Origin of the sequence: Pseudomonas fluorescens (genome assembly GCF_005938625.1) — a bacterium.
GTDB classification, from domain to species: Bacteria; Pseudomonadota; Gammaproteobacteria; order Pseudomonadales; family Pseudomonadaceae; genus Aquipseudomonas; species Aquipseudomonas fluorescens_BD.
Genome location: NZ_VCNJ01000004.1, coordinates 55178 through 108638, shown reverse-complemented (window position 1 = coordinate 108638; position 53461 = coordinate 55178). Strand labels below are relative to the sequence as shown.

Here is a 53461-nt window from a genome sequence, read left to right as displayed (position 1 = left end):
CTGAGCTACGAGTGCATTTGTTGCGCCGCATTATAGCCCGTCTAATCTCTATTCCAACCACTTTTTCTATTAATTTCAACAACTTACAGAAAAAGCCAGATTACGACGTACTAAGCAAATAATGGCGGAGAACGGGGGATTCGAACCCCCGACACCCTTGTGAGGTGTACTCCCTTAGCAGGGGAGCGCCTTCGGCCACTCGGCCAGCTCTCCGCAACACGGGGCGTATCTTAACCAACCTTTTCCCCGTTTGCAAACATAAAAATCGATAAAAATTAATGGCTTGGTTCTTCGTCCTTCTCTTTCTTTATACGCAGGTAAATTTCCTCACGGTGCACGGCAACCTCTTTCGGGGCGTTGACGCCGATACGCACTTGGTTTCCTTTAACGCCGAGCACGGTCACGGTGATTTCGCCATCACCGATAATCAGGCTTTCTGCGCACCGACGAGTCAGAATCAGCATACCTTTCTCCTCACGCAATTCAGTTCAGGGACAACAGTCTGCAAAAAAAAGGCACCCGACCTACAACCGGAGCGATCGTAGCCCTACATGCCTGAGTATTGACCAGCGCGAGCAAAAGAACAGTTCAGGGCTCGCGCCATTCAAAAAATAAAGGGCGCGGTCAGACCGCGCCCTTCAAGAAATGGAATTACTCGCCTTGACGGGCCGGAGCATCCAGTTCGAAAGCCGTGTGCAGGGCGCGCACGGCCAGTTCCAGGTACTTCTCTTCGATGACTACGGAAACCTTGATTTCCGAAGTCGAGATCATCTGGATGTTGATGCTTTCTTTTGCCAGGGATTCGAACATGCGGCTGGCGACACCTGCGTGGGAACGCATGCCGACGCCGACGATCGAGACCTTGGCAATCTTGGTGTCGCCAACCACTTCACGGGCACCGATCTCGCGAGCGGTGTTTTCCAGCACGGTCTGTGCGGCCTGGTAGTCGTTGCGGTGCACGGTGAAAGTGAAGTCGGTGGTGTTATCGTGCGCAACGTTCTGCACGATCATGTCGACTTCGATGTTCGCGGCACTGATCGGGCCGAGAATCTTGAACGCCACGCCCGGGGTGTCTGGCACGCCACGGATGGTCAGCTTGGCTTCATCGCGGTTGAAAGCGATGCCGGAAATGATCGGCTGTTCCATGGTTTCCTCTTCATCAATAGTAATGAGGGTGCCCGGACCCTCCTTGAAGCTGTGCAGTACGCGCAGCGGAACGTTGTACTTGCCGGCGAATTCCACCGCGCGGATCTGCAACACCTTGGAACCGAGGCTGGCCATTTCCAGCATCTCTTCAAAGGTAATCTTGTCGAGACGCTGAGCGACCGGCACAACACGCGGGTCGGTGGTGTAAACGCCATCAACGTCGGTGTAGATCTGGCACTCGTCAGCCTTCAACGCAGCAGCCAGTGCCACGCCAGTCGTATCGGAACCCCCGCGACCGAGGGTGGTGATGTTGCCGTGCTCGTCGACGCCCTGGAAACCAGCGACAACCACCACGCGACCGGCTTTCAGATCACCACGAATCTTCTGGTCATCAATCTGCAAGATACGCGCTTTATTGTGCGCACTGTCGGTCAGGATCCGCACCTGATTACCGGTGTACGACACCGCCGGCACACCGCGCTTGATCAGCGCCATGGCCAACAGGGCAATCGTCACCTGCTCACCGGTGGAAACGATCACGTCCAGTTCACGCGGAACCGGTTGAGTGTCGCCACTGATTTGCTTGGCCAGATCGATCAGACGGTTGGTTTCGCCGCTCATTGCAGACAGCACAACCACCAGGTCATCGCCGGCATCGCGGAATTTCTTAACCTTGTCGGCAACCTGCTCGATTCTCTCGACGGTACCGACCGAGGTGCCTCCAAATTTCTGTACGATCAAAGCCATTTCAAAGCCGCCTCTGCCCATGAAGGGCGCCCAATAATCACTCGAACAGCCGCCCGGCCCGCCACTAGACTGCGGGCCGGACGGACTGCCTTATAAACCCTGCTCGACGAATGGAACGGTCAGCGCCAATGCGCCATTCAGCGCGCCGGCGTCGATACCGCCGCCCTGCGCCATGTCCGGACGACCACCGCCCTTCCCGCCCACTGCCGCAGCAGCCTGCTTCATCAAATCACCGGCTTTGAGTTGGCCAGTCAGGTCCTTGGTTACGCCTGCAACCAGTACGACCTTTTCCTCATGGACACTGCCGAGCAGGATCACTGCGCGGCCGAGTTTGTTCTTCAACTGATCAACCAGCGCCAGCAGTGCTTTGGCGTCCTGACCATCCAGACGTGCGGCCAGAACCTTCACGCCTTTGACGTCCAGAGCCGAGGACGACAGATCGTCGCCCGCAGCGCTGGCAGCCTTGGCTTGCAACTGCTCGAGTTGCTTCTCCAGTTGGCGGTTGCGCTCTAGCACAGCCGACAGCTTGTCGATCAGGTTGTCGCGGCTGCCCTTGACCAGGCTGGCCGCTTCCTTGAGTTGTTCTTCTGCCGCGTTCAAGTAGGCCAGTGCCGCAGCACCAGTAACTGCCTCGATACGACGCACGCCCGATGCCACACCGCCTTCGCTGATGATTTTCAGCAGGCCAATGTCACCGGTACGGTTGGCGTGGATACCGCCGCACAGTTCGACGGAGAAATCGCCGCCCATGCTCAGCACACGTACGTTGTCGCCGTACTTCTCGCCGAACAGCGCCATCGCGCCTTTATTCTTCGCGGTTTCGATGTCGGTTTCTTCGGTTTCAACCGCGGAGTTCTTGCGGATCTCGGCGTTGACGATGTCTTCCAGTGCTTTGATCTGTTCCGGCTTGATCGCTTCAAAGTGGCTGAAGTCGAAACGCAGGCGCTGGCTATCCACCAACGAACCTTTCTGCTGAACGTGCTCACCCAGTACCTGGCGCAGTGCCGCGTGCAGCAAGTGGGTGGCCGAGTGGTTCAGCGAAGTCGCGTGACGCACTTCGGCATCGACGTGAGTTTCCACAGGGGCGCCGATGGTCAGGCTGCCCGAATCCAGCACGCCGTGGTGCAGGAATGCGCCGCCGGTTTTGGTCGTGTCACGTACGTCGAAACGTGCGTTGCCTGCCTGCAGATAACCACAGTCGCCGATCTGGCCGCCGGATTCAGCGTAGAACGGTGTCTGATTGAGAACGATCACCGCCTCTTCGCCTTCATTCAAGACGTCGACCGACTGGCCATCTTTATAGATAGCGACGATTTTTGCCGAACCGCTGGTATCTTTGTAACCGGTGAACTCGGTGGCCACATCGACCTTGACCAGGGTGTTGTAGTCCAGACCGAAGGAGCTGGCCGAACGCGCGCGAACACGCTGGGCTTCCATCTCACGTTCGAAACCGGCTTCGTCGACAGTCAGGCTGCGCTCGCGGGCGATGTCGGCGGTCAGGTCCATCGGGAAACCGTAGGTGTCGTACAGTTTGAACACCACGTCACCCGGCACCACGGTGCCTTTGAGTTCCAGCAGATCCTGCTCAAGAATCTTCAGGCCGTGCTCCAGAGTCTTGGAGAACTGCTCTTCTTCCGCTTTGAGCACACGTTCGATGTTGCTCTGCTGCTTCTTCAGTTCCGGGAAGGCTTCGCCCATCTCGGCAACCAGTGCAGCAACGATCTTGTAGAAGAAGCTGCCAGTGGCGCCCAGCTTGTTACCGTGACGGCAAGCGCGACGGATGATCCGGCGCAGTACATAACCGCGACCTTCGTTGGATGGCAGCACGCCGTCGGCAATCAGGAAACCGCACGAACGGATGTGGTCGGAAACAACCTTGAGCGAGGACTGATCGCCGTTTTCGCAACCGATCGCTTCAGCCGAGGCCTTCAGCAGGTTCTTGAAAAGGTCAATGTCGTAGTTGGAATTGACGTGCTGCATCACCGCACTGATCCGCTCCAGGCCCATGCCGGTGTCGACCGACGGTGCTGGCAGCGGATGCAACACGCCATCGGCGGTGCGGTTGAACTGCATGAACACGTTGTTCCAGATCTCGATATAACGGTCGCCATCTTCTTCCGGCGAGCCCGGTGGGCCGCCCCAGATGTGGTCGCCGTGATCATAGAAAATCTCGGTGCATGGGCCGCACGGGCCGGTATCACCCATGGTCCAGAAGTTGTCGGAGGCGTACGGCGCGCCTTTGTTGTCGCCGATGCGGATCATGCGCTCGACCGGCACTCCGATCTCTTTGGTCCAGATGTCATACGCTTCGTCGTCGGAGGCGTAAACGGTGACCCAGAGCTTTTCCTTCGGCAGTTGCAGAACGCCGGTCAGGAAGGTCCACGCGTAGGTAATCGCGTCCTTCTTGAAATAGTCACCGAAGCTGAAGTTACCGAGCATTTCGAAGAATGTATGGTGACGAGCGGTATAACCGACGTTTTCCAGGTCACTGTTCTTGCCACCGGCACGCACGCATTTCTGGCTGCTGGTCGCACGGGTGTACGCACGTTTTTCCTGGCCCAGGAAGCAGTCCTTGAACTGGTTCATCCCCGCGTTAGTGAACAGCAGGGTTGGGTCGTTGCCCGGAATCAAAGAGCTGGAGGCTACACGGGTGTGGCCTTGCTCTTCGAAGAAGCGAAGGAAGGCTTCACGGATTTCTGCGCTTTTCATTAGGTTCTTCCACGGAGGCTGCGGCCAAAGGCCTGTTCGAAACGTCAACAGACGAAGCGACGGCAAAGGGCCGCATTATATCGGCCCTGCGCGCGGGGTACAGCGTGTTTATACGATAGAAACGGTCAATTGGACGGCTAACGCTGTCACTTGCGCGAAAAGTCGACGAATGTCGCGATCACATGCTCGATTTGCGAGCGATTGACGTCCATGTGCGTAACCATGCGCAGGCGCGCGGCGGCGCTCAACTTGATCCCGCGTTCGGCAGCAAACGCCTTGATTGCTTCGGCTTTGTCGCCCATTTGCACATAAACCATGTTGGTTTGCACGGGTTCGACGATGAAACCTGCTTCACGCAGACCGTCGGCCAAAAACTGCGCGTTGGCGTGGTCATCCGCCAGACGCTCGACGTTGTGATCCAGCGCGTACAGCCCCGCTGCTGCCAGCAGTCCGGCCTGACGCATGCCGCCGCCGACCATTTTGCGCAGACGGCGAGCCTTGCCGATCAACTGCTCAGCGCCGCATAGCACCGAACCCACCGGCGCGCCGAGGCCTTTGGAAAGGCACACCGACACCGAATCGAAATATTGGGTGATTTCCCGCGCATCGACACCCAGCTTGACCGCCGCGTTATAAAGACGCGCGCCGTCGAGGTGCAACTGGAGACCGTGGTCTTGAGTGAATTGGCGGGCCCGAGCCAGATATTCCAGCGGCAACACTTTGCCTTGCATGGTGTTTTCCAGCGCCAGCAAGCGGGTGCGGGCGAAATGGAAGTCGTCAGGTTTGATCGCTGCCGCGACCTGATCCAGATCCAGCGAACCGTCAGCCTGCACTTCCAGCGGCTGTGGCTGGATCGAACCGAGCACCGCCGCGCCACCGCCCTCGTACTTGTAGGTGTGCGCCTGCTGACCAACGATGTACTCGTCGCCGCGCTCACAGTGCGCCATCAACCCCAGCAAGTTGCTCATGGTGCCGGTCGGCACGAACAACGCTGCGGCGAAGCCCAAACGTTTAGCCAACTCCGCTTCCAGACGATTCACCGTCGGATCTTCGCCGTACACGTCATCACCGGTGTCCGCCGCGGTCATCGCGTCGAGCATGGCGGGAGTCGGTTGGGTGACGGTGTCGCTGCGAAGATCGATAACGCTCATGAACCTGGCCTCTAATCAGCAGGGGAAATCCCTTTACGAAGTGGAATTACTGCGGTCATCGCGTGGATTAATCAACCCTTGCGCAAGGAAAAGTCGTTTCGAGGCTGCAAAAATTTCGATGACAATCATCAGAAAGGCGCAATGCACAGACACACAATCTGTGTTAAAAACGCTGCGCCGCCCGAGAAAGGGCGGCAAAAACGTTCTCAGGGCGGGGTGCAATTCCCCACCGGCGGTAATTGCGCGCAATGCGCATAGCCCGCGAGCGCTTGGCGACTGACACGGCTTGGGTTGTGATCAGCGGCAAGGTCAGCAGACCCGGTGTGATTCCGGGGCCGACGGTCATAGTCCGGATGAAGAGAGAACGGGATTAACGCCAAAGGGCCGTCCGCGCGATGTTGTGCGTGTGCGCACCCTTGAATCCCTTTCGATTCATAACGCCCTGTTTTTCACACAAACAGGAGTCAGAACATGCAACCCACCGCTATCGACAGCAAAAACAAACACCCTCATGGCGAGCGCGTCGCGTTCATCCAGGCCTGCTGGCACAAGGAAATCGTCGACCAGAGCCGTAAAGGCTTCGTCGCCGAAATGATTGCCTTGGGTTATCAGGAATCGGACATCGACATCTTCGAAGTCGGCGGCGCCTTTGAAATGCCCCTGCACGCCAAGTTGCTGGCCAAGACTGGTCGTTATGCCGGCATCGTCGCCGCAGCCCTGGTTGTCGACGGCGGCATCTACCGTCACGAGTTCGTCGCCCAGTCGGTGGTCAGCGGCTTGATGCAAGTGCAACTGGAAACTGAAGTGCCGGTGTTCTCGGTGTCGCTGACGCCGCATCACTTCCATGCTGGCGACGAGCATCAGAAGTTCTTCTTCGAGCACTTTGTGCACAAGGGTCAAGAAGCGGCGCGGACTTGCGCGGATACGCTGCGCAAGGTTCGCGCTCTGCGCCGCACCGAGCCGCATGCTGTAGCCGTTTAAACACGATGAGTGAGATCTGTGGTCTCACTCATTCCCCTGTGGGAGCGAGCTTGCTCGCGAAAGCGGACTGACAGCCAACTCAAATGTTGAATGCCAGATTGCATTCGCGAGCAAGCTCGCTCCCAGAGGGTTATATGTCAGACCGGAAATTGGGTCAGGCGAGGTTTTCATCGGTGGTCGGGACAATCAGGATGCCTGCGCGCAAGCCGTTCTTGACCTTGGGATTGGGGAAAATGATCCGTGCGCCCTCTTCCTCGATGATCCAGCGGGTATTGGCCAGATCTTCGGCCAGCACATAACCCACTTCCAACTCGGAAAAGTTCTCGATGTCCTGCGGCAGGTTCAAGCGGAACGCATCGCTGTGCTTGATGATTTCCCGGGCGACGCTGAACAGCTGCAAACCGTCCAGCTGCGCTTCAGCCATTTCCGGCTCGGTGCCTTCAATGATCTGCTTCAAACGGGTTTCCAGCAGCGAGACGTTAACTCCGTCGTTCTGCCCGAATGGCCGCGCCTTGCCCAGTTCCAGCGTGAAGGACTCGGCAGCGAGTTTGTCGTAGGTATAAGAGCTGAACACGATCGACGGCTTGTTCTGCAACAGCACCGCTTCCATCCCGGCAGCGCGCAGGCGCGCCAGCTCAAGGCGTGAATGCTGACGACCTTCCTTCCACGGATACAAGGCAAACTGCTCGATCTTCGAACCGCGAATAGCGGTGTGCAGGTCGTAATGCAGGCGCTGGCGATCCGGCTTGCTGAAAAAGCTTGCCGCCAAACGCTCCAGCTCACAGGCACGCAGCGCTTCTGAGCCACTGCTTTGTTCATGACGGCCGTTGAACAGCCGATTGACGTCCTGCTCGACGAAACGCTCGCCTTTGCGAATCGCTTCCGGGTTGCCGAACAGGAACAGAATGCGTGCGCGCGGCTTCAGATCGCCGCGAGCGATGTCGTGCAGCAACCGATCAAGCAACTCGATCGGTGCCGTTTCGTTGCCGTGGATGCCTGCCGAGAGCAGCAGGTCCAGGCCATTGTCGCGTGCTTCCGGCGGCCGGACTTCCAGCGCACCTTCGCTCAACCAGCGCATACGCACGCCTTCGACAGTCAGTTGAGTCTTCTCCGCCGGTTCGCGGCCGGCGAGGGTCAGTTCAAGCAGTTTGCCGAGGGCGAGCATAGAGCGGTTTCCTTAGTGGTCGTGGTTGCAATCCGGGCCGTGCACGTGGTCTTCGTCGTCGCCGACGTCAGCCGGTTCCATTTCCAGTTGCAGACTTACCAGATTAGTCGCCAATGGGCGCAGCAGCAGGTTGGCGTACTCGGCGTCACCTTCTTCAACGTCCACGCCGATCAGCAGCTGGCCACGGCCGTCCTGCTGGATCCACAGCTCTTTGCCTTGCCACATGACCGCGACGCGGGTGCAGGAGGTCTCCAGTTGCGTGCCGTCGGTGTCTTCAAGGATCAGCTGCAGGGAATCGCTCATGTTTTTACTCTCTTGGTGAGACAAGCCGCGCGCCGCGTTCAGGCAACGCGCCGGCCATCAATTGATCTGGAATGGATAAACCGCGCCCAGTTTAAGGATTTGCGTCAGTTCATCCAGTGCCGTCCGGCATTCAAGCAGCAATTGCGGGTCCGCCAGATCGGTTTCGCTCAAGCGGTCGCGGTAGTGCTTTTCAACCCATGCGGTCAACGAACCGTACAACGGTGGCGTCATGATAACCCCTGGGTTGACCGCCGCCAGTTCGGTTTCGTTAAGCGCGACGCGAAGACGCAGGCACGCCGGGCCACCGCCGTTCTGCATGCTTTGCTTGAGATCGAAGACTTTCACTTCGCGGATCAGACCGCCAGAGCTGGTCAGACTTTGCAGATATGCCCATACGCGCTCGTTGGCCTGGCACTCTTGCGGCACGATCAGCAGCATCGAACCGTCAGGACGCGACAGCAATTGGCTGTTGAACAGGTAGGAGCGCACCGCGTCATCCACGGTGACTGCCGAACGAGGCACACACACGGACTGGAAGTTGCCGCCGGCTTTGGCGAGTTTGCTTTGCAGCTCTGCCAGCATCGATTCGGTGTCGAGGAACGCGTCCTCGTGATAGAACAGCACCTCGCCATTGCCCACGGCGATTACGTCGTTATGGAACACGCCCTGATCGATCACGTTAGGGTTCTGCTGGGCGTAGACCACGCCTTCATCACGCAGACCGTGCAGACGCGCAACCGCTTGCGAGGCTTCGAGGGTCTGGCGGGCAGGATATTTCTGAGGCGCCGGGAAACGGTTGTCGAACGCACTGCGGCCGAACACGAAAAACTCGACGCCCGCCTCGCCATAGTCACGGCAGAAACGTGTGTGGTTGGCCGCGCCTTCATCGCCGAACTGTGCCACTGCCGGCAACGCGGCGTGATGGGCGAAGTGTTGCTGATTGGCGAACATCGCGCCGAGCACGCGACTGGTGGTCGGGTGCTCGATGCTGCGGTGATATTTGCAGTTGAGGTTGGCGGCGGTGAAGTGCACGCGGCCATCAGCGGTATCGGCACTCGGGCTGACCGTCGCGGCGTTGGCCACCCACATGCTCGACGCCGAGCAACTGGCGACCAGCAGCGGCATGGCTTCTTTGGCGGCGCGCTCGATCACTTGCGCGTCGGTGCCGCTGAAACCCAGACGGCGCAAAGCGGCCACGTCCGGACGTTCCTGCGGTGCCAGCACACCTTGCTGAAAGCCCATTTCCATCAGCGCTTTCATCTTCGCCAGGCCTTGCAGCGCCGCTTCCTTCGGGTTCGAGGATTGCTGGCTGTTGCTCTGCGAGGCAACGTTGCCGTAGGACAGACCACCGTAGTTATGGGTCGGCCCCACTAGACCGTCAAAATTGACTTCATAGGATTTCATCAGCGAGGCTCCACGAGAATCTGTTGTTATAGGCTTCAGGTAACAATTCAGTACGACCGAGGCGCAGCCTTCGCGAGCAAGCTCGCTCCCACAGGGAAATGCATTCCAATGTGGGAGCGAGCTTGCTCGCGGAGGGGCATCACGCCATCTTCACGCCAGGCGTCAGGGCCGATGGCAACACCAGGCTCGGTGTTTCCAGCGACGCCACCGGGTACGCGCAATAATCCGCTGCGTAATAGGCGCTGGCGCGATGGTTACCCGAGGCACCCACACCGCCGAACGGCGCGCTGCTCGCAGCACCGGTCAGCTGTTTGTTCCAGTTGACGATCCCGGCGCGGCTTTCCAGCCAGAACTGCTGATAACGCGCTTCGGAATCGGACAACAAACCAGCGGCCAGACCATAAGCGGTGTCATTCGCCTCAGCGATCGCCGCTTCGAAATCGACGTAGCGAATCACTTGCAACAACGGGCCGAACAGTTCTTCGTCCGGACGATCGGCAACAGCGCTCACATCGAGAATGCCCGGCGTGAGCAGCGCGGCTTGTGCCTGCGGCTGAGTCATTTCCAGCAGCGACACCGCGCCGTTGGCCAACAGATGTTCTTGAGCGTCCATCAGCGCTTTCGCCGCGCCGAGGGAAATCACCGAGCCCATGAACGGCGCCGGTTGCTGATCGAATGCGCCGACTTCAATGGTCGCGCTGACTTCAACCAGACGCTTCAACAGGCTATCGCCCCACGCGCCTTGCGGCACCAGCAAGCGGCGTGCACAGGTGCAACGCTGGCCGGCAGAAATGAACGCCGACTGAATAATCGTGTAAACCGCCGCATCCAGATCCGCGACCTGATCAACCACCAGCGGGTTATTACCGCCCATTTCCAGCGCGAGGATCTTGTCGGGACGACCAGCGAATTGTTGGTGCAGGTGATTGCCCGTGCGGCTGGAACCGGTGAAGAACAGACCGTCGATGCCCGGGTTCGCCGCCAGCGCGATGCCGGTTTCGCGAGCGCCCTGCAACAGGTTGAGAACGCCTGCTGGCAGACCGGCTTCGATCCAGCACTTGACCGTCAACTCAGCAACTTTAGGGGTCAGCTCGCTTGGCTTGAACAGCACGCTGTTACCCGCCAGCAATGCCGGAACGATGTGACCGTTCGGCAAGTGGCCGGGGAAGTTGTAAGGGCCGAACACCGCGACTACGCCGTGCGGTTTGTGGCGCAGCACGGCAGTGGCGTCGCCCAAAGGGCCGCTCTTCTCGCCGGTACGCTCGCGGTAGCTCTGCACCGAGATCGCGATCTTGTTGACCATGCTGGTGACTTCGGTCGCCGATTCCCACAGCGGTTTGCCGGTCTCTTCACCAATGGTCCGAGCCAGTTCGTCAGCGTGGTTTTTCAGCGACGCGGCGAAAGCCTCAAGCACGCTGATGCGTTCTTCCAGCGAACGACGTGCCCAACCCGGAAACGCCTGACGCGCAGCCTGCACCGCCGATTCAACCTGAGCAGCGGTGGCGCCCTCCCCCGACCACAGCACTTGCTGGGTCACCGGGTTCAGCGATTGAAAGGCTTCGCCCTGACCGGCCAGCCACTCACCTGCGATGTATAGCGAATTCACTATTTCGACTCCCGTGCAGCGGACAACGCCACGGCGCGTACTTGATCGCCCGCGTTGAGTTGAAGACGTTTGGCGGTCTGCGGATCAACCACCAGCGTGCCGGCAGCGAGACGCGCCGGCGCAGCGGTGATGCGGCAGTCTTCCCGCTTGCGGTTATGGATGATGAACGGCGTGGCGTCGTCGCCGGGTGTGCCCACGGCCAGCACCAGCGCTTCACTGTCACGCACTGCGCGGATTTTGCCGGTTTCGCATTCGATGGCCGGGCCGGCGTCAAAGATGTCGACGTAACCCTGATAGCTGAAACCTTCACCCTTGAGCATCGCCAAGGCCGGCTCGGTGTCCGGGTGAACCTGGCCGATGACCTGACGCGCGCCTTCGGACAGAAAGCAGGTGTACAGCGGGAATTTCGGCATCAGCTCAGCGATGAACGCCTTGTTGCCCACGCCTGTCAGGTAATCGGCCTGGCTGAACTCCATCTTGAAGAAGTGCCGACCGAGGCTTTCCCAGAACGGCGAACGGCCGGCGTCATCGGAGACACCGCGCATTTCGGCGATGATCTTGTTGCCGAACAGCTCAGGGAATTCCGCGATGAACAGCATCCGCGCCTTCGACAGCATGCGACCGTTCAAACCACTGCGGTAATCGGCGTGCAGGAACAGCGAGCACAGCTCGGAATTACCGGTCAGGTCGTTAGCCAGGAACAGCGTCGGAATCTCGCGATAGATGTTCAGCTCTTGCGAAGCGCTGACCGTCAGGCCGACACGGAAGTTGTACCAAGGCTCACGCATACCGACGGCGCCAGCGATGGCGGAAATCCCCACCACGCGGCCGTCATCGTCTTCGAGCACGAACAGGTAGTCCGCATCGCCCCGGCCGGCTTCGCCGCGAAAGGTCTTCTCGGCCCAGCCGACCCGGTGGGCCAGACGTTCTTCGTTGGCCGGCAATGTGGTCAGGCCGGTGCCGGTGCTGCGGGCCAGGTCGATCAGAGCGGCTAAATCGCTGCTGCGTACGGGACGAACAATCATGCTATCTCCTCAAACGGGCCGCCTTCGCCACCCGTGAAACTCGCTAAGGCGTTAAACCGCCACCAGGCGCACGCTGGCACCTTCACCGACGCCCAGGGCTTCGGCCGCTTCCAGATCCAGAGTCACCGGTTTGCCCGGCGCGTAATCCAGCTCCAGCAGCACCGCGCGGTAATCCTGCAACTGCGCGTTGGCCACCAGATACTGGCGCCCGGCACCTTTCACCGGCTCGCCGATTTTCACCGGCACCACACGGCTCTGGGCGATCGAACGGATCCCCGAAACACGCGCATGCAGGGTCGGGCCGCCGTCGAAAATGTCGATGTAATGATCGGTCTCGAAGCCTTCGCGCATCAGGATGTCGAAGGTGATCTGCGCACGCGGGTGCACCTGGCCCATCGCCTCTTGGGCGGAGTCCGGCAGCAGCGGTACGTAGATCGGGTAGTGCGGCATCAACTCGGCGAGGAACGTACGGCTTTTCAGCCCGCACAGACGCTCGGCTTCGGCGTAGTTGAGGTCGAAGAAGTTACGACCGATCGCATCCCAGAATGGCGAGTCGCCGTTCTCATCGCTGTAACCAACGATCTCGGTCACTACCGAATCAGCGAAACGCTCCGGATGGCTGGCGACGAACAACAGACGACCACGGGAATTGAGTTCCGACCACGGCGAACCGACCAACTCACGCTGCACGTAAAAACTGGTCAGCAAGCTGTTGCCGGTCAGGTCGTGGCACTGCGAGAGCACGTGGATCTTGTTGTGGATCTTCAGCTCGCGCGAAGCATGCACAAAGGTCTCGTTGCGGAAGCTGTAGAACGGTTCCGAGTAACCCGCCGAGGCGACAATTGCCGAGCAGCCGACCAGCTTGCCGGTAGTCGAATCTTCGAGAACGAAGAAGTAACTCTCTTCGCCGTTGAAGCTCACTTCGGCGGCAAACGAGGCTTCGCTCGCGGCGATCTTGTCGCTCAGACGTTCCACGTCATCCGGCAAGGAAGTGACACCAATCGGACTGTCCGCAGCCAGACGCTGTACCTCGCCCAGATCAGCCATTTGCGCGGGGCGCATCACCAGCATGGTGTCACTCCTTTTCTCTTATCAATCCACAGAAGAAATAACCGGGCCTACATGGAGATCAATGTAGGAGTGAGCCTGCTCGCGATTGCGGTTTGTCAGAAACCAATGAGTCGACTGACATACCGCAATCGCGAGCAGGCTCACTCCTACAGTTGATCGGGTCCGGCATAAAATTTTGGTCGACGCCTGAAAACTCCAGGCGCCGAAGGGTCTATCAGGCTTGCGTCAGTGCTGCAGCAGCGCGCTCGAAACGATCCAGCCCAGCATCGATATCAGCGTCTTCCACCACCAGGCTCGGGGCGAAACGGATCACGTCCGGGCCGGCTTGCAGAATCATCAGGCCTTCTTTTTCAGCGGCGTTGAAGATGTCTTTGGCCTTGCCTTTCCAGGCTTCGCTCAATACACAACCGATCAGCAGACCGAGGCCACGCACCTGGGTGAACAGGCCGTATTTCTCGCCGATCTGCTCAAGGCGCGCCTTGAACTTGTCATGCTTGGCGTTCACGCCGCTCAGCACTTCAGGGGTGTTGATCACGTCGATCACCGCTTCAGCGACCGCACACGCCAGCGGGTTGCCGCCGTAGGTGGTGCCGTGAGTCCCGACGACCAGATGTTTGGCCAGCGCTTCGGTGGTCAGCATCGCCGCGATCGGGAAACCGCCGCCCAGGCTCTTGGCGCTGGTGAGGATGTCCGGAGTCACGCCGTAATGCTGGTAGGCGAACAGCTTGCCGCTGCGGCCCATGCCGGTCTGCACTTCGTCGAACACCAGCAGCGCGTTGTTCGCGTCGCACAGCTCGCGGGCACCTTGCAGGTAAGCCAGTTCGGCTGGCAGCACGCCGCCCTCGCCCTGGATCGGTTCCAGCACGACCGCGCAGGTCTTGTCGGACACCGCTGCTTTCAGCGCGGCCAGGTCGTTGTAAGGCACGTGGGTGATGCCGGTGATTTTCGGGCCGAAACCGTCGGAGTACTTCGACTGGCCACCGACGTTGACGGTGAACAGGGTACGGCCGTGAAAACTGTTCAGCGCGGCGATGATTTCGTACTTCTCAGTGCCAAAACGGTCGAACGCCACACGACGGGCCAGCTTGAACGCGGCCTCGTTGGCTTCAGCGCCGGAGTTGCAGAAGAACACGCGCTCGGCGAACGTGGCGTCGATCAGCTTGTGCGCCAGGCGCAGGGCTGGCTCGTTGGTGAACACGTTGGATACGTGCCACAGCTTGTTCGCTTGCTCGGTCAGTGCACCGACCAGCGCCGGGTGCGCGTGGCCCAATACGTTAACGGCAATCCCGCCGGCGAAGTCGATCAGCTCGCGGCCGGCCTGATCCCAGACACGGGAACCGGCGCCACGCACCGGAATGAAAGCGGCAGGCGCGTAGTTGGGAACCATTACCTGGTCGAAATCGGCGCGTTGTACCGCAGCGTGCTCAACGGACATCGGAGTCTCCTGATGAGGGCCACCCGCCTGAAACTGGCGAGCGATGGGGGGATTGTAAGGACAGTTTTCTGCCCGGCCTTGTCGCCAAGCGACAACTTCTTATAGCGCAAACCCCGGATTTTCCCGGGTTTACGGCAATGCGACAAATAGCGTCGCAAAGGCGCAGTTTACCGGGTGCCACCGATTTGCGGCAGGCTGCTGAGAATACCAACTCAACCCCGCGACCAAGATATAAATATGTACCGCACGAGGCTGGCCACTTCCTGATTTGCTACGCGTTCTTCTCAACGCCAAGGATTGGCCCATGCACCTGACTCAGCAACACCCTGCGACGACCTCGACCGTCGCCAGCGACGCGCAGCATCAAGACGATCATTACCTGCCACTGAAAAACGTCGTTCCCGAATGGCTCGGCAACGCGACACCGACCCGCCGTCAGGTATTCCAGAACAGCCTGCCCCGTCTGTCCGCTTCGCTGCAATCGGCACCTGCCGAACACCATCAACAGATGGAGACCCTCAACGCCGACCACTGGGCCGCGCAAAGCAAGGTCGACCAGAGCCTGGAACACCTGCAGGACGCCAGCGCCTTTGCCGAGCCCTTGCTCAAAGAACAACTGAAAAAAAACTTCAGCCTGGATCTGGATGTGCGCAACACCTTTGTGCGCCTGTACATCCCCGCGACCACACCCTGGTTTCCGATCCGCACCGGCACGCGCGCCTGGACCGTCTCGTTACTGGAGGCCGCGCTGCACAACTTCGAGGAAGCGGAAACCCGTGACGATGCCTTCGAAGCTGACTCGACCTTCGTCACCCGCCCCTCCGCCACCGGCCAGTTCACCACCCTGCCGGCGATCAAGGCCAAACTGAGCATTGCCGCTTTCACCAGGTTGTGTCGAAAGCTGGATATCGGCGCGCAATACAAAACCCATCTCGAAGACAACCTCGGTTATACCGATCCGATGGTTGCCACCGTACTGCGCAGCAAAATCGACGACAGCCAGAAAGCCGCAATGAAAGCCGCCCTGCAATGGGCGCGGATGAACCGCGATGTGTCGGAAAGTTATTTTCGCCTGATCGACGCCGTGCTCGACGGCATGAAGGGCCTGTATGTCAGCGGCGCACCCGTGTTGCGCCATGACATGGGGATGCTGTGCGCGCCGCTCACCGGCATCGTCGTGTTTGCCCCCGACCTGTATGTATCGCGAAACCCTGCACGGGTGGTGGCTTACGTCCCGGATGACCCCGAGCATCCCTTCAAGGAATATGCCTCGACCTATGACCTGATCGCCGAACTGACCCGCCAGTTGCGCTCGAAAGACTACCAAGCGTTTTTCAGCCGATTCGTGAACCATGAACATCGAGGCTTTTTCTTCAGCACCCTCAACAGCCGCCTGAGCCAGATCACATGGCATCCAGCCGAGCCCGGCAGTTCGCTGCCGGCGTGGCGCGAAACGCCCGTCGTGCGGCCGGACCTGCAAACCACGCTGACAGCGTTCAATGGCGATCTGTGGCAACACCTCTATCAAGCGAAACTGAACAAGATCTTCAACGACGCCCGAATAATCGCCGTGCCCACCGCCGTGGTAGATCAAAAAGCGCGCTGGGCCTTTTGGGACTCGGTGAGCAACATCCTCTCGAGCATCGTGCAGACCGCCGCGCTGATTGTCGCGCCGTTCGTGCCGGTACTCGGTGAGGCGATGATGGCGTACATGGCGTATCAAATGCTCGATGAAGCCTTTGAAGGCATTGTCGAGTGGGGACAAGGTCGCGCCACTGAAGCTTTCGGGCACCTCATGGGCACTTTGGAGTCGCTGATCCAGCTGGGCATCTTCGGCATGGGAGGGGCGATTGGTGCCGCTGAGTTTCGCAAGGTCTTGCCCAAAGAGGTCGTCGCCTTCATCGACCGTTTCAAACCGGTGCAACTGGTCAATGGCAAGACCCGCTACTGGGATCCTGATCTCGCTCGCTACGAACATCCGGCAGCCCCCGATGCGAGTTCGACACCCAACGAACTGGGCCTGCACCCACATCAAGGCAAGCAACTGCTGCCACTTGAGAACACTCATTTTGCCGTCAGTGAAAGTCCGGTTCCTGGCCAATACCGTATTGAACACCCGACCCGTCCCGACGCTTATCAGCCGATGGTTCGGCACAACGGCGCCGGCGCCTGGCATACCGAGCTGGAGAAACCGCTGGAGTGGGACACCGACACGGCGCTTAGGCGAATCGGCCCGGCAGTCGAAGCATTCTCGCCCACCGAGCGCGAGAAGATTCTTCGGGTCAGCGGGGTCAACGAAGATACCCTGCGCAAAATGCACGTCGATCAGCAAACGCCTCCGCCATTGCTCGCGGACAGCATTCAGCGCTTCAAAATCGATCAGCAACTGCAACGCTTGATCGACCAGCTTGATAGCGACGTGGCCGAAGAGTTCCTGCGGGCCGATCCCGCCAGCCAACTGCAACTGCTGAGTCAGCACGGTCGCTGGCCAAGCACCGAACGCCTGCGCCTGGTCGATCAACAAGGGGAACTGATCTGGCAATCTTCGACGGACGAAAGCTTGCCGCTGACCGAGCTTGATCAAAGCAGTCTGATCGGCGGCGACCTGCTGAAGACTCTGCTGGGCTCCCTCGACGAACAGCAAATCAAAGCCTTGCTCGCAGAACCGTTCGGCGGGCCCACCCCCTCGCTGGACGCCCGCAGCCAGACCCTGCGCAAGCAACTCGCCCGTCTCGCCCAGCGACACAGAAGCTCGCTGTTCGAATCGCACTACCTCGCCCTCCAGCGTATCGACGACCCATTGGCCCGACCAATCGTCAGCCACGATTCGACACTGCCAGCCAGCATCACCCGCGAATTGCTCGACACCGCCAGCGGCGGCGAACTGATGCAGATCAGCAACGGCGAACTGCCGCCGCGACAGCAGACGCTCATGCAACTGGCCAATCAGGAGGTGCGCGTAACACGCGCTTACGAAGGCCTCGAATTGAAGGCCGTGAATAACCCCGACTCCGACTCCCTTGCGTTGCACAGCCTCAAGCTATTGCCGGGCTGGAGCGGCGACGTGCGCCTGGAAATTCGCGACGGACGTTACGCAGGGCCGTTGCTCGACAGTATCGGGCGCGAAGATGCGCCCACACAGAAAGTGCTGGTTCGTCAAAAGGATGGCCACTATCAGCCATACGACGAGCGCGGCCAGGAACTGCATTCGGCCACGGATTTTTACTCCGGCCTTTTACAAGCGCTGCCGGACGGCGAGCGCCAAAGCCTGAACCTCCAGATCGGCCAGGGAGATGCACTGAAAGCGGCGATTCGTGAGCAAACACTGGAACGCAACGAGCTACGCACAGTGCTGTTCGAGGCGCCGATTCAGCAACCTGCCGTGGACACGCTGCGCTTGGAAGGATTTGGCAATCAGCGGCCGAACCCACCAAGACGCATTGAGGATGCCGATTTTTTTGAGGCCGGCGAATTCGGCGCGATCGGCATTGAAAACCAGGACAATCTGACCACCACGGGCCAGCGGATCATCCGTCCCGAGGAGCGCGTACAAGAAATCTTTCGCGGCATGTCCGCCGAGGAGGCGCGAAATGTTGTCGCTGCTTTTCAGAATGATCCGGCGGCGCTCAACGCCGAACTGGCCCGACGGCGCGATGAATACATCAAGCTCAGTGACGACCTGCGTCGCTGGGAAATCGACGTTCCCGCCAACGACCCGCTCAGCGGCGCGCCGTTGACCTACATCGAGCGTCGGGCAGCCCTGCAAAATCGCAGCCTGTTCAGAGACGCGCTGTTGCGTTGCTGGCGCCGACAAACCCGTGGCCCCGCCGGCTACCTATTGCAGATGGAGCAACCGATACTCGGTGACCTGCCCGCACTGGAAGCGGACTTCAGCCACGTCGCCATGCTCTCCATCAATGGCAGTGTCAACACCGGGGCGGTCGATGTGTTGATGCAACGCTTTCCGGGCGTGCTGTACCTCGATGCGCAAAACCTCAACCTGCCGAACCTGCCCCAGTCTCTGACTGCCATGCCGAATCTACGCCAGTTGATTTTGCGCGACTGCGGTATTACCCACTCGGCGGCGAACCAGGCCGTGCTCGCGTCATTGCCCCATCTCTCATTGCTGGATCTGCGAGGCAATGCATTGGGCACGCCTCCCGACATCAGCGCGATGCCCTCACTACGCTACCTCAACCTGACGAAAACAGGCATCTCCACACTGCCGGCAAATCTGCTGGATCACCCGCGACTGATCACCGGCAACTTCGACGGCAATCAGATCACGGAGATACCGGACGCTTTTTTCAACCTGACCAGCTCCCTCAGTGACGGTTTCGGTTTTGCCAACAATCCGCTGTCGGCAGCCACCCTCGAGAAGGTAAAAAACTTTCATAACCACACCGGCAAACACTTCGGGGTACGCCCGGAACCGGCGGTTGTCCTGCGCACTACAACGTTGTTCCCTGCTCTGGATGCAGACCAGGCCAGTGAGCTGCTGTATCGGATTCCCGGCACATGGGTTGAAGGCCGCGCTCAACTCACAAACTGGGAGGCCGAGTTCACTACGCTGCAGACCGAACTCGATGAATGGGTCAACCGGATTCCTGCGCTCGATCCCGTTTTCAGACGACCTCTGACGCTCGACGAACAAACGCTGGAGCGCACTGCACGGGACACATTCCGGCAAAGGCTGGAAGGGTTCTGGCGCTCCCGGTCGGTGTCCGTGAGAGAAAGCGATATGACCGCCACGCTGGAATTCATGGGCGACTTCCCGGTGCTGAGCGCCAACTTCGACCATGTGTCCCGGCTGACGCTGACAGGCAATAAAAACATCACCGCAACACTGCCATTCATTCAACGCTTTCAGAATCTGACCACCCTGGAGCTGCACGCCTTCGACCTGGAACCGGTTGCGTTATCGGAGATCAGCTTGCCTCGTCTCAGCGCATTGGAGCTCAATGATTGCGGCGTAATACTGACTGCAGAAAATCAGGCCGCACTGGTTTCCCTCAACAACCTGCATACGCTGGATCTGAGCAAAAACCCCTTGGGGACTTTCCCCGATCTGAACCTGCTCCCCGAACTGACCTACCTTGATCTGTCCAATTGCGGCCTCAACGTGGCGCCTGAAGGGCTGGCCAGCCATCCCAATTTGCGCACCGCGATTATCAGCGGCAACCGCATCAGCGAAATCCCCGATGCGGTTTTCGAGCTGTCAGCCAATCAGAGTGATAACTTCGACTTTTCTGACAACCCGCTGTCGACCGCCACGCGCAACAAGGTAAAGACCTACTACCGACGCACCGGACTCGATTTCGACGTGCGTGCCGAAGACGGCGACATCGCCCTCATGCGCCAACTGTTTCCTTCTCTGGACGAACAGGAGGCCAGCGATGTGTTCTATGACTTGCCAGGCACCTTGGCCAATGGCCGCACCCAACTCGTTCAATGGCGTGCCGAAATCAATCAGATGACCACCGACCTAACCTTGTGGGCACCTCAGGTTCCCAGCATCCACCCTGTCACGGGCGAGGTTCTCACAGCCATTGAACTGTTTGACCAGTACGCCGCTCGGTCCGAGTTCGGCCAACAATTGGAACGGTTCTGGCGTCACCGCTATGGCGAATCGGGGATGCGCGCCGACTTTTTAGAGTCCGACCTGAGGTTCTTTGGTGATTTCCCGCAACTGACAACGGATTTCAGCCATGTATTGGGTGTGAAGCTCAAAGGCAACGCCGCCATCGGTGCACCAGGGGCGTTCATCGATTTGTTCGTCAACGCGCGGGAACTGGAGTTGCAACGATTTCCGCTGGGTGAAATACCCCAAACCGTGACCCACCTGCCGAGGCTGACGGAGCTCTCGCTGAGAGACTGCGCAGTGACACTCACCCCAGCCGACCAGACAACGCTCGCCACTCTGCAGAACCTGGAACTTCTGGACCTGAGTCACAACCCACTGGCAGCGATACCTGACCTTCAATCTCACCCTGCCATGCGCGACATCCTGCTGTCACATACCGGTATTACCGCCCTGCCCAATGGTGTCTCCAGTCACCCGAGCCTGAAAAATGCCCTGTTGAATGGCAACCGCATCACTGATCTCCCCGAAGCGTTTTTCGACCTGGATCTGGATCTCGCCGATGGGCTGAACCTTGGGGGCAACCCGCTTTCGCTTCCCGCTCGCGAACGCATCAAGACCTATTACGTCGAGCACGGACGCCACTTTGACGTAATGCCGGACGTCAGCGATCTGGCCAGCGCGCAAAGGCTGCATCCATTGATGGATGTCGACGATGCCAGTCACATGATCTATCACCTGCCTGGCACCTTGCAGGCCGGTACTGCTCAACTGTTGCGCTGGGAAACGGAAATCAGCCAAATGATCAGCGACTTGAGCGCCTGGTCAGAACGTGTGCCTGTGCGCGACCCCGTGACCGGTGAACATTGGGGAGCATTGCGCAGAGCGCTCGAACAGAGCAACAGAAAGCAATTCAGCGAGCAACTGGAGGCGTTCTGGCGCGACAGAAACCCGAACAAACCCGAGTTAAGGCTGAACACGCTGGATATCCACGCCCCCTTCGAATTCACAGGTGAATTGCCGACCCTGACCGCCGATTTCAGCCACGTCATTCGCTTGACCATGCAGGGCAATCCGACCCTCAAGGCATCCGCTGGTTTCCTGTCGTGCTTCAACGGACTGCAAGTGTTGGAAATGCGTGGTTTCGCGCAAGGCAGAATTCCTCAAACCCTCGCACCGACGCTGGAAACGTTAACGCTTAGCAGTTGCGGCATTGTGCTCGATACGGCCGGCCAGGCCATGCTGACCGCAATGACTCGGTTGAAGGCGCTGGACATGTACAACAACCCACTGGGCTCCGCGCCGGATATCAGCGCGTTGCGAGCCCTGACGACACTCGACTTGACCCGCACCGGTATCAGTCAGATTCCCGCCGGTGTGGGGCAATTGCCGCGGCTGCGCTACGCATTGCTGAGCGAAAATGCCATTGTCGACTTGCCGCAAGACATGACAGGGTTTGCCGGCAACGGCGTTGACCTGAGGGCCAATCCGCTGTCCGCTGCCGCCAGAAACCGCATAAAAGCCGAATACCAGATCACCTTTCGGACGCTGGGCATTATGGCCGACGAAGCGGACATTGCCCTGACGCAAGCCCTGTACCCGCGCATCAGCACAGCCGATGCAAACCATCTGATCTATAGCTTGCCAGGCACTCTGGCCGAAGGGCATCTCGAGTTGCTGCGCCGTCAGAACGACCTCACCACATTGCTCGGCGAGCTCGATGTGTGGGCGAAGGAAGTGCCGCGCGACCCGGTTACAGGTGCCCCCCTGCAAGGCGAAGCCTTACGCCAGGAAAACGCCAAAAGAACCTGGTTCAATGATGGCATCGAGCGAAGCCTGCGTGAGGCTCCGCAAAGTTATTCATCCACGGGCCTGACATGTGACCTGTCTTTCATTGGCGAACTGCCGCCACTGAGCGGGCGGTTCGAGCAGATCAGTAAGCTGACACTGACAAGCACGGCACCTTTGCACCCTCGGGTTGACCGCCTGCTTGAGCTGTTTCCGAAGCTTGAGAGCCTGGACATTCGGGCGTATCAGCTCAACGAGATTCCCCCGGCAGTGTTCAACATGAGCAAGCTGACCGACCTGGAACTGCCCTATTGCAAGCTCGTTCTGAACGCGCAAACCGTGAGCGCACTGGCCCGCATGGAAACCCTGCAAAGACTGGACTTGAGCCATAACCCGCTGGGGCTGACGCCGAACTTGCGGAACCTGCAGATGTGCTACTCGGTGCACCTGGAAAACACTGGACTCAGCGACATACCACCCGGGCTGTTCGACATGCCGCGTCTGGGTTATGCCGATCTGTCGGCTAACGCCATTACCGAGCTTCCCGACCCGCTGCCTTCTCCTGCTGACGGCAAAGGGGCAACCTATGATTTCAGTCACAACCCGTTAAGCCCGCAGAGCCAGCAGCGTTTGACAATCTACAACGCTGCCAATGAAACACGGCTGCGTGAGGAACGAGAAAGGTCGGCCAGCCTTTCCAAAGCGCTGGATGACTTCAGGGATATGTCGTTTTCCGATTAGCTCTATTGCTCGACAACACGGAGCATCAGTCTGGCGACGACGCTCCGTGACTTAGCCACGCTCGGGCGGCACTGACGACAATTCGAACGGGCTGCTGCTGCGCCGCTGGTTACGATCTTCCCGCGGCGTGGCACCGAAGAAGTTGCGATAGGCGCTGGAGAAATGTGGCCCCGAGGAGAAGCCACACGAGAGGCCGATCTGGATGATCGACTTGCTGGTCTGCATCAACATCTGCCGGGCCTTGTTCAGGCGCAGTTCCAGATAGTACTGGCTCGGCACACGGTTGAGGTATTGCTTGAAAATCCGCTCCAGTTGACGACGGGACACGCACACGTGCTGGGCGATTTCGTCGGTGGTCAGCGGTTCTTCGATGTTGGCTTCCATCAGCAACACCGCCTGGGTGAGCTTCGGATGGCTGGAACCGAGACGGTTCTGCAACGGGATGCGCTGACGCTCGCCGCCCTCGCGGATGCGTTCGACCACCAGCTCTTCCGAAACTGCACCGGCCAGTTCCGCACCGTGATCACGGGCGAGTACCGCCAGCAACAGATCGAGCACCGACATGCCGCCGCACGCGGTCAGGCGATCGCGGTCCCAGTCGAACAGATGACTGGTGGCGATGACTTTCGGGAAGCGCTCGGCGAAATCGTCCTGCCAGCGCCAGTGCACGGCAGCGCGATAACCGTCGAGCAGACCGAGTTGCGCCAACGGGTACACACCGGCGGACAAGCCGCCGATGACCGTACCGGCACGCACCAGTTGCTTGAGCGCACTGCTGAGCGCCGGGGCCAACGTGGTCGGCGGTTCGTCAGCGAGCAGGAACAGTTTCTGAAAGTTTTCGAGTTTGCCGGTCCAGGCTTCGCCGGGCAATTGCCAGGCGCCTTCGGTCCCGGTTCCTGTAACGGCTTCGGCCTGCAGGAACGACAGTTCGTAAACCACGTCCGGGTGCACACGCTGAGCAACACGCAAGGCTTCCTCCGCCAGCGCCAGCGTCAACGCTTTAGTGCTGGGCCAAATCAGGAAACCAATTCGATGGGCAGTCATGGGCGGGCAATCCGAAACGAGGAACAGTGATGAAGGCATGGGCCAATGCTAGCCCGTAAATGAACACAAATCTTGAGACCAACACCGGTCAACTGTAGGAGCTGTCGAGTGAAACGAGGCTGCGATCTTTTGATCTTAAAAGCAAAGTCAAAAGATCGCAGCCTGCGGCAGCTCCTACAGGGAATTTCGGCCAGCCTCTAGGTCGCGAAGCATGACCTAATCTGGTGCATAACGGCAGCGATTACTTGAGGCTGCCCGAGAGGAATTGTTGCAAACGTTCCGATTGCGGATTGACCAGCACTTCACGCGGGTTGCCGCTCTCTTCAACAACACCTTTGTGCAGGAACACCAACTGGTTCGACACTTCACGGGCAAAACCCATTTCGTGCGTAACCACAACCATGGTGCGACCTTCCTGCGCCAACGCTTGCATGACTTTCAGCACGTCGCCCACCAGCTCCGGGTCGAGGGCCGAAGTCGGTTCGTCGAACAGCATCACTTCCGGCTCCATCGCCAGCGCACGGGCAATCGCCACACGCTGCTGTTCGCCACCGGACATGTGCCCAGGGAAGGCGTCTTTACGATGGGCCACGCCGACCTTGTTCAAGTAATGCTCGGCTTTCTCGCGGGCTTCGGCCTTGGACACGCCGAGTACATGCACCGGCGCTTCCATGATGTTTTCCAGCGCGGTCATGTGCGACCACAGGTTGAAATGCTGGAACACCATCGACAGGCGCGAACGCATGCGTTGCAGCTGTTTCGGATCAGCGGCTTTCAGCGCGCCGTCCTTGTTCGCCACCAGCTTCAGCTCTTCGTTGTTGAGCAGGATCTTGCCCGCGTGCGGCTGCTCGAGCAGGTTGATGCAGCGCAGGAAAGTACTTTTGCCGGAGCCACTGGAGCCGATGATGCTGATCACATCGCCGGCTGCCGCTTTCAGGGACACGCCCTTGAGCACTTCGTGACTGCCATAGCGTTTATGCAGGTCTTGGACTTCAAGTTTGTACATGCGGTCGGTTCTCACAAAAACAGTCAGTCAGTCGTTGAGCAAGCGCCCGTGACGCAGCGCTTCGCGCCCCGCCACCTTGGCCAGCCAGAAACCGGGTTGGGCATAACGCAGCCGTTCAATGGCAAACAGCACCCCGGAGGTACCAGCACACACCGTGCTGACCCGATCGGACACAGGATCAATCACTTCAAAAATCTCGTCGCCCGCCTCGACCCATTCGCCGGGCTTGCGCAGAAAACTCACCACGCCAGGGTGCGGTGCGAGCAGCAATTCAGTGCCTTCGAACGGCATGCCTTCACAGGCTTCGTGCGCCGGGTGCGGCCACTCGCCAGTGATCAGGCCTTGCTCGGCGAGGAACGCGAGAATGCCTTCAGCATACGCCTCGGCCTCGGCGCGACCGGTGTCGGCCTGACCGCCCAGCTCAATGGTCGTCGCCAGACACGCCAGCGGAATCTGCGCATCGGGGAACTGCCGCGACAGTCGCAGCCACGGCAACGAGCACGCCTCGTCAAACGAGCTGCCGCCGGAATCTTCCGCGAGCAATCCGACCTTCACATTCAGGTGCGCGGCCAGCGAGCGCCACTGCGGCCAGTGTTGCGGCAACGCATACATGTGCAGCGCAGCTTCAGCATCGCAGTGCAGATCGAGCACCACATCGGCAGTGCAGGCATGGCTGAGCAATACGCGCTGCATGCCTTGCAACTGGCTGCTCGCCTCCGGCAATGCGGCCAAGTGGTCGGCCATGGCCTGACGAATCAGGCGCACATTGGCGTGCGGATCATCACCGAGGCTTTCAGCCAAAGCGGCCGCAACCGGCGCGCTCAGCTCAACGAAATCACGGTTGAAATTCTTGCCGCTGCCGGCCTCGAAACGGCCCTGGTGATTGCCTTGCAGCAACTGCCCAAGACCCAACGGGTTGGCGACCGGCACTAACTCGATGACACCGTTGAGCAAGCCTTTGGCTTCGAGTTCGCCGAGGCGCTTTTTCAGCTCCCAGGCGGTGCGCATGCCCGGCAATTCATCAGCGTGCAGGCTGGCCTGAATGTAGGCCTTGCGCTCGCCGCGTCCGAAACGGAACACCGAAATCTTGCGCTCGCTGCCCAGATGGCTCCACGGCAATAAGTGGTCGATGCGTTCCATATCAGTGCTTCCGCGGGGCCAGGTAGCTCAACCAGCGACGCTCGGCCAGTTTGAACAGTTTGACCAGAATGAACGTCAGGCACAGGTAGAACACGCCAGCGGTGATGTACGCCTCGAACGGCAGATAGAACTGCGCGTTGACGGTACGTGCCGCGCCGGTGATGTCGATCAAGGTGACGATGGAGGCCAGACTGGTGGTCTGCAACATCATGATCACTTCGTTGCTGTACTGCGGCAGTGCCCGGCGCAGGGCCGATGGCAGCAGGATGCGCTTGTACAGTTTGAAGCGCGACATGCCCATGGCTTTCGCCGCTTCGATCTCACCGTTCGGCGTGGCCTTGAGGCTGCCGGCGATGATTTCCGCGGTGTAGGCGCTGGTGTTGACCGCGAAGGCCAGGCACGCACAGAACGTTGCGCTGGACAGCCATGGCCACAAGAAGCTTTCGCGGACCGCTTCGAACTGCGCCAGACCGTAGTAGATCAGGAACAGCTGCACCAGCATCGGCGTGCCACGGATCACGTAGGTGTAAAGCCACGCCGCACCGTTGACGACCGGGTTCTTCGAGACGCGCATCAGCCCCAGCGGCAGGGCCGCGAGCAGACCGAAAAACAGCGACAGCGCGAGCAGTTTGAGGGTGGTCAGCAGGCCGCCGAGGTACAGCGGCATGGCCTCCCAAATGACGTTGTAGTCGAAGATCATAGATCAGCCGCCCTTACGCCTACCGAGTAGCGCTTCTCAAGTTGACGCAGGATCAGCAACGAAACACTGGTGATCACCAGATACATCGCCGCCACTGCGAGGAAGAAGGTGAAAGGCTCGCGGGTGGCATCTGCCGCCTGCTTGGCCTTGAACATCATGTCTTGCAGACCGACCACGGAAATCAGCGCGGTGGCCTTGGTCAGTACCAGCCAGTTGTTGGTGAAGCCCGGAATCGCCAGGCGAATCATCTGCGGCACCATCACCCGGAAGAACACCTGAAAACTGCTCATGCCGTACGCCATGCCCGCTTCGGCCTGACCTTTGGGAATGGCCATGAACGCGCCACGGAAGGTTTCCGACAGGTACGCACCGAAGATGAAACCGAGGGTGCCGATACCGGCGGCCAGCGGATTCAGATCGATGTAGTCGTCATAGCCGAGCATCGGTGCCACGCGGTTGAGCAAGTCCTGACCGCCGTAGAAGATCAGCAGGATCAGCACCAGATCGGGAATCCCGCGGATCACCGTGGAATACAGATCGCCCAGCCAGGCCAGCCAGCGCACCGGCGACAGGCGCAACGCGACACCGATCAGCCCGAGAACGATGGCCAGAGCCATGGACGACAAGGCGAGCTGAAGCGTCAGCCATGCGCCATCGAGGATGACAGCCCCGTAGCCTTTCAACATGATTCAGGTCCTCGAAAGTTGGGATGAAAAAATGGCGCAAACCGCAGAGATCCTGTTGCTTGCGCCATTTCGGACTTGTCGCAGAGACGTCTTACTTGCCGTAGATATCGAAGGCGAAGTACTTGTCCTGGATTGCTTTGTATTTGCCGTTTTCGCGGATGGCCGCGATGGCAGCGTTGATCTTGTCTTTCAGGGCGTCGCCCTTACGTACCGCGATGCCTACGCCGTCGCCGAAGTATTTGACGTCGGTAAACGCCGGGCCTGCGAACGCGAAGCCTTTGCCAGCGTCGGTGTTGAGGAAGCCGTCTTGCAGCAGGGTAGCGTCAGCCACGGTACCGTCGAGACGACCGGCGGCCACGTCGAGGTAGATTTCGTTCTGCGAGCCGTACGGCTTGATCTCGGCACCCAGTGGCGCGAGGACTTCGCGGGCGAAACGCTCGTGGATCGAGCCACGTTGCACGCCGATGTTCTTGCCCTTCAGCTCAGCCAGACCTTCGCTGACCTGAGTACCGGCCTTCATCACCAGACGTGCCGGGGTGTTGTAGTACTTGTTGGTGAAGTCGACCGACTTCTTGCGGTCTTCAGTGATCGACATCGACGACAGAATGGCGTCGATCTTGCGCACTTTCAGTGCCGGGATCAGACCGTCGAACTCTTGCTCGACCCACACACACTTGACCTGCATCTGCTCGCACAGAGCGTTGCCGATGTCGTAGTCGAAACCGACGATGCTGCCATCCGGTGCTTTCGAAGCGAACGGAGGGTAAGCCGCTTCGATACCGATCTTCAGAGGTTTTTCGTCAGCGAAGGCGTTCATCGACAGCACGGACAGTGCCAGGGCGCCAAGCAGCACAAGTTTCTTCATCTTGGGACTCCATCGGTAAAGGGCAAAAACGGCAGAGTGAGCGACAGCCCAATATGCGAATGGGTGAATCGGGAAATCGGTTGCTGCACCGGTGGGAAATTTCCCATTGAAACCGAAGGAGGTTTCAACGTCAGCCACGATGAGCGAGTGATCGGCATTCTAACGACAGGCCGGAAGCCGATATTTCTTCAATGCGACAACTAATTACAGATGCACAGAGAAAGCGACTTTGGCACATTGACAGCCCTGCAATTTCATGCAAGAGCGAAAGACAGTGAACCGATCTATGCTGCAAATTGCGGGCCTATTATTCGCAAACCCTTCTAATCCGGCAAGCGCAGCGTTGTGTCTTATTTTTCACCGGGGCTTTTGAGGCTCTAGAACGGGGCGATGCGTTTCCCTTTGCCCCGCTCCGGGGCGGGCGGTTACACATTCGGTTACGTGGAAGGCGGCGGGTAACAGCGGGAAATGTCTTACGGGGGAGATCGATAATTATTGGTTGGGTGAGACCGCGCTCCGACGAGGGACTACACCGGCGTCTGACAAATTGCCTTCGCGAGCAAGCTCGCTCCCACAGAGATCTGCATTTCGTCTGAAGGTACTCGGTCAAACTGTGGGAGCGAGCTTGCTCGCGAAGAGGCCAGCCCAGCCACCACAAAACCTCCAGACACAAAAAAGCCCCGCCCGGCAAACCGGACAGGGCTTCTGTGAATCATTGCTTAAGCAACATTCATGGTCTTGTGCGTATCAATCAAATGCTGCACCACACCCGGATCCGCCAGCGTCGAGATATCCCCCAACCCGTCATATTCCGCGGTAGCAATCTTGCGCAGAATGCGGCGCATGATCTTGCCCGAACGCGTCTTCGGCAGCCCTGGCGCCCACTGGATCACGTCCGGCGAAGCAATCGGCCCGATCTCCTTGCGCACCCAGTTCTTCAGCTCCAGACGCAATTGCTCGGTCGGCTCCTCGCCATTCTTCAACGTGACATAGACATAAATGCCCTGCCCCTTGATGTCATGCGGAACCCCGACCACCGCCGCCTCGGCGACTTTCGGATGCGCAACCATCGCGCTCTCGATCTCCGCCGTGCCCATACGGTGACCAGACACGTTGAGCACATCATCGACACGCCCAGTAATCCAGTAGTAACCATCGGCATCACGACGCGCACCGTCACCGGTGAAGTACATGCCACGGAACGTCTTGAAGTAGGTATCAACGAAACGGTCGTGGTCGCCATACAACGTGCGCGCCTGACCCGGCCACGAATCGAGAATCACCAGATTGCCTTCAGCCTCGCCCTCGATAATGTTACCGAGGTTGTCGACCAGCGCCGGCACCACACCGAAGAACGGACGCGCCGCCGAACCCGGTTTCAGCGCGTGAGCACCCGGCAACGGGCTCATCATGTTGCCGCCGGTTTCGGTCTGCCACCAGGTATCGACGATCGGGCAACGCGACTTGCCGACATTCTTGTAGTACCAGTCCCACGCTTCCGGGTTGATTGGCTCACCCACGGAACCGAGCAGACGCAGGCTGCTGCCATCCGCGCCTTCAACGGCGGCCTGACCCGAAGCCATCATCGCGCGAATCGCGGTCGGTGCTGTGTAGAGGATGTTGACCTTGTGCTTATCGACGATCTTCGCCACCCGGGTGATGTCCGGGTAGTTCGGCACGCCTTCGAACAGCAGCGTGGTCGCGCCATTGGCCAGCGGGCCATAGACGATGTAGCTGTGGCCGGTGACCCAGCCGACGTCGGCGGTGCACCAGTAGACTTCGCCCGGACGGTAGTCGAACACGCGCTCGTGAGTCATCGCCGCATACAGCAAATAACCACCAGTGGTGTGCTGCACGCCTTTCGGCTTGCCGGTCGAGCCGGAGGTATAAAGGATGAACAGCGCTTCTTCCGCGCCCATCTCTTTCGGCGCGCAGACAGTGCCCGCCACTTTCATCAGGTCTTCGTACCAGATGTCGCGATGCTGGTTCCACTTGATGTCGCCACCGGTGCGCTTGCAGACGATGACTTTCTGGATGCTGCTGGTTTCCGGGTTGGTCAGCGCGTCGTCGACGTTGGCCTTGAGGGAAATCTTCTTGCCGGCGCGAATACCCTCGTCAGCGGTGATCACCACTTTCGATTTGCAGTCGATGATGCGACCGGCCAGGGCTTCCGGCGAGAAACCGCCAAACACCACCGAGTGAATCGCGCCGATGCGGGTGCAGGCCAGCATGGCGACCACGGCTTCGGGAATCATCGGCATATAAATGGTCACCACGTCACCGCGGTGCACGTCCTGACCACGCAGGGCGTTGGCCAGTTTGCACACTTGTTCATGCAGTTCGCGGTAGGTGATGTTGCGGCTCTCGGAAGGATCGTCGCCTTCCCAGATGATCGCGACTTGATCGCCGCGCTCGGCCAGATGACGGTCGAGGCAGTTGTAGGAAACGTTCAGGGTGCCGTCGGCAAACCACTTGATGTCGACATGGTGATCGTCGAACGACGTCTGTTTCACCGTGGTGAAAGGCTTGATCCAGTCGAGACGCTGAGCTTGCTCGCGCCAGAAGCCGTCAGGATTGACGACCGACTGCTGGTACATGGCTTTGTAGGTCGCCTCGTCAGTCAGCGTGTTAGCCAGAACCTCGGGACGAACGGGATACAGAGAAGCCGCACTCATCTTTCCTACCTCGGTGTAATAGTTGTTTTTGTATGACCCTGTTGTAACGGGGCGGGGGCCATAGAACCATTCGACGATGGTAGTAACAAGCCCTCGCCCACCCACACACCCCCTGTAGGAGCTGCCGAAGGCTGCGATCTTTTGATCTTGCCTTTAAACGTCCAGATCAAAAGATCGCAGCCTCCGGCAGCTCCTACATGAGGATTGGGGTGATTTCGGGGATTGTTACCAAATCTGCCAAAGGTGTTTATCAAAACCCGCTCTGTTTACCCCCGCCCTACCTCCCTAGAATTCACCTCGCCGACAAGGCAAACGCGATTAACAACGTTACAGCCCCCACGAAGGCCGTTAATCCAGCTCTCAAGTAATAACTGCAAACGATGAAGTTACACACGCAACCCCATAAAGGTTGCGTGACCCCACTCGACCTCAAAAAGGTAAAATTGAAATGAAAGCTTTATTGGTTCTGGCCCTCAGCAGTCTGTGCGCAACCGCCATGGCAGATGAGGTCCCGACTGATGTCGCCCAGCAACAACCGGTTATCGAGGAATACACTTACTCCACTCACCTGGACATCGCCAACGTCGTATCGATGAGTGAAATTCCCAACGTCTGCGAAGTAGTACCGGCAAAAATGGAGTACGACGACTCCAAAGGTCAGCGTCACATCCTGCGCTACAGCGTGATGGGTAACGGTTGCACCAATTAATGATTGCAGACTGCACCGAATTGGATCTCTCAGCGCTTCATTGAGGGTCGATTCCAGCCCGACTTCGGTCGGGCTCAGTTGTGTCTGGAGTCGTTGAAAAGGGTTGCAAAACACAAGATATAGTGAAAAACGCGGTTTTTTGCTCATTTCTTGAGCAACCAAAGCCCGGCGAAAAAATTAATCAAAAAAAAATCTAACGAGCCAACATCCGCGAAAGCCCTGTAAACCCTCGCTCCGACTGAAATACCCCTCCTGATCGACCGCCCTGTGCTGATTCGCCTCCCCCCACGCGCGTGTTTTTTTCCCTATAATGCCGCCCTAATCGGGTCAGCAATATTCCCTTACAGGGATCAAAAGCCATTCTGAAGCCCCGCAGTCGCGTTCAACGTGATCTGCGCCCGTCAGAGGCTCTCGGAAACCCGTACAAAATTCTGTTTTATTGCCTGCCTTAGCTGCTGCAAAAAACGATTCCTTAAGATCCAACGCGGTCTGTACGACCGTGTGAAAAACCAACCAATCAGGTTTCACACGGGCGACAGGCCCTCACGCAGGAGACGACACGTCATGCTGAGCTGGGACGAATTCGACAAAGAAGACAGTGAAGTAGCAACCGTGAAAGGCGCCAACGCCGGCCACGCTACTGAAGCCAACATGGACCGCCTCGACAACGCTGGCGGTGCCGCCGCGATCGAAGCTCGCGCCGTGACCGCCGACGACTCGGCCGCTGTTGCCCGCGCCAAGGCTGCACTGAACTCCCTCGACGTCGCCGAAGGCCTCGCCGAACTCGAAGGCGCCTCCGCCCGTGTCGCCGTTGACGAAAAGCGCATGATCAACTGCCGCGCCGACCTCAACCAACTCGTGCCATTCAAGTACGACTGGGCCTGGCAGAAGTATCTGGACGGTTGCGCAAACCACTGGATGCCGCAAGAAGTCAACATGACCGCCGACATCGCCCTCTGGAAAGATCCGGAAGGCCTGACCGACGACGAGCGCCGCATCGTCATGCGCAACCTCGGCTTCTTCTCCACCGCCGACTCCCTGGTTGCCAACAACCTGGTACTGGCCGTGTACCGCCTGATCACCAACCCGGAATGCCGCCAGTACATCCTGCGCCAGGCTTTCGAAGAAGCGATCCACACCCACGCCTACCAGTACTGCATCGAATCGCTGGCCATGGATGAAGGCGAAATCTTCAACATGTACCACGAGATCCCATCGGTCGCGAAAAAAGCGGCCTGGGGCCTGAAATACACCCGTTCGATCTCCGATCCGAAGTTCGAAACCGGCACCCCGGACACTGACAAAGAGCTGCTGCGCAACCTGATCGCCTACTACTGCGTTCTGGAAGGCATCTTCTTCTACTGCGGCTTCACCCAAATCCTCTCCATGGGCCGCCGCAACAAAATGACCGGCGTCGCCGAGCAGTTCCAGTACATCCTGCGCGACGAATCGATGCACCTGAACTTCGGCATCGACGTGATCAACCAGATCAAAATCGAAAACCCACACCTGTGGGATGCCGAAATGAAGGAAGAAGCGACCCAGATGATTCTGCAGGGTACGCAGCTGGAGATCGAATACGCGCGTGACACCATGCCTCGCGGCGTACTGGGCATGAACGCGGCGATGATGGAGGACTATCTGAAGTTCATCGCTAACCGTCGTTTGTCGCAGATTGGTTTGAAGGAAGAGTATCCAGGGACGACTAACCCGTTCCCTTGGATGAGCGAGATTATGGACTTGAAGAAAGAGAAGAATTTCTTTGAGACGCGGGTTATTGAGTATCAGACTGGTGGTGCGTTGAGCTGGGATTGATTACTCTGCATAACCCAATATAAAAAAAGCCCCGAAATATCGGGGCTTTTTTTATATCGGCAACTTTATGACTCACACAATCATATAACTAATGATTAGTAATCACACAGGATCAGCTAAAAAATCATGGCGAGTACTAACTACTTGCCCCCGATAGGGCTCCTTAGCTAAGAATGTATCACTGTCAAATATGACGTAATTTCGGCCTTGCCCAAAAGAACTATTAAAGACAATGCCATCATAGTTTGCAACCGACTTAACGAACTCACACATATACTGAGTCGGTATGTACTCTATATGAGATTTATCAGGCAATATTGGCTTGGACAGTTCCAATGAGAAACGCTCCAACAAATCTAAAAAACACAGAACATCCTGCATTTGCTGCTCTTCAAATTTTAATACTGAAGAGTCACATCTAGGATCAGTAAGGCTAAGAAGGTTTAAATCCCTAACAGCCACAAATTCAGATACATATATAGAGCTAGCATTATTCGGCCTAACCTCTGCAACACAAGTTTCTAAATTTTGCGCGAGGTATAAATAGGGTATTCCAATTGGGTTGGCTCGCCCCCCAGAAGCCACCATCGGAGGCGGGGCTCCCATTTTTTCAGCGGTTAGAGCGCTTTCAGATATTCTAGCTCTGTAAAGTAGCTCCCCCCTTTCGAAAGGAGCCTTTAACTGCTCAAGCAGCGCCAGAAAAACTCCAAAGCTTGAGTTGCTTGACGACGGGTTCAGTACCTGAGAAATCAATGCACTACGGGGAAAAAATCTATTCTTATGTTTCAGTTCTTCCTTGAAGCTCAACCATTGACTAGAGTACAAAGAGACATCAAATTTAAATACATACTTTAAATCTGCGATCTCTTCTCCAAAAATTTCACGCACCAGCCTTTGAGCGTCTTTGACAACTGCAGGATTAAGCAAACCAAATTGATTGTAAAGCAGCGACGTTAGATCCTCACCACCTTCAGAAACTTCCAGGCCGTACAAAATCAACTCAACCGAAGAAAACAGAGTATCGGAGCTAATCGTGGGCACTCTAACTGCACCACAAAACGAGCAGTTCGCAACCTCCCCCCTTGACGCCATCTCAATCAAAACTGAATCATTAAAGCAATGAATACAGCACTTCGCCATTTTCAATGCCCCTGTATATAATCACACGTAGTTTCGATATGATGTTTTATTGAGATTTTTTTTACGCTGCCCAAACCGGGGAAATGCCTTGAATTTTGGAGAGAGAAGAATTCATCTAGACCAGACGTCCTAACAAACTTTCCTGGATTAGCGGAAACGTATTGAACAAGTTTGTTCAACGCATCCATAAACTTCCCTCCGGGGTTGGTAGGTGTGCGATCGTCATAGGAAGAAAAATGCCGAACGTGCATTGCGTCATACTCATCTCGATTTACATATGACAAATGCACCGCCACAACATATGCCGGGCCACCCGACTCAGAGTAATCCTCACTAAGAATAGTGAAATCACCAAACCCTACAGCATTTTCGATATTTCGATACTCAGTATGCAGCCCCGAAAACAGAGAATCATCCGCATAATCAGAGTTTTTAACCTCTTTCTTGAAAAAATCACCATATACGACTTTATTACGAAGTTGTGAAAACGCGACCGCGTTAACTCTGGCTTGGTTCACAAGAGTAAATATAGACTCATTGACCACATCAACCAGAGCTCTATCAATACTACTTTCCAGATATACAGCAGCGCGACCTTCGAACGACTGAAAAAGCCTAATTGCAGCGAGATCCTGAGGATTTTTTATTTTCACACACGGCAAATATTGCCCATACTCAGTCTCTAAAAGCTGACTAATCGAAATTTCACCTCCGAGATAGTCGCCTAACGAAGGATTAATCACGACCAGTGGTACTATTCCATTTTCAGCGAGCTTCTTTATCGTCCTTTTCAAAGGAGCAATATTTTCCCTCACAGGCTCAATAACAGGCTTTATATATCGAGAGTCGATCACCTCTGAAAGCTCACGCAACGCAATCAACTCATTTTGCTTACCCTTTAATATTGGAAAATACATCAAACATCCCTTTAAATTGGAGAGTGAAGCACCCTCATGAGGTTATTTTTTTTAGCGCTTGATAACTTCAAGCTCAGGCTAGCCATTAACAATGTTCGTGGTAGGGCGAGCGAAAAATCCGGATTCTTTCGCCGCGACTCCTTTAAAGTCTTGCAAAAAAGGGATCTCAGCAACGCCGCGTCTGCCCTCTTAAAAACAGACTCACACCAACTAAAAACCTCTGTATTTGAAAGCCCCTTCGGAGCATCTTCAATCTGGCAAGCAATTGAAAAATATTCTGAACGGCGTAACGATCTAACCAAAACCTCAGGATCAATTTTACTACTAACAATTCTCGCACTACGCACTTCCGACAGAGTATTTCTACCGGTAAGAACTATAACCCCGACATTATCAGCGACATTGTTCAGCGCATATTCCCTGTGACCTTCAGCAACAACTACAAACGTCTTATCAAAAATCTTTGCATATGCCTCAAGCTGATCATTCAATCTGGAAAAATTATCAAGATCAGTTTTTATTTCATAACAAGTACTATTGCCGTTCAAAACAACACAATCAGCCTTATTACTACCTACTCTAAACTCGGATAGCAGAGTGGCAGTAGAAAGCCTATGACGACCAATAACTATTTTATTAGCCACAACATTCTTAAAAAAATACTCGAACCTATAATTTCTACTGAGATCCTTGTAGCAAACATCGTAGACCTCGGCAGGAGTAAAGCCCTTAGACAAAAAATCGGTGTAAGAGTGCGCAACATTAATAATATGCTCGACATTCCCACTAGCAAGTTCTTCCACATTACTGGTTGAAAAGATCTTACTTAGCTCTCGATAATTTCTCATTACTATCACTACCTACCGTGTACTGCCAACGCTCGAATTCAGAACTCATGCTAGCAGAGAGCCTCAGGCCAAGCTCTATTTTGAAACACAATAATCGTCAGAGGTTAGCCTTGACCATCTATCCCCCACCCCCTACCCTTTTGTCTGGTGCCTAAGAAACACCTCACACAGCGGACTCACCGCACCCGACAGTCGCGGCTTTTTTGTGCCTACGGTTTCCCCGTGCGCATCAAAAACTCTGTTATGCCGGGAGTGGGCGAATACAAGACCCGAAAGGGGAATATGTCCGGCCCTCTGTGTGGGGTTTCTTAGCTCCCGGCACCCAGCCTTAAGAAAGCTGACATCACACAGAGGTAAATGGATATGCCTAAAAATGTCTCCTTCGGCACGAAGGAAATCAGCTTCAACCTCAAGATGATCTACACGCTTCCAGCATTGGAGGCCTGCCATGTCTGAACCTCACAGTTCGACTGTCTTCACTCTGCACAAACTCTCTCCACGCCCTCCTCCTTGAAGGCCAGCCATGGTTTTGCGCACGCGATATTGGTCGGTTGATGGGCGTCCATCTCAGTGATCGGATGGTCAGCAAACTGGACAAGGATCAACATCGTTTTCTGTGGCTTGAGTATCACCGGCAACCTGAAAAGCAGCTGATGCTCAGTGAGTCAGGCGTGTATGCGCTGTTGGTGTATCACTACGTCCCAGGGAATCGGCTGTTGCGTGAATGGCTGACCCATCAGGTGGTTCCGGCCTTACGCGATGCTGCGTCCTCAGCAAATTCAGATCTACCTTTGCTGAGTTTTTTGAAATGGCCTGAGATGTCTGTGAGTCTGTTGCATTGGCAGGATGAAAGCTGGATTCGGCTACGAGATATGCCGTATCTGGTGCAGGGTCAGACACAGCAGCGAGCGACTGCCCCGAAGTCTTGGTGGAGGAAGGCTGCAGAGGTATTTCAGTCGTCGAAGCATCTGATGAGTTAGGTGCTGCTTGTGAGATCACTTGCGAGAACTGTCGCAAATCTCTGTAGGAATTTTCCTAGACAGCCGTAATGGCCACTCAGTATCGTCCGAGGGTTTTCAACCCTCGGCGATTTTATGGATACGGAAAAGGAAAATAGTGGCTGGACGGATGAGGAGCTTGAAGCTTCGGTTGATGGCTATCTCGATATTCAGGCTCGCTACCCAAAGGATCAAAAATTTAATAAGTCCTTGGAGCACAAGCGTCTGCAGAATGGCGTACTCGCCGGGCGAAACACCAAGTCGATTGACTATCGACTGCAGAACATTACCGCTTTGTTCGAAGATCTTGGGCTGAAAACGATCTCTAGCTACAAACCAAAGGTGAATCTCGGTTCAGGGATTACCGCGCGCCTGATCAAAATCCTAGAATCGAAAGGCCTCATTACGCTGGATTCGGGTACACCTTCCACGCAAGAAGAATCATCACTTCGAAATGTACAACGAGAAAAACAACGTGATTTTGTGAGTGAGCCAGAGGGTGTGCAGATACCTCAGCAAATCGTCAGGACAACCAGAACCTACGCCCGCATATCTAAAGTCAAAGATTGGATTCTGTTCAACGCCAAGGGTGTCTGTGAGGGATGTGGACATCCAGGTCCGTTTGAAATGAATGGAGAACCTTACCTTGAGGTTCACCACGTTAAGCATTTGTCGGACAACGGGACGGACTTCAAGACCAACACCGTAGCGCTGTGCCCAAACTGTCATCGACGCTGCCACCATTCTGACGACAGAGAGGCTTTCACTGCTTGGCTGTATGACAACGTTGGAAGACTCGAGAAGGAATAATCGCGGTTTATCTGACTAACCGTATTTGCTGTTCTTGGGGCAGCTCCGCTGCCCATCGGGGATAAATCCCCTCTCCACAATTGAAACGTGTTGCTGCCGGGCGGGTGTCTGGATTCGGTAATGAGTTGATACCACCAATCGCCAGCAGGCTGACTCCCACAAATCCCGCATCATCCTGAAAACAATCAGTGCAACCCGCGCCGCCTCCCGCTATTAATACCCCTCCCCCACTCAAGGACCCGAGCCCCACCATGAAATTCGATCTCGCCTACTGCCTCAGCCTCGACGACAAGTTGTCGATCTATGACGTTCGCGATCTCAATTTCGATGAGACGGTGGCGTTTGACTCGGCGAAGGAACACTTCCAGTGCCCCAACGATGCCTGTCGTTCGGCGTTCGAGGCTTCCAACGAGTTGGGTACGTTCAACGCCAAGAATGTGAATTACGTGCGCACGCCGCACTTCAAGAATCTGCCGACTACGCAGCATGTGGCGGGTTGTCCGTATGTGAGTTTGAAGGCTTCAGCGTCTGGCGTTGAGACGGCGGGTGGCGAGGTGGATGACGGCCGTGAGGAACACTTCCCATCAGAGTTGTTACTGACCCGGCGTGAGTATGTGCGCAAGCCTGTCGCGCCAGCGGGGGCGGCGGATGTGTTGCGGGATGATCCGGTGCGGGTGACGGCGGAGAGTGGTAAAGAGTCGGCGGGTCGTGAATCGGCGCCGGACAAGACCAGTGTGTTTGCGCATCCGGTGGAGTGTTTTGTTTCCAACTTCGCCGACAAGGAGTTGCTTAAGCGGATGCCGTTGAAGGTCGGCGAGCATTCGGCGCCGTACAGTTCGTTCTTCAAGAAGATCGAGTATCTGACGGACAACAAGGGGCTGATTTACTGGGGGCGGATCAAGAAGATCGAGGACTTCCACAGTGCCAGTTTTCGTATCGATTTCGAGGACAAGGTCTGGTTCAAGAAGCCCGAAGACAGTAAGAAGAAGCCGTATCCGGTCAGTGTTTATCTGAACAAGAAGCTGATCGACAACTACCGCAAGCGCAAGGCGTTTCTGGAGGAGATCAAGCACGCGGTGGAAAGCGACAAGGCGTTGTTCTGTTTCTTCTATGGGGTGACGCCGGAGTTGAAGCAGGTGCCCGGCAAGAAGAACCCCGAAAAGCCTTTCGAGGTCTTCAATGCCAATATCGAGAACCTGGACCACTTCATTATTCGTGAAGCGCCGGGGCTGGAGTGACGGTTAGCCTTGGGGCAGTTGCAGTTTGACGGCGCCGGGGTGTTGTTTGATCAGCGAGTACGGCAGGACTGACCAGTCGGGTGAATCGCAGGCTCGCTCGACGCGGGCGAAGTACGCGCCCAGGTACAAACCTTTTTCAGTGAAGTGCCAGTTGGAATAGCCCCAGTTGTTTTCGTTGGTGAAGTCGCAACTGTCTTCATCTCCCTCTACCGGTTTCTTCATTTCATCCGGGTACAACGCGGTGAGTTGTTTGATCAGCCACGGCCCGAAGACTTCGCGTTGATACTTTGAGCGCGCCGCGTCTTCTGCCTCGGTCAACGGCTGGTCACCGCCTCGGTAGCGATCAGCATGAAGGATTGGCTGACCCTCGCCCACCCAGAGCACATCTTCGAGCGACAGCGGATGGCCGGTTTTCACATCAATGTTAAGTGGGGAATCGCCGAAGTCCGGGTGCGCGCCGCCGCAATCGTAGCTGGTGGAAATGTTCAGGCTGATGACACTGGGCGAGATAAACGTCGGAGTAACGTCCTGGAGGAATTCGGCATAGCCGCGACCTCGCAACTGGCATCCGTAATAACTGATGGCCTCGTCCCACAAGCGCCCGAGCAACTGCTGGTTAACCCGTTGCAGATCTTCTTTTGGCATCCCGGACTCGATGCTGAACATGGACATCTTGGTATCAGGCTCTTCCCACCATTGCAGGGAGTAGCCCATGAAGTCCTGCTGTTTACCGGGTTTGAGTTTCAGTCCTTGAAGCCGCAGATATTCATAGGGCTCGGTCTTGGGCAACTTGGCGATGTAGGGAAGAGCATTCGCCGGCACTTCGGGGAGTGCCGTATCGGTGACCAGTACGGGCAGTTTTTTGCCTTTAGCGTTTTGCCATTCGCCCTTCCAGCCGGCCTCAATCGGTTTCAGTTTGAGGGTCGGTAATGGCTTGTCCGGGTCCATACGATCACTGCCCTCTGTGAGCAGCAAGACATCATTTTTATAGGTGCCGTTAAGCTCTAGATCGCGGTGAAATTTCTCATAGAAGTAGCGACCGGTGACCTGCTCCGGGTCGCTGGTGTCGACTTCGAACACGATCGGCATTTTGCCCAACGTGCCGGTGAACACCATCCGGTTATCTTCGGCGTGCGCGGTGGATAGCAGCGAGAACAGCACAGCGGCGCAGGTTGCCAGGCGCATCAGTCCCTTGAGCATTGATCGATCCTTGAAAGAAGAGAAGGCCGCGCCTGGGGTTTGCACGCCGGCCCGGAGAAAGTCGGGGCGGATTATGGCGAGGCCAAGCCAGAGAATCGAGTGCAACCGCACATTTCGGCTGCACTTTGGCGCTTAATGAAAAGCCCTGATCTCTCGCCATGCCTCCAGGCGACGCTTCAAAGCACTTTCGATACCCGCCTCATCAACAACGCAATATTCACGCAACCAGTGAGCGACCATTTCAACATTCGGCCAGTAGGTATCTTTCTGGCCTTTGCTACTCCTGGGCGTGTCATTCATTGCGGCATCGAAACCAATCTCTTCACGCTCACTCTGTGGTAAACAGCCCCACTCCGCTGCATTGCCCTGGAAATACCAAGCGATTTCATCAATATGTTTTTGTGCACTGCGATGGCTGCGCCGATAAAACTTGTAGTCGCGACAGACTTGATCCATACGCTCCGGCATGATGCCGCCATCGACCCAATCCATAAGGCCGTGATTGATCGCATCGCGGATCAATCCTTCACGCCAACGATCAGCAAACCAGGCAACGAAACCTTCTGTGTCAGCCTTTTGCGCATTGGCGAAGACCATGCAATAACGGGTTTTCACATGGATAACCAACAAAACATGCTTGCGTTGCACAGTGATCGCATGGACTAGCCACTGCTCTACGGAACTGGAGGCTTCGTCATCTTCGATGGCCGGCGACGGCGGTTTGTTGTCCACCGGCGTAATCTTTTTACCTTTGTGAACACGGCTGAAGAATTTACTGGCGGCTTCGGTGCAATTGAAGATCAACATCCTGGTTCTCTGGTCATTGCTGGAGGACAGCGTTCGGTTATCAATTTTGATTTCTTCCGCCGTAACCTGGCAATGGTTCATTTAAGCGAAATGCACAGCAGCACAATAATCAGCAGCCCGATATAGACCCAGGCATGCACCCGATCCGGAATCCGCCCAATCCATGGCGCAGCCAATCGAATCCCGATGAGCGCCCCCACCGTCAGCACCGCAAACGCCAGCAGATCCACATACCCGACAAACCACACGCCCAGGTCAGCCTGACTAAACCCGGCCAGCGCCATGTATGTCAGCGTGCCGGCCACTGCCACCGGCACACTCAACGGATTGGCCATGGACGTCGCTTGCGACATGCTCAATCCACAACGGCGCAACAGCGGCACGGTCATGACGCTGCCTCCTACACCCAGAAACGTCGCGATGGCGCCGATGCCTACACCGCCTGCGGAAGTTTCCGTAGCGCCAAGTCGGCGTGGGATGACGTCTGCGTTTTGCGTGAGAAAGCCGCGTCGCAGCAGGCAGTCGACGATGGTCACGCCGAGGTAGCCGATGAACGCGTAGCGAATCACTTCGCCGCTGACCCACACCGCCGCCATTGCACCCGCGATTGCACCCAGGCCGATAAACCCACCCAACGGCCACAGGTAATGACGGATCAGGTTGCCGGCGCGGCGGTGTTTGTCGGTGGCGATCAGGGCGTTGACGATCATCACGCAGGTCGAAGTGGCGACGGCGATGTGCATCGCCGACTGGCCGATCGGGTCGTCGGCGCCGTGGCTGGCGGTGAGCAGGCGATACAGCAGCGGCACGATGACGAAGCCGCCGCCGAAGCCGAACAGGACGGCGGTGATGCCGGTCAGGCAGCCGAAGAGGGTCAGCAGTAAATAGAACATGTCGAGGCGTCCGTGGTGGAAGAGCGGTCGACGATAGAGCGACGGCGCTTGGCCTGCTTCAGCAAGTCAGCCAATAATATTTGCGTTTACGCCAACCACTGGGAAACGCCTGATGCGCAATGTTTCGATCAATCTGCTGGATGACACGCCGCGCGCGGTGGTGGCGATCGGTACGGATTATTCCCACGGCCACTTGCTGCCTTTTCATACGCATCGACGAGCGCAATTGTTGTACGGCGCGACCGGTGTGATGCAGGTCAGCACCCATGACGGTAACTGGGTGGTGCCGCCGCAGCGGGCGGTGTGGATTCCGCCGGGGGTGGCGCACGAGGTGTTGATGCTTGGGGTCAGCACGCGCAGCTTGTACATCGAACCGGGTGCAGTGGATTTGGGGGAGCGCTGTCAGGTGATCAGTGTGTCGCCGTTGATGCGGCATTTGCTGATGGAAGCCGTGGAGTTACCGCTGACCTATGACTTGGTCGGACGCGACGGCGTGTTGATCGATCTGCTACTGCATGAATTGACGCGCAGTGCGCCGCTGCCCTTGCACATCCCGCTACCGACTGACGGAAAACTCCTCTCTCTATGTCAGAACTTTCTGCATCAGCCGTACGCCCACCAATCGCCACAGCAGTGGGCTGACCAATTACACATAAGCTTGCGTACCTTCAACAGACTGTTTCGCCAACAAACCGGGTTGAGTTTCAGCCAATGGCGTCAACGCGCCTGCGTGGTCCTGGCGCTGGCACGTTTGGCCTCGGGTGAAGCGGTGACGCGCATCGCGCTGGACTTCGGTTATGAAAGCCCGGCAGCGTTCTCGACGATGTTCCGGCGGATCCTCGGGCAGGCACCGTCCGTCTGGTTGGAGGCGGCGAATTAGCGCAAATCAAAAAATGCGTTTGATCCCGGCCGAAAACAACTGTACAAAAACACAGTACATTTTCAATCAGCACTCTTGAGCCCGGAGCACACCATGGCCTCTCTTGCGATGAACCACATCCTCGAACGCATTGCCCTTTTCCAGTTCACCCCGACGCACTGCGTCCAGGCCCGAGCGATGCTGGGCTGGAGCGCGGAACAGCTATCGCGGGAGGCAGAGGTTTCGGTGGAAGACATTCAACGGTTTGAAGCGCAGCAGGATGTAGCGGATGCGGCGCGACTGGCGCTGGCTTACCGGTTTGAGGCGCAGGGGCTGGTGTTCTTTCCGGGGTTCGCGCCGGGGCGTAGTGCAAGTTTTCAGAGCGTTTCGTCGGAAGCGGTGGGACGTGGGGATTTTGCGATGGCTGAGTAAGGATAAAAACATGAGCGAGATCGAAGAAAGCACAGACAATGTTTATCAAGATTTAGGGCTTGAGCATGCAGGCGAGATGCTGATCAAGTCCGACTACGCGACAAAATTGATCTCGCTCATCGAGTCCAGCGACGTGAGCGAATCTGAGGCTGCACAAAGACTGGGAATACCTCTGGAGAATCTCCAGCAAATCCTTCGTGGAAAATTCCGGGAGGTACCCGTTACTACGATGGCCGATTACAACATCAAGATTTCAGGGCTTGGTTCTGGAGCAACCGCTTCGCCCCCTTAGGCGCGAACCGATCAGAGTTCATCAAGCGCTCTGCACAACGCCCTCACTCTCCCCTTCAACCGCCAACCACCACGCCTCCCCGCGTTGCGGTTGAGCGATGTTAAACGCCTCACCCATCTGCGGCGTGGTAATCGAAACACTGCGTTCCCACGCCAATGCCAGGATCCGGTCGAACGGTTCGTGCCAGGCGTGCATCGCCAGGTCGAAAGTGCCGTTGTGGATCGGGAAGAGCCAGCGGCCCTTGAGGTCGATGTGCGCTTGCAGGGTTTCTTCGGGCTGCATGTGCACATGCGGCCATTCGACGTTATAGGCGCCGGTTTCCATCAGGGTCAGGTCGAACGGGCCGTACTGTTCGCCGATGCGTTTAAAGCCATCGAAGTAGCCGCTGTCGCCGCTGAAGAAGATCCGCGTGTCACCGTCGATCATCACCCAGGATGCCCATAGCGTGCTGTTGCCGTCGAACAGGCCACGGCCGGAAAAGTGCTGTGACGGTGTAGCGACGAAGCGGATGCCGGCAATTTCCGCGCCCTGCCACCAGTCGTACTGGCGGACTTTGCTGGCATCGATACCCCATTTGATCAGTGTGTCGCCAACGCCAAGCGGGGTCAGGAACAGGTTGGTTTTGGCGGCCAATCTGAGCACGGCCTGGTAATCGAGGTGGTCGTAATGGTTGTGCGACAGGATCACCGCTTCAATCGGCGGCAACTGATCGATGCTGATCGGTGGCTGGTGGAAACGTTTCGGGCCGGCCCACTGCACTGGTGACGCGCGCTCGGCGAAGACCGGGTCGGTGATGAAAAATTTGTCGCGCAGCTTCAGCAGCAAGGTCGAGTGACCGAGGCGATAGACGCTGTGGTTGGGTGCCGCCAACAGCTCTTCTCGGGTCAATGTTTGCACCGGGATAGGCGCGGCGGGCCGAGTGTTGCGGGGTTTATGGAAAATCATGTTCCACATGATCCGCAGCATTTTGCGTACGCCTTCGCGTTGCACGGGGGCGTGATTGCGAAACAGCCCCTGATTTTGCCGCGAGGCTTCAGGCGTGGATGTGTTATCCGGGATCGAAACTGGATTGGCCATGACTGAATGACTCCAGAAAACCGCGCAATTCACGGTTTTCCACGGTGGGACGATAAATGGCCAAAGCTGCACGCATAGGCCGAACTGTCTGTTTTTTAGGCTGCGAGGATTAACGCAACATTACACTGATCGGTGTAGTTTCTAGGTTGCATCAAAGCGGATGACAAGTAAACTGCCAAGTGTAATTTCATCTTTTCTCTGCCGAAGCGTACTTATGACAGCTCCACAGCGCCTCACCGACCGTAAACGCGAAGCCATTATTCAGGCGGCGATTGCCGAATTCCGGGCCAACGGTTTTGAAGTCACCAGCATGGACAAGATCGCCGCCACAGCCGGTGCGTCGAAGCGCACGGTTTACAACCATTTCCCCAGTAAAGAAGAGCTGTTCGCCGAAATTCTCAACCAGTTGTGGGCACGAATCAGCGCCGAGCAATCGGTGGTCTATAACCGCGATCAGCCTCTGCGCGAGCAGTTACGCAAGATGCTCCAAGCCAAAGTGCAGCTGATGGCCGACGAAAACTTTCTGACCTTGGCACGCGTGGCGATTGCCGCCACCATTCACTCGCCGGAGCGCGCACAGAACATGGTCGAGCGTATGGGCGAGCGCGAAGAAGGCCTGACCGTGTGGATTCGCGCCGCGCAGGCCGACGGCAGATTGAAACCGGTCGACCCGGAGTTTGCCGCCCATCAAGTACAAGGCTTGCTCAAGACCTTTGGCTTCTGGCCGCAGATGTCGATGGGCCGCGCCGCTCTCGATGTCGACATGCAAAACACCGTCGCCGAATCGGCGCTGGAGATGTTTCTGGCCTGTTATCAGCTCTAAATCGCCCTTCTCCTGCGCGAGCCACTGATTAAATGGCTCGGAAGGACACTGATTATTCCCGTTGGAATAAATGACAATGTCCGACAATCGACCGACGAACGGTTAGCCTGAGAAAATACTGCAAAGTATTTCAGGATGAATTTCGCGCAGGGCATCATGGAAAACCAACGCGGCAAAGGCTTGTCATTCGCCCGACGCATTTACCTGCCCAGGGCCATCGGTCTGGGGATCGGTTTCTTCAGCGTCGGTGCTGCGTTGTATCCGCTGAACATGCCCGGCTGGATCTGGGGACTGTTGTTGTTCAACGGCTTCGCCTGGCCACATCTGGCTTATCAGCTCTCCACTCGCTCGGCGTTCCCGTATCAGGCTGAACGCCGCAATTTATTGTACGACTCGCTATGCGGGGGATTTTGGGCGGCGAGTTTTCAGTTCAGTCCGCTGACCACCGTGACGATCCTGTCGATGATGACCATGAACAACGTCGCCGCCGGTGGCTATCGGTTGTTCGTGTTCGGCGCCCTCGCCCAACTCGCCGGCGTATTGCTGGGCTGGATGATCTTTGGTGTCAAATTCAGCCTGACGATGACCCAGGAGCAAGTCTGGGCGTGCCTGCCGATGCTTACTCTTTATCCGCTGGCGCTGGGCATGGTCTGTTATCGCCTGGCGATCAAACTCTCCCAACACAAACGCGCGCTGAGCGCCCTCAGCCGTACCGACAGTCTTACCGGCCTGCTCAACCACGGTGCCTGGAAGGACCTGTTGCACCTGAAGTTCCAGCAGTGCCGCCAACACAACAGCCCAGCCACGCTGGCGTTGATCGACATTGACCATTTCAAGGACATCAACGACAGCTTCGGGCACATCGTTGGCGATGCGGTGCTGCGGCAATTGAGTCACGACCTCAAATGCCTGCTCGATCAACACGAGTTGGCCGGACGCTACGGCGGTGACGAGTTCTGCGTGATCCTGCCGACACTGCCGCTGCACAAGGCTGAAGCGCTGATGGAGCAGTTGCGCGAGGCACTGCAGCAGTATCGTCATCCGCAGGTGTCAGGGTTGCGAGTGGGTCTGAGTATCGGTTTGGCGCGGTATCAGCCTTTGTACAAGGATGCCCTCGACTGGCTGGACGATGCCGATAAAGCGCTGTACACCGCCAAACATACGGGCCGCAACACTATCAGCGTGGCCTTGAGCCGTACCGCGACAGACAACACCAGCGCCTAAAAAGTTATACAAAATTACAAATAATTACTTTCTTGTACAACTTTATGAAGTTTTGTATAAGTAGCCATCTGCCAGTTAAGGAATGCTGGCATTGAGCAGTCACCGCCGAATGCCGCCCGCGCATTCGGTCTGCCAGCGCGGAAATAGGGACTGAATCCTCGATCTTCCCCACTTCCAGAGTACTGCGAGCATGTTCTTCAATCGCCACAAAGCCGTCGTCGATGACCTTCAGCGCACCCTCACCGAACAAGCCGGCTTGCTCGACGCGATCAATCGCTCGATGGCGGTGATCGAGTTCGACCTCGATGGCGTGGTGCTGCGTGCCAATGACAACTTTCTCAAGACCATGGGTTACACCGCCGAACAAGCGATCGGCCAACCGCATCGGCGCTTTTGCACACCAGAGTTCGGGCGTAGTGCTCAGTACACGGATTTGTGGTCTCGCCTGAAAAACGGCCAGTTTCAGTCCGGTACGTTTGAACGAGTCGACGGCAAAGGCCAGCCGATCTGGCTTGAGGCCAGCTATAACCCGATCAAGGACGCCTCGGGACGCGTCGTAAAAGTGGTCAAGTACGCCTTGGACGTGACCGCCAAGGTGCAGCAGGAAAGTGAGGCCAATGCCAAGTTGCAAGCGATTGACCGGGCCATGGCGGTCATTGAATTCAGTCTCGACGGCAGTATTCTTACGGCCAATCAGAATTTTCTGACGCGCATGGGTTACACCCTCGCCGAGCTGAAAGGCAAACACCACCGTTTGTTCTGCACGCCGGCACTGGTCAACAGCAGCGCCTATGAGGATTTCTGGCGACGTTTGAATCAGGGCGAGCTTTTCCAGGGCCAGTTCGAGCGCGTGGATAAACGCGGGCAAACGGTGTGGCTCGAAGCCAACTACAACCCGGTTTACGATGCGGCCGGGCGCTTGTGCAAAGTGGTGAAGTTCGCTTCTGATGTGACCGCCCGAGTCGAGCAACACGAGCAGGACGCACGCAGTGCCAGCGCGGCGTATCACATCTCGGTAGCGACGCGAAAAGTCGCCGAACAAGGTACGCAGGTGATCCAGCAAGCCGCCAGTGAAATGCGTGAAATCGCCGAAGACATTGCCGAGTCTTCAACGCTGATTGCACAACTGGGGGAACGCTCCGAGCAGATCACCGCCATCGTCAACACCATCCGCGCGATTGCCGACCAGACTAATTTGTTGGCGCTGAATGCCGCGATTGAGGCAGCGCGCGCCGGTGAACAGGGTCGCGGTTTTGCCGTGGTCGCTGACGAAGTGCGGCAATTGGCGGCTCGAACCAGTGGTTCGACGGCAGAGATCTCCAACATGATCGGTCTGATCCAGAACGAGACCCGCCAGGCCATCAAGAGCATGGAAGGCACCCGGGGTCGCGCGGCTGAAGGGGTCGAGTTGGCGAATCAGGCGGGCACGGTGATCTTGCAGATTCGCGATGGCGCCAGTGAGGCGGTGGATGCGGTGAGCATGTTTGCCAATGAGCGGGCCCCGGGTTAAAGGCAGGTAGACCGCGTCGTTGCCTTCGCGAGCAAGCTCGCTCCCACAGAGATTGAGTCGACCACTATTTTTGTGTGCCGACCGCTGATCCTGTGGGAGCGAGCTTGCTCGCGAAAGGGCCGGTCGCCACAACGCAGGGCTATAGTGACGACACGTCCCACGCCCTGCCGAGTGCACCATGACCACTGAAAAACCCGCATCGCCAGAAACAGCTCCCGTCGATCACCTGCGCTTCCACCGCCCCCACGCCCACCTCAGCACCACTTTCGGCAACGACAAATTCGCTCTGCGTGCCGAGGCGTTTGCGCGTTTCTTCGGTACGCCGATGTTCCTCGGTGCGCAAACCCTGATTGTGCTGTTGTGGGTCTGTCTCAACGCGTTTGGCGTGACCACCTTCGATGTCTACCCGTTCATTCTGTTGAACCTCGCCTTCAGCCTGCAATCGGCCTACGCCGCGCCGTTGATTCTGTTGGCACAAACCCGTCAGGCCGCCCGCGACAAGGCGCAGGCCGATGCCGACGCGCAACACCGTGAAGCGCTGGCACAGGCCAATACCGAGCGTCAGGCCCAAGCGGCGAAGAACACCGCGCAACTGCTTGAACTACTGGAGCAGAACACCCGCCTCACCGAGATGACCAAAAACCTCACCGAACGCATCGCCAGCCTGACCAGCGAGTTGCACGATCACATGCGCCAGAACCCGCAGCGCTGATCACGGCAACCGCAGCGCCCGCCCCAATTCATCGAACAACGTCACCACCGAGCGCAAGGCCCGGCAATCCGGGCGGGTCAGCAGCCACAGCGCGGTGTCGTAACCGTGCAACGGCTCGCTCAATGCCTGTAAACCGTCGGTGATCAGAAAGTCCGGCAATGCCGCCACACCGAGGCCTGCGCGAACCAGCTCCGTGACTGACAACATGCTGTTGCAGCGATAGCCTGGGGTCACGCCGGGAAGGTGTTGCCGACGCCAGGCGATGGTCGGGTGATCCGGCAGGAAGTCATCCGGGGCGATCCAGGTCAGCGCAGCGAGATTGTTGCGATCGACGTTCTGCAGATAGCGCGTACTGGCGCAGACCCGGTAGGAAATCTTCGCCAGTTGCCGTCCGACCAGATGCTCCGGCGGCGTACGCGTCAGGCGCAGGGCGATGTCGGCATCGCGACGGCTGAGATTGGCGAAATCGTTGGAGGTGCTCAGTTCGATGGTCAACGCAGGGTAATTCGGCATGAACTGCGCCAGTGCTGGCAGCAGCAAGCCTTGCAACACAGAATCAGTGCAGGTCAGGCGCACCGTGCCGCTGACCACTTCGCCGCCCTGCTCCACACCAACGCGCGCGGCCTCCAGTGCCTGTTCGGCGCGTTCGGCTTGCTCGGCCAGTGTTTGCGCGAGGGTTGTCGGCAGGTAACCGGCGCGGCTTTTTTCGAACAGTTGCTGACCGAGTGCAGCTTCGAGACGGCGCACGGCACGAAACACCGTCGACACGTCGACCTTCAACAGCTGTGAAGCGCGGGCCAGAGAGCCGCCTCGCACCAGGGCGAGAATCAGGGCCAGATCGGGGTAGTCGAGCTGATAGTGCGTCGCTGCATTGATCACTTGGGTAAACGCCCATATTGAGTGCGTGAACGCCAATCTATAGTGAGTGCCATCAATCAACAAGCGCAGGGAAATCCCATGGAAAACAGCGCCATCCTTATCGCTCTGATCGGCGATTACGACCCGCAGGTCACCGCCCACCAAGCCATTCCCTTCGCCCTCGGTCTGGTCGCCGAACACCTCAACCGCAACGTGCAATTCGAATGGTTGCCCACCGAGCAGATCCACGCCGATAAGCCACTCAGGCACTTCGACGGTTTCTGGTGTGTACCGGCCAGCCCCTACAAAAGTGAAGCCGGCGCACTGCGCGCGATCCGTTTTGCCCGCGAACAGCAGCGCCCTTTCCTCGGTACCTGTGGCGGTTTTCAGCATGCCGTGCTGGAATTTTCCCGCAACGTGCTGGGCTGGACGGATGCGGAACACGGTGAAACATCGCCCGACTTTGACCGCGCGGTACTCACGCCGTTGACCTGTGCGCTGGTCGAAGCGGTGGACAGTATTCACTTGGTTCCCGACTCGTTGATCGCCAAGGCGTACGAAACGTCGCAGATTCGTGAAGGTTATCGCTGCCGCTTCGGTGTGAATCCGCTGTTCGAAAGGGAACTGTTGAATGATCGGCTACAAGCTGTCGGTCATGATTCGTCAGGGGATTTACGCGCGATTGAACTCAAGGATCACCGTTTTTTTGTCGCGACACTGTTTCAGCCGGAACGTGCTGCGCTCAAAGGGCAGATGCCGCCGCTGGTGCGCGCGTTTGTTGAAGCTTGTGTGGAGTCACGTTGATGACTGATTGCTTTGCGGTGATTTTTACGTCGACTCGAACCGAGGGTGACAACGGGTATGCCGAGGCGGCTGAGCGTATGGCCGCGTTGGTGAGTGAGCAGCCGGGGTTTCTTGGGGTCGAGTCGGTTCGAGGAGCCGATGGCGTCGGGATTACGGTGTCGTACTGGGACAGCGAAGCGGCGATTCTGGCGTGGCGGCAGCATCCTGAGCATCGGGTGATTCAAGCGCGTGGGCGCTCGGAATGGTATTCGGCGTTTCATACGCGGGTGTGCCGGGTTGAGCGTGAGTATCGGTTCAGCCAGTAATTGCAGGGTCATACTTTCGGCCGCCTTCGCGAGCAAGCTCGCTCCCACAATGGATTTGTGATCGACGCAGATCCAATGTGGGAGCGAGCTTGCTCGCGAAGAGGCCAGCACTGTCACAGAGCGTCTCAGCCGCGCACCAGACTGCGCACCGCCTCAATCTCCGGCACTTCAACCTTGCTCATATAAACGCGCAGCGGCTCGGTGATGTTGATCCGGTCATCGATATTCTGATCCAGCAACAACTGAATCAACTCGCGTTTAAGCGTCATGGTCTGCGCTGTCGCTGGGGCCCAGACGAATTCATTCACAGGAATAATGCCGTCATCGGCCACGTCCATGCCGAACGAATCTTCGCTGAAGCGCACGATGTACTGACCGGTTTTGCGGTTAAGGCCGACAAACCCCTTGAGATCGTCGGCGGCCTGGCAGATGAGTTGAGAGGTGATGCGCATGGTAAACCTCACGAAAAATGATCGATGGTTTACACGCAGGGCAACAGCACGGCGCGCCCTCTGCCGGAGCGTCTGCCGTGGGCAAGCGTACTGCAAACCGCGCCACAAAAGTGCAGGAAAAATCGCTTTTAATACGTTTATGTCGGTCTGGCGATAGCACGCGATCGATTCAGTTGTTAAAAGGTACGTCTTTGAAAATGCCCTGCGAAAGGAACTCGAACATGCCCGCTACTTTCACCAAAAGCGCTCTGGTCCTGAGCCTGCTGCTCGGCCTCGGTCAGGCGCACGCCGCCAGTCAGACTGATCCCGACGCAGTTGCTGCGGCCCACGGCATCCCGCACCCAGCAGTGATCGCCCACCGTGGCGCCTCTTTCGATGCGCCGGAATCCACCGCTGCCTCCTACAAACTGGCGCGTGATCTGGGGGCCGACTACCTGGAAATGGATTTGCAGCGCAGCAAGGACGGCGTGCTGTTCGCCCTGCACGACGACAACCTGCAACGCACTACCGACGTCGCCAGCAAGTTTCCAGAGCGCAAGGATGCCTCGGCCACCGCGTTCACCATGGCCGAACTGAAAACCCTCGACGCCGGCAGCTGGTTCAACACCAAGTATCCGGATCGCGCCCGCCCGTCCTACGCCGGGCTGAAAATTCTGACTCTCGATGAAATCATCGACATCGCCCAGGCCAATCCGCAACACAAGCCAGGCTTGTACATCGAAACCAAAGAACCGCAGTTGTTTCCCGGGATCGAGAAAGACCTCAAGGAAAAACTGCAGGATCGCGGCTGGCTGAGCCCGGCCGGTTCGAAACTGGCAAAAAGTGCGCTGGGTGTTGGTCAGGGCAAAGGCAAGGTGATCCTGCAGACGTTCGAGAAAAACAGCCTCGAACTGCTGGAAAAAGAAATGCCGCAAGTGCCGAAGATTCTGCTGTTGTGGGTTGGGGCAGGCAGCATCGAGCCGAAATCCAAGGTGACGTTTGCCGAGTCCGGCGAGAAGGACAAAAACGTTTTCTACGGCAAACAAGAGCCGAAGTCCGAAGCCGAATTCAAGCAATGGGTGGACTACGCCAAGGCTCAAGGTGCCATCGGCACCGGTCCGTCGGCGAAGCTGACCAAGGGCGGCGATCAGAGCTATTCGGATCTGGTGCAACCGTGGATGAACCAATACACCCACGACCAGGGCATGCTGGTGCACGTTTACACCGTTGATGAGCCGGTGGACTTCGAGAAAGTCATGGCGGACGGTGTCGACGGTATCTTCACCAACCGCGCCAGCGAACTGTTGAAGTTCTACAAACGTCCGGCAGCCGCCAGTGTTGATCAGGTGTTGAAGAACAACGGTTTCTGAATGACCGCAAACACCGAGTGGACAGGCCGCCTCTGGCTGGGGCACGACTATGGCCTGATCCACGGAGTGTCGGGGCGCACTGCACCCCATTGCCACTATGCCCATCAGATCATCCTCGCCCCCGAGCGACCGGCAACGGTATGGATTGAGGGCGAAACTGTCAGCACCTCTCGGCTGTTGATCGCTTCAAATGTGCGTCACGCAATCGTTGATGCACCGGATCCGCTGTTCAGTGTTTATGCGGAGCCGTTGCTGTTCGAAGCTGAGACACTGCGTGAAGCCGTTTTCAACGCCGAACTGTCTTTAGCTGCGCTCGATTTCACGCTACGCCAATGCCCGCGTCGCTCATTGAAAGATCCGCGCATCGCACGTGCACTGGCCGCCGTCGATGCCTCGCTGGGCAGCAAAGTCGCCGCCCGC

General features: G+C 57.4%; 44 protein-coding genes, 1 tRNA gene, 2 pseudogenes and 1 riboswitch (1 of these 48 only partly in view). Of the genes and pseudogenes, 19 read left to right on the top strand and 28 right to left on the bottom strand.

Going from position 1 to position 53461, the window contains the following annotated elements:
• Positions 1–122: 122 nt before the first annotated feature.
• The 5 genes from FGA82_RS04650 to ltaE form a co-directional block, all read right to left on the bottom strand.
• Positions 123–213 (bottom strand) — tRNA-Ser (locus FGA82_RS04650).
• A 62-nt stretch (positions 214–275) separates the two neighbouring features.
• The gene (csrA, locus tag FGA82_RS04645; RefSeq protein ID WP_002554426.1) at positions 276–464 is read right to left on the bottom strand and encodes a carbon storage regulator CsrA; all 189 of its coding nucleotides are present in this window, start codon (positions 462–464) and stop codon (positions 276–278) included.
• Positions 465–651: 187 nt separating this feature from the next.
• Positions 652–1893 (bottom strand): aspartate kinase, encoded by a 1242-nt coding sequence (locus tag FGA82_RS04640; protein WP_007919332.1) that lies wholly within the window; start codon positions 1891–1893, stop codon positions 652–654.
• A gap of 90 nt (positions 1894–1983) precedes the next feature.
• On the bottom strand, positions 1984–4602 hold the full coding sequence (alaS, locus tag FGA82_RS04635; protein ID WP_141126191.1) for an alanine--tRNA ligase: 2619 nt from the start codon (positions 4600–4602) through the stop codon (positions 1984–1986).
• 146 nt (positions 4603–4748) lie between these two features.
• Entirely contained in the window at positions 4749–5753 is a 1005-nt protein-coding gene (ltaE, locus tag FGA82_RS04630; RefSeq protein WP_141126190.1) for a low-specificity L-threonine aldolase, read from the bottom strand.
• A gap of 198 nt (positions 5754–5951) precedes the next feature.
• Positions 5952–6123: riboswitch (FMN riboswitch) on the top strand.
• Positions 6124–6224: 101 nt separating this feature from the next.
• On the opposite strand from ltaE, the gene FGA82_RS04625 reads away from it, so the two are divergent.
• A complete protein-coding gene (locus FGA82_RS04625; RefSeq protein ID WP_034153324.1) occupies positions 6225–6734 on the top strand; it encodes a 6,7-dimethyl-8-ribityllumazine synthase in 510 nt (169 codons plus the stop codon).
• Between the two features lie 154 nt (positions 6735–6888).
• Here FGA82_RS04625 and astE read toward each other — a convergent pair whose 3' ends face one another.
• The 7 genes from astE to FGA82_RS04590 all read right to left on the bottom strand — a co-directional run bounded on the left by astE (position 6889) and on the right by FGA82_RS04590 (position 14743).
• Positions 6889–7899 carry a succinylglutamate desuccinylase gene (gene astE, locus FGA82_RS04620; RefSeq protein ID WP_141126189.1) on the bottom strand — a complete coding sequence of 337 codons (1011 nt, stop codon included), beginning with the start codon at positions 7897–7899 and terminating at the stop codon, positions 6889–6891.
• Positions 7900–7911: 12 nt separating this feature from the next.
• Complete coding sequence (locus FGA82_RS04615) at positions 7912–8202, bottom strand: hypothetical protein (protein ID WP_007919345.1); 291 nt, start codon at positions 8200–8202, stop codon at positions 7912–7914.
• A 57-nt stretch (positions 8203–8259) separates the two neighbouring features.
• Positions 8260–9606 (bottom strand): N-succinylarginine dihydrolase, encoded by a 1347-nt coding sequence (astB, locus tag FGA82_RS04610; RefSeq protein ID WP_141126188.1) that lies wholly within the window; start codon positions 9604–9606, stop codon positions 8260–8262.
• Between the two features lie 139 nt (positions 9607–9745).
• Entirely contained in the window at positions 9746–11212 is a 1467-nt protein-coding gene (astD, locus tag FGA82_RS04605) for a succinylglutamate-semialdehyde dehydrogenase (RefSeq protein WP_141126187.1), read from the bottom strand.
• On the bottom strand, positions 11212–12237 hold the full coding sequence (astA, locus tag FGA82_RS04600) for an arginine N-succinyltransferase (RefSeq protein ID WP_141126186.1): 1026 nt from the start codon (positions 12235–12237) through the stop codon (positions 11212–11214). The genes astD and astA overlap by 1 nt, the downstream gene beginning before the upstream one ends.
• Before the next feature lie 51 nt (positions 12238–12288).
• Positions 12289–13308, bottom strand: coding sequence for an arginine/ornithine succinyltransferase subunit alpha (gene aruF / locus FGA82_RS04595; protein ID WP_007919353.1), 1020 nt, complete (start codon positions 13306–13308; stop codon positions 12289–12291).
• A gap of 214 nt (positions 13309–13522) precedes the next feature.
• Positions 13523–14743 carry an aspartate aminotransferase family protein gene (locus tag FGA82_RS04590; protein WP_141126185.1) on the bottom strand — a complete coding sequence of 407 codons (1221 nt, stop codon included), beginning with the start codon at positions 14741–14743 and terminating at the stop codon, positions 13523–13525.
• Positions 14744–15047: 304 nt separating this feature from the next.
• Between FGA82_RS04590 and FGA82_RS04585 the strand changes: the two genes are divergently transcribed.
• Positions 15048–22853: a dermonecrotic toxin domain-containing protein gene (locus FGA82_RS04585; RefSeq protein WP_141126184.1), complete on the top strand. Its 7806-nt coding sequence runs from the start codon at positions 15048–15050 to the stop codon at positions 22851–22853.
• 51 nt (positions 22854–22904) lie between these two features.
• Here the strand turns inward: FGA82_RS04585 and argR are convergent, their stop codons facing one another.
• The 7 genes from argR to acs all read right to left on the bottom strand — a co-directional run bounded on the left by argR (position 22905) and on the right by acs (position 30969).
• Positions 22905–23897, bottom strand: a complete 993-nt coding sequence (argR, locus tag FGA82_RS04580) for a transcriptional regulator ArgR (RefSeq protein ID WP_171057239.1) — start codon at positions 23895–23897, stop codon at positions 22905–22907.
• 241 nt (positions 23898–24138) lie between these two features.
• Positions 24139–24903: an ABC transporter ATP-binding protein gene (locus tag FGA82_RS04575; protein WP_003227281.1), complete on the bottom strand. Its 765-nt coding sequence runs from the start codon at positions 24901–24903 to the stop codon at positions 24139–24141.
• A 27-nt stretch (positions 24904–24930) separates the two neighbouring features.
• Entirely contained in the window at positions 24931–26043 is a 1113-nt protein-coding gene (locus tag FGA82_RS04570) for a M14 family metallopeptidase (protein ID WP_141126182.1), read from the bottom strand.
• A gap of 1 nt (position 26044) precedes the next feature.
• Positions 26045–26743: an ABC transporter permease gene (locus tag FGA82_RS04565; RefSeq protein WP_007912703.1), complete on the bottom strand. Its 699-nt coding sequence runs from the start codon at positions 26741–26743 to the stop codon at positions 26045–26047.
• Positions 26740–27429: an ABC transporter permease gene (locus FGA82_RS04560; protein WP_007912702.1), complete on the bottom strand. Its 690-nt coding sequence runs from the start codon at positions 27427–27429 to the stop codon at positions 26740–26742. The genes FGA82_RS04565 and FGA82_RS04560 overlap by 4 nt, the downstream gene beginning before the upstream one ends.
• A 91-nt stretch (positions 27430–27520) precedes the next feature.
• On the bottom strand, positions 27521–28294 hold the full coding sequence (locus tag FGA82_RS04555; RefSeq protein ID WP_038366516.1) for an ABC transporter substrate-binding protein: 774 nt from the start codon (positions 28292–28294) through the stop codon (positions 27521–27523).
• Between the two features lie 719 nt (positions 28295–29013).
• Positions 29014–30969 (bottom strand): acetate--CoA ligase, encoded by a 1956-nt coding sequence (gene acs / locus FGA82_RS04545; RefSeq protein ID WP_034153332.1) that lies wholly within the window; start codon positions 30967–30969, stop codon positions 29014–29016.
• A 448-nt stretch (positions 30970–31417) separates the two neighbouring features.
• Here acs and FGA82_RS04540 point away from each other — a divergent pair, with 448 nt between their 5' ends.
• On the top strand, positions 31418–31678 hold the full coding sequence (locus tag FGA82_RS04540) for a DUF2790 domain-containing protein (protein ID WP_008084846.1): 261 nt from the start codon (positions 31418–31420) through the stop codon (positions 31676–31678).
• A gap of 564 nt (positions 31679–32242) precedes the next feature.
• The gene (locus FGA82_RS04535) at positions 32243–33493 is read left to right on the top strand and encodes a ribonucleotide-diphosphate reductase subunit beta (RefSeq protein WP_008084848.1); all 1251 of its coding nucleotides are present in this window, start codon (positions 32243–32245) and stop codon (positions 33491–33493) included.
• A 102-nt stretch (positions 33494–33595) separates the two neighbouring features.
• Here FGA82_RS04535 and FGA82_RS04530 read toward each other — a convergent pair whose 3' ends face one another.
• From FGA82_RS04530 to FGA82_RS04520, 3 genes are all read right to left on the bottom strand, one after another.
• Positions 33596–34534 carry an RES family NAD+ phosphorylase gene (locus FGA82_RS04530; protein ID WP_171057238.1) on the bottom strand — a complete coding sequence of 313 codons (939 nt, stop codon included), beginning with the start codon at positions 34532–34534 and terminating at the stop codon, positions 33596–33598.
• A 101-nt stretch (positions 34535–34635) separates the two neighbouring features.
• Positions 34636–35550, bottom strand: coding sequence for a sce7725 family protein (locus FGA82_RS04525; RefSeq protein ID WP_141126179.1), 915 nt, complete (start codon positions 35548–35550; stop codon positions 34636–34638).
• An 11-nt stretch (positions 35551–35561) separates the two neighbouring features.
• Positions 35562–36398 (bottom strand): sce7726 family protein, encoded by an 837-nt coding sequence (locus FGA82_RS04520; protein WP_141126178.1) that lies wholly within the window; start codon positions 36396–36398, stop codon positions 35562–35564.
• A gap of 448 nt (positions 36399–36846) precedes the next feature.
• Between FGA82_RS04520 and FGA82_RS04515 the strand changes: the two are divergent.
• The 3 genes and pseudogenes from FGA82_RS04515 to FGA82_RS04505 all read left to right on the top strand — a co-directional run bounded on the left by FGA82_RS04515 (position 36847) and on the right by FGA82_RS04505 (position 39444).
• A pseudogene (locus FGA82_RS04515) lies at positions 36847–37378 on the top strand (BRO-N domain-containing protein).
• A 114-nt stretch (positions 37379–37492) separates the two neighbouring features.
• Positions 37493–38206, top strand: a complete 714-nt coding sequence (locus tag FGA82_RS04510; protein WP_141126176.1) for an HNH endonuclease — start codon at positions 37493–37495, stop codon at positions 38204–38206.
• A 251-nt stretch (positions 38207–38457) separates the two neighbouring features.
• Positions 38458–39444, top strand: a complete 987-nt coding sequence (locus FGA82_RS04505; RefSeq protein ID WP_141126175.1) for a hypothetical protein — start codon at positions 38458–38460, stop codon at positions 39442–39444.
• Positions 39445–39447: 3 nt separating this feature from the next.
• Here the strand turns inward: FGA82_RS04505 and FGA82_RS04500 are convergent, their stop codons facing one another.
• The 3 genes from FGA82_RS04500 to FGA82_RS04490 all read right to left on the bottom strand — a co-directional run bounded on the left by FGA82_RS04500 (position 39448) and on the right by FGA82_RS04490 (position 42344).
• Positions 39448–40644, bottom strand: a complete 1197-nt coding sequence (locus FGA82_RS04500) for a hypothetical protein (RefSeq protein WP_141126174.1) — start codon at positions 40642–40644, stop codon at positions 39448–39450.
• A 132-nt stretch (positions 40645–40776) separates the two neighbouring features.
• The gene (locus FGA82_RS04495) at positions 40777–41451 is read right to left on the bottom strand and encodes a DUF6933 domain-containing protein (RefSeq protein WP_141126173.1); all 675 of its coding nucleotides are present in this window, start codon (positions 41449–41451) and stop codon (positions 40777–40779) included.
• Positions 41452–41528: 77 nt separating this feature from the next.
• Positions 41529–42344, bottom strand: a complete 816-nt coding sequence (locus FGA82_RS04490; protein WP_141126172.1) for a sulfite exporter TauE/SafE family protein — start codon at positions 42342–42344, stop codon at positions 41529–41531.
• A gap of 112 nt (positions 42345–42456) precedes the next feature.
• Between FGA82_RS04490 and FGA82_RS04485 the strand changes: the two genes are divergently transcribed.
• The 3 genes from FGA82_RS04485 to FGA82_RS04475 all read left to right on the top strand — a co-directional run bounded on the left by FGA82_RS04485 (position 42457) and on the right by FGA82_RS04475 (position 43927).
• Positions 42457–43224, top strand: a complete 768-nt coding sequence (locus FGA82_RS04485; RefSeq protein WP_141126171.1) for an AraC family transcriptional regulator — start codon at positions 42457–42459, stop codon at positions 43222–43224.
• Between the two features lie 93 nt (positions 43225–43317).
• Positions 43318–43635, top strand: coding sequence for an XRE family transcriptional regulator (locus FGA82_RS04480; protein WP_141126170.1), 318 nt, complete (start codon positions 43318–43320; stop codon positions 43633–43635).
• A gap of 10 nt (positions 43636–43645) precedes the next feature.
• A complete protein-coding gene (locus FGA82_RS04475) occupies positions 43646–43927 on the top strand; it encodes an XRE family transcriptional regulator (protein ID WP_141126169.1) in 282 nt (93 codons plus the stop codon).
• 21 nt (positions 43928–43948) lie between these two features.
• On the opposite strand, the gene FGA82_RS04470 is transcribed toward FGA82_RS04475, so the two are convergent.
• Positions 43949–45004 (bottom strand): MBL fold metallo-hydrolase, encoded by a 1056-nt coding sequence (locus FGA82_RS04470; RefSeq protein WP_141126168.1) that lies wholly within the window; start codon positions 45002–45004, stop codon positions 43949–43951.
• Positions 45005–45218: 214 nt separating this feature from the next.
• Here FGA82_RS04470 and FGA82_RS04465 point away from each other — a divergent pair, with 214 nt between their 5' ends.
• The 5 genes and pseudogenes from FGA82_RS04465 (at position 45219) to FGA82_RS04450 (ending at position 49273) form a co-directional block, all read left to right on the top strand.
• Complete coding sequence (locus tag FGA82_RS04465) at positions 45219–45827, top strand: TetR/AcrR family transcriptional regulator (protein WP_141126167.1); 609 nt, start codon at positions 45219–45221, stop codon at positions 45825–45827.
• A 156-nt stretch (positions 45828–45983) separates the two neighbouring features.
• The gene (locus tag FGA82_RS04460) at positions 45984–47051 is read left to right on the top strand and encodes a diguanylate cyclase (protein ID WP_141126192.1); all 1068 of its coding nucleotides are present in this window, start codon (positions 45984–45986) and stop codon (positions 47049–47051) included.
• Between the two features lie 190 nt (positions 47052–47241).
• Positions 47242–48015: pseudogene (locus FGA82_RS32820) on the top strand (PAS domain-containing protein); the annotation flags it as partial.
• A complete protein-coding gene (locus tag FGA82_RS32815; RefSeq protein WP_432767132.1) occupies positions 48001–48561 on the top strand; it encodes a methyl-accepting chemotaxis protein in 561 nt (186 codons plus the stop codon). The pseudogene FGA82_RS32820 and the gene FGA82_RS32815, both read left to right, overlap by 15 nt.
• Before the next feature lie 178 nt (positions 48562–48739).
• Positions 48740–49273 (top strand): DUF1003 domain-containing protein, encoded by a 534-nt coding sequence (locus FGA82_RS04450; RefSeq protein ID WP_141126165.1) that lies wholly within the window; start codon positions 48740–48742, stop codon positions 49271–49273.
• Here the strand turns inward: FGA82_RS04450 and FGA82_RS04445 are convergent, their stop codons facing one another.
• Positions 49274–50215, bottom strand: a complete 942-nt coding sequence (locus FGA82_RS04445; protein ID WP_141126164.1) for a LysR family transcriptional regulator — start codon at positions 50213–50215, stop codon at positions 49274–49276.
• A 15-nt stretch (positions 50216–50230) separates the two neighbouring features.
• Here FGA82_RS04445 and FGA82_RS04440 point away from each other — a divergent pair, with 15 nt between their 5' ends.
• A complete protein-coding gene (locus FGA82_RS04440; RefSeq protein WP_141126163.1) occupies positions 50231–50935 on the top strand; it encodes a CTP synthase C-terminal region-related (seleno)protein in 705 nt (234 codons plus the stop codon).
• Entirely contained in the window at positions 50935–51240 is a 306-nt protein-coding gene (locus FGA82_RS04435) for an antibiotic biosynthesis monooxygenase family protein (RefSeq protein ID WP_141126162.1), read from the top strand. The genes FGA82_RS04440 and FGA82_RS04435 overlap by 1 nt, the downstream gene beginning before the upstream one ends.
• A 125-nt stretch (positions 51241–51365) precedes the next feature.
• On the opposite strand, the gene FGA82_RS04430 is transcribed toward FGA82_RS04435, so the two are convergent.
• Positions 51366–51692 carry a DUF2025 family protein gene (locus tag FGA82_RS04430; RefSeq protein ID WP_077574214.1) on the bottom strand — a complete coding sequence of 109 codons (327 nt, stop codon included), beginning with the start codon at positions 51690–51692 and terminating at the stop codon, positions 51366–51368.
• Positions 51693–51913: 221 nt separating this feature from the next.
• Between FGA82_RS04430 and FGA82_RS04425 the strand changes: the two genes are divergently transcribed.
• Positions 51914–53041 carry a glycerophosphodiester phosphodiesterase gene (locus tag FGA82_RS04425; protein WP_141126161.1) on the top strand — a complete coding sequence of 376 codons (1128 nt, stop codon included), beginning with the start codon at positions 51914–51916 and terminating at the stop codon, positions 53039–53041.
• Positions 53042–53461, top strand: partial view of a helix-turn-helix domain-containing protein gene (locus FGA82_RS04420; RefSeq protein WP_141126160.1) — the 5' portion only. It continues 264 nt past the right edge of the window; 420 of the gene's 684 nt are visible here — the first part of the coding sequence; its start codon is at positions 53042–53044; the stop codon falls past the right edge of the window.

What these genes read in the sequence shown, in the direction of transcription:
- csrA (WP_002554426.1), bottom strand. Translation starts at nt 464, where the DNA reads ATGCTGATTCTGACTCGTCGGTGCGCAGAAAGCCTGATTATCGGTGAT.
- FGA82_RS04640 (WP_007919332.1), bottom strand. Translation starts at nt 1,893, where the DNA reads ATGGCTTTGATCGTACAGAAATTTGGAGGCACCTCGGTCGGTACCGTC.
- alaS (WP_141126191.1), bottom strand. Translation starts at nt 4,602, where the DNA reads ATGAAAAGCGCAGAAATCCGTGAAGCCTTCCTTCGCTTCTTCGAAGAG.
- ltaE (WP_141126190.1), bottom strand. Translation starts at nt 5,753, where the DNA reads ATGAGCGTTATCGATCTTCGCAGCGACACCGTCACCCAACCGACTCCC.
- FGA82_RS04625 (WP_034153324.1), top strand. Translation starts at nt 6,225, where the DNA reads ATGCAACCCACCGCTATCGACAGCAAAAACAAACACCCTCATGGCGAG.
- astE (WP_141126189.1), bottom strand. Translation starts at nt 7,899, where the DNA reads ATGCTCGCCCTCGGCAAACTGCTTGAACTGACCCTCGCCGGCCGCGAA.
- FGA82_RS04615 (WP_007919345.1), bottom strand. Translation starts at nt 8,202, where the DNA reads ATGAGCGATTCCCTGCAGCTGATCCTTGAAGACACCGACGGCACGCAA.
- astB (WP_141126188.1), bottom strand. Translation starts at nt 9,606, where the DNA reads ATGAAATCCTATGAAGTCAATTTTGACGGTCTAGTGGGGCCGACCCAT.
- astA (WP_141126186.1), bottom strand. Translation starts at nt 12,237, where the DNA reads ATGATTGTTCGTCCCGTACGCAGCAGCGATTTAGCCGCTCTGATCGAC.
- aruF (WP_007919353.1), bottom strand. Translation starts at nt 13,308, where the DNA reads ATGCTGGTGATGCGCCCCGCGCAAATGGCTGATCTGGGCGAGGTACAG.
- FGA82_RS04590 (WP_141126185.1), bottom strand. Translation starts at nt 14,743, where the DNA reads ATGTCCGTTGAGCACGCTGCGGTACAACGCGCCGATTTCGACCAGGTA.
- FGA82_RS04585 (WP_141126184.1), top strand. Translation starts at nt 15,048, where the DNA reads ATGCACCTGACTCAGCAACACCCTGCGACGACCTCGACCGTCGCCAGC.
- argR (WP_171057239.1), bottom strand. Translation starts at nt 23,897, where the DNA reads ATGACTGCCCATCGAATTGGTTTCCTGATTTGGCCCAGCACTAAAGCG.
- FGA82_RS04575 (WP_003227281.1), bottom strand. Translation starts at nt 24,903, where the DNA reads ATGTACAAACTTGAAGTCCAAGACCTGCATAAACGCTATGGCAGTCAC.
- FGA82_RS04570 (WP_141126182.1), bottom strand. Translation starts at nt 26,043, where the DNA reads ATGGAACGCATCGACCACTTATTGCCGTGGAGCCATCTGGGCAGCGAG.
- FGA82_RS04565 (WP_007912703.1), bottom strand. Translation starts at nt 26,743, where the DNA reads ATGATCTTCGACTACAACGTCATTTGGGAGGCCATGCCGCTGTACCTC.
- FGA82_RS04560 (WP_007912702.1), bottom strand. Translation starts at nt 27,429, where the DNA reads ATGTTGAAAGGCTACGGGGCTGTCATCCTCGATGGCGCATGGCTGACG.
- FGA82_RS04555 (WP_038366516.1), bottom strand. Translation starts at nt 28,294, where the DNA reads ATGAAGAAACTTGTGCTGCTTGGCGCCCTGGCACTGTCCGTGCTGTCG.
- acs (WP_034153332.1), bottom strand. Translation starts at nt 30,969, where the DNA reads ATGAGTGCGGCTTCTCTGTATCCCGTTCGTCCCGAGGTTCTGGCTAAC.
- FGA82_RS04540 (WP_008084846.1), top strand. Translation starts at nt 31,418, where the DNA reads ATGAAAGCTTTATTGGTTCTGGCCCTCAGCAGTCTGTGCGCAACCGCC.
- FGA82_RS04535 (WP_008084848.1), top strand. Translation starts at nt 32,243, where the DNA reads ATGCTGAGCTGGGACGAATTCGACAAAGAAGACAGTGAAGTAGCAACC.
- FGA82_RS04525 (WP_141126179.1), bottom strand. Translation starts at nt 35,550, where the DNA reads ATGTATTTTCCAATATTAAAGGGTAAGCAAAATGAGTTGATTGCGTTG.
- FGA82_RS04520 (WP_141126178.1), bottom strand. Translation starts at nt 36,398, where the DNA reads ATGAGAAATTATCGAGAGCTAAGTAAGATCTTTTCAACCAGTAATGTG.
- FGA82_RS04510 (WP_141126176.1), top strand. Translation starts at nt 37,493, where the DNA reads ATGGATACGGAAAAGGAAAATAGTGGCTGGACGGATGAGGAGCTTGAA.
- FGA82_RS04505 (WP_141126175.1), top strand. Translation starts at nt 38,458, where the DNA reads ATGAAATTCGATCTCGCCTACTGCCTCAGCCTCGACGACAAGTTGTCG.
- FGA82_RS04500 (WP_141126174.1), bottom strand. Translation starts at nt 40,644, where the DNA reads ATGCTCAAGGGACTGATGCGCCTGGCAACCTGCGCCGCTGTGCTGTTC.
- FGA82_RS04495 (WP_141126173.1), bottom strand. Translation starts at nt 41,451, where the DNA reads ATGTTGATCTTCAATTGCACCGAAGCCGCCAGTAAATTCTTCAGCCGT.
- FGA82_RS04490 (WP_141126172.1), bottom strand. Translation starts at nt 42,344, where the DNA reads ATGTTCTATTTACTGCTGACCCTCTTCGGCTGCCTGACCGGCATCACC.
- FGA82_RS04485 (WP_141126171.1), top strand. Translation starts at nt 42,457, where the DNA reads ATGCGCAATGTTTCGATCAATCTGCTGGATGACACGCCGCGCGCGGTG.
- FGA82_RS04480 (WP_141126170.1), top strand. Translation starts at nt 43,318, where the DNA reads ATGGCCTCTCTTGCGATGAACCACATCCTCGAACGCATTGCCCTTTTC.
- FGA82_RS04475 (WP_141126169.1), top strand. Translation starts at nt 43,646, where the DNA reads ATGAGCGAGATCGAAGAAAGCACAGACAATGTTTATCAAGATTTAGGG.
- FGA82_RS04470 (WP_141126168.1), bottom strand. Translation starts at nt 45,004, where the DNA reads ATGGCCAATCCAGTTTCGATCCCGGATAACACATCCACGCCTGAAGCC.
- FGA82_RS04465 (WP_141126167.1), top strand. Translation starts at nt 45,219, where the DNA reads ATGACAGCTCCACAGCGCCTCACCGACCGTAAACGCGAAGCCATTATT.
- FGA82_RS04460 (WP_141126192.1), top strand. Translation starts at nt 45,984, where the DNA reads ATGGAAAACCAACGCGGCAAAGGCTTGTCATTCGCCCGACGCATTTAC.
- FGA82_RS04450 (WP_141126165.1), top strand. Translation starts at nt 48,740, where the DNA reads ATGACCACTGAAAAACCCGCATCGCCAGAAACAGCTCCCGTCGATCAC.
- FGA82_RS04440 (WP_141126163.1), top strand. Translation starts at nt 50,231, where the DNA reads ATGGAAAACAGCGCCATCCTTATCGCTCTGATCGGCGATTACGACCCG.
- FGA82_RS04435 (WP_141126162.1), top strand. Translation starts at nt 50,935, where the DNA reads ATGACTGATTGCTTTGCGGTGATTTTTACGTCGACTCGAACCGAGGGT.
- FGA82_RS04430 (WP_077574214.1), bottom strand. Translation starts at nt 51,692, where the DNA reads ATGCGCATCACCTCTCAACTCATCTGCCAGGCCGCCGACGATCTCAAG.
- FGA82_RS04425 (WP_141126161.1), top strand. Translation starts at nt 51,914, where the DNA reads ATGCCCGCTACTTTCACCAAAAGCGCTCTGGTCCTGAGCCTGCTGCTC.